The sequence below is a fragment of the Paenibacillus sp. NPDC058898 genome, from assembly GCF_049316025.1.
Taxonomy (GTDB): domain Bacteria; phylum Bacillota; class Bacilli; order Paenibacillales; family Paenibacillaceae; genus Paenibacillus_AQ.
In genome coordinates, this window is record NZ_JBMOSM010000016.1 from 1 (window position 1) to 57,671 (window position 57,671).

A 57,671-nucleotide genomic window follows, 5' to 3' on the forward strand; every position below is an offset into this window, starting at 1 on the left:
CAGGGGGTAATCCCCCATTTCCCCTTTTGAAGTGACCATTTGAAATGTGAGAAACCCTGTACTTTGAAAAAGTACAGGGTTTCTCGACAATCTGAACGAAATCCATCCTTGGATTTCGTTTTTTCATGCCTCTGTTTCATCGTGGAAAATATTGTAATATTCTATCCCTCAATGATATTATATTATCCCTTTACTTTTATATTTTAACATTATTTAGTTGATTTAGTCACATATGGAGGCAATACCGATGAGTGCCGCCAAGCCCACACCCCCCTACCTGGTTGGGAACCCTCCAACGTCGCGGCTTTGTGGTTGCTTAAGTAATCCCATTACGTCTTGTGAACATTCGAAATCGTGGTGTGACCATGATCTTGATGTTCAATAGAATGAAGATATGTAATAGCCCCCAAGGTAGCTGCCGTATGCAGTCGCCCAGGGGGCTTCTCTACGTTTGCAACGTCAACGTTAGCATCAAGAACTCACGCCTCAACCAGAACTTCCTTTGGAGCTGTATTAATCTTCCCTAATAGATAGATAAGCAGCTGTTGATTATGCGAGGATATACGATTCAGAATTTGGGAAAGGTACTCATCCCTAACTTGTAACCCGCGCGTATATTCCTCTCGCCCTTTATAGGATATCGTCACCCAGACGATCCGTCTGTCATTTTCGTCCCGTTCCCGTTTGATCAATCCATTCTTCTCCATCCGGTCCAATAGCATCGTCACGGCTGCCGGACTTGTAGCCAGGTAAGGAATGAAATCGGAAGGTTTCATTCGCTCTAGCTCAGCAAGCACCTCCAGCACCATCAATTGCGATTCCGTCAATGTCGGTGCTAATCCGGCTTCCATATGGAGCTTATAGTCCTTAGCCAGCTTGGACCACACCTTGGCGAATTCGGCAGTATGCATGTTTATCCCGTCCCTTCAATTATGTCTGTCATGATCAAACATCGGATACCATCCGTGGATGTTGCACTGTACTTCGATGAATGGATTTCGTTTTGAACCAAAGTCATGATTCCATAATAGTTTATAGGATTAACTTTTCGCGGGGAACCTCCTAATATCCTTCTTTTTTCGTTAAAAAATATAATTTCCAACCAACCGACAAAACCCGCCAGCCCTTATATGACGGCGTTTTTCAAGGTTCACCTCACTTCGACATGGACGGACATATGTCAAATAGTATAAATAACAGTTCAAATATTACGCAAACACAAAATATAGCAAAAGCACCTCGACAAATATCATCGAAGGTGCTTTTCATCCATCTATCTTACAACAAACTTGAAACTACCTAAACGAAGGATGTTCATTCATTCTTGTTTAACTTTCTTTGCCTAACTCCGCATGCGGAAGACTTACCACATCGACAATCTGTCCTTGCTTGCCAACATCGGCAAGCAGCTTGCCTATCGATTTACGTTCCGCGATCGGAACTTTCTCCGTCTGAATCAGATAAGCTTGCCCGTCTTCGCTGTACGCCATAATCTGCAGCGGTTCACGGCAATAGAAAGCACCGACAATGGCGCTGCCGTTAGGCTTCACCCGCTTGCCTTCCTTAAACTCAAACGTAGCCATTCCTTTTCCGCCGCGGCTTTGCGTCTGGTAATCCAACACCAAGCTGCGCTTACCATAGCCAAAATCCGTGATGGTTAAAATTTCACCCTCATCGTTCTCCACCCATAACGCTGCAACGACTTCGTCCCCGTCACGGAGTTGGATTCCCCGGACCCCGCCGGATACGCGTCCCATGGCGTTGACTTCCTGCTCATTAAACCGGATGCTCATCCCTTCTTTCGAGATCAGCACAATATCTTTACTGTTATCACTTACGACGACCTGGATAATGCTATCTTCCGCAGCAACCTTGGCTGCCGCAACAGCGCCGGCCCGCTTGGTGACATACTCCTTGAGTTCTGTGCGCTTCACCTGACCTTTGCGGCTGACGAACACAAGGGATTTGCCCTCTTCTTCAAAGTTCGAAACCGGAATGACCGATACGATGTGATCTTCTTTCGGCACCTGAATCACGTTCACGATGGCCGTACCGGCATCTTTCCATTTGTATTCCGGAATCTGGTGAACCGGTAATAAGAAATACTGTCCACGGCTCGTGAATATGAGCAGATTCTCCAGAGTATTGACTTCAAACAGTCGGGTGATGTAATCCCCTTCCTTAACGCCTGAGCTTTCCAGCTCACCGCCACTTCGGGTGAAGGATAACATGCTGGTACGCTTTATATAGCCTTCATTAGACAGAGTTACGAGCACGTCCTCGGCGTTAACCAGCACTTCCAGATTAACCTTGATCTCTTCCACTTCTTCCTGAATGACCGAACGCCGGTCGATGCCGTACTTCTCGCGAATTTCTAGCAGCTCTTTGCGAATGACGGCAATCAGTTTCTTATCGCTGTCCAGTATCGCACGCAAGCCCTCGATTTTCTTCGTCAACTCGTCCAGCTCTTTTTGCAGCGAATGAATTTCAAGGTTCGTAAGGCGGTATAATTGCAAAGTCAATATGGAATCGGCTTGTCGCTCCGTGAAACCAAACATCCATTGCAGATTGTTCTGGGCATCCTGGCGATTCTTGGACGCTTTGATCGCCGCAATGACCTCATCCAGTATATTTAATGCCTTCACCAGGCCTTCCAATACATGCGCCCGATCCTCTGCTTTCTCCAGCTCGTACTGCGTCCGGTGCGTGACGACTTCACGCTGATGCTCGATATAGGCGGATAACATGTCTTTAAGCCCCAGCTGTTGAGGGGTTTTATTCACGATCGCAACCATATTGAAGTTGTACGTAACTTGCAGATCGGTCTTCTTGAACAAATAAGCAAGAATCCCGTTTGCGTCGGCATCCTTCTTCAGCTCAACGACGATGCGAAGTCCTTCCCTTCCGCTCTCATCGCGAACCTCGGCGATGCCCTCGACCTTTTTCTCCAGTCGTATGTTCTCCATAGCGGTAACAAGCCGGGACTTAACAACCTGGTAAGGAATTTCCGTGATGACAATCTGCTGCTTGCCGCCGCGAAGCGATTCAATATCCGTCTTCGACCGCAGATAAACGCGGCCTTTGCCTGTCCGATAGGCATCCAAAATGCCTTCGCCGCCCATAATGATTCCACTGGTCGGGAAGTCCGGACCTTTGATAAAGGTCATAATCTCGGCCAGCTCAATCTCCGGCTTCTGCATGACAGCAATACAAGCATCGATCACTTCCCGCAGATTGTGAGGCGGGATTTCAGTCGCGAAGCCTGCGGAAATCCCGCTAGCTCCGTTCACTAGCAGGTTTGGGTACCGTGAAGGCAGCACAACCGGTTCCTTAGCCGTGTTATCAAAATTATCCTTAAACAGCACGGTCCGCTTCTCGATATCCCGAAGCAGCTCCATGGCAATCCGCGACAATCTGGCCTCGGTATAACGCATCGCTGCTGCAGGATCATCGTCCTGGGAGCCCCAGTTTCCGTGACCATCTACAAGCACATGCCCCATCTTCCAAGGCTGAGCCATCCGAACCATACCTTCATAAATCGAAGAATCCCCGTGCGGATGGTAATTACCCATGACATCCCCGACCGTTTTCGCCGATTTACGATATGGTTTATCCGGTGTGTTACCCGAATCGTACATGGCATAAAGAATCCGGCGCTGAACGGGCTTCAGGCCGTCACGGACGTCCGGGATCGCCCGGTCCTGAATAATATACTTGGAATACCGGCCAAATCGGTCACCTACGACCTCTTCCAGATAAGCCGGTAAAAATTGCTCCGATAAACTCATTCCTTCACCTTCTATTCCTCAAACTCCGCGAAGTTGACATTTTCTACAATCCACCGCTTGCGAGGGTCTACTTTATCCCCCATCAGCGTAGACACACGACGCTCCGCTTTGGCAGCATCATCGATTTGTACCTGCAGCAATGTCCGTGTTTCCGGGTTCATCGTCGTTTCCCATAATTGCTCCGGGTTCATCTCGCCCAATCCTTTGTAACGCTGAAGTTCATAGTTCTTGAATTCCTTCAAGTAATTAGCCAACTGCCCTTCTGTCCAAGCATACCGTACCGTCTCCAGCTTTCCGGACTTGCTTGCGATTTTATATAGTGGAGGCTGCGCAAGATAGACGCGGCCTTCATCAATCAGCGGTTTCATGTACCTGTAGAAGAACGTAAGCAGCAGCACCTGAATGTGAGCGCCATCCGTATCCGCATCGGTCATGATGATAATTTTCGAATAATTGCTGTCCCCGGCGGTGAACTCCGTACCGATTCCTGCTCCGATCGCCGCTACAATTGCACGGTATTCATCATTCTTCAGGATGTCGGCCAGCTTCGATTTTTCCGGATTCATCGGTTTCCCTTTAAGAGGCAGTATAGCCTGGATTTTCGAATCCCGTCCCTGCTTCGCAGAGCCGCCAGCGGAGTCCCCTTCAACAATAAACAATTCGGTTCTCGTAAAATCCTTGGACTGTGCTGGCGTCAGCTTGCCGCCCAGATTGGAGCTTTCGCTGCGCTTCTTGCCGGTGCGCATCTCATCTCTTGCTTTACGGGCCGCTTCACGCGCTTTGGAGGCCTGAATGGCCTTCTTTAACAGCGTTTGTGCGATCTGCGGATTCTCCTCGAGGAAGATTTGCATCTTCTCCGTGACAATGCTGTCAACCGCGCTGCGCGCAGAGGCGCTTCCCAACTGGTCCTTGGTCTGGCCGACAAATTCGACCTCAGCCATCTTAACGCTGATGACGGTCATCATGCCTTCCCGAAGATCATTCCCCTCCAGGTTCTTGTCCTTTTCCTTCAAAAGATTGTTCTTGCGGGCATAATCATTCATGACACGGGTATACGCTGTCTTAAAACCCGTCTCATGCGTACCGCCCCCGCGCGTCGGGATGGAGTTAACGAATGAAGCCAACGTTTCGGTATAGCCTGCATTATATTGAAGGGCGATTTCAACTTCGATATCATCCTTCTCCGCATAAAAATGGATCACATCATGCAGCACATCCTTGCCTTCATTCAAGAACTGCACGAACTGGCTTGCGCCGCCTTCATAGAAAAACTCTTCCCCGTTGCCGCTGCGCTCGTCTTTCAATACAATACGAAGTCCGGAGTTCAGGAAGGCAATTTCCTGTAAGCGCTCTGCAAGCGTGTCGTAGTTCAGGTGCGTTCCCGTGGTAAACACGCGTGCATCCGGTTTAAACGTAATCTTCGTCCCGGTTTTGTTCGTATTACCAAGCACTTCAAGGCCCGTTACCGGTTCCCCGACATGCTCTTTTCCTTTTTTGTCCTTCCAGTATTCAAACCGTTGGCGGTGAATTTTACCATCACGGTAAATTTCCACCTCCAGCCACTCGGACAGCGCATTGGTCACAGATGCGCCAACGCCGTGAAGACCGCCGGACTTCTTATATCCGGAACCGCCGAATTTACCGCCGGCATGCAAAATCGTAAAAACAACCTGCGGGGTGGGGATGCCTGTCTTGTGCATTCCGGTTGGAATACCGCGTCCGTTATCGTATACCGTCGCGGACCCGTCTTTATGCAATGTAATTTCAATTCTCGAGCAGTACTTGGCCAAATGCTCGTCTACGGCGTTGTCCACAATTTCCCATACCAGATGATGCAAGCCTGACGAGCTTGTGCTCCCTATGTACATGCCTGGCCGTTTGCGCACCGCAACGAGGCCTTCGAGCACTTGAATGTCGTCAGCATCGTATCCTGAACGGTTGTTACCGCCGTTCTTCGATGACTCTGCAAACATATCGATCTGTTCGACCATTCATGCTCCTCCTTCAATTTCACGTATCTAGTGTATTTCTATTTCTACATTTCAATATTTTAGAAGAACGCTGTTCTCTAAAAAATGCAAACAAATGTTTCATGCTTTGTCCATTTTAATTCAAGATATCCCTTCTCGTAAAGACACTGAATGAAACAATAACCGCACAAATTGCCCAGAGGGCCAATACCACAAGGGAAAAATTCAAAGTCATTCCCTCAATTGGCGGCAAATTGCCGGCTAAATAATTGGTCAAATTCAGGTTTACCATGAACAAATATTTCGCGCTGCTCCACGCCGATGCCATATTCGTCAGAATATTTCCGGCAATTAATGCGGCCATCATAATCACAATGCTCGCCGCTGTACTTCGAACCAGCACGGACACCATAAAAGCCAGCATACCGACACATACGCCGACAAACCACACCAATCCGCCCTGCATCAGCAAATACTTCCACTGAGGAACAGCATGAACGCCAGACATATCCAAATCAGACCCAACAATTTGGAATCCCGTGAATACCGGTATGTCAAACCCCTTGTATCCGAAGGCAAGACCGGAGATCAGATAGGCTATGACAAAGGTGGAAACGACAATAAGAGACGTAAACATGATCAAGGCGATCAGTTTACTCAGCAGCACCTTCCATCGCTTCACAGGCCTTGTCAGCAGCATCTTGATGGTACCGGTCGTCCGTTCGCCGGAAACGATATCCGAAGCGATGGCCATAATGAGCAGCGGGATAAACAGAGATATCGCATTATTCAAAAATTCACGTGTGAACGTAACCCCGTTTGGTTGATTAGGATTCACATCATGCTGCAAATAATACTGCATTTGCTGAATAAAGATTTGCCTGTATCGTTTCCATTCATCCGGTACCCTGTCACTGCTAAGTGAATTCTCATTATCCGTGATTCGCTGCTGAAGCTCAAGCCGCCAGTCACTGTTGAACTTGTCCCGGCTTCGTTCAGCCGACTTCATCTGGGCATAGGTAAACATGGGAACCAGAACAAGAAGAACGAGCAGGACAACATAGAACCGCTTTCGTTTGATAATTTTGATACACTCGTTCTTGATCAGGGGCAACAGGTTACTCAATGCTCTCACCCTCCGTCATCTGCAGGAACAGCTGCTCCAGCGTAGGATTGATCCGATGAACCTCCCGGACCTGTACTCCCGCGGCTACCAGCCGTTCCACAGCTCTAGACGTGTATGTAGCGCTCATACGAGTTACAATAGCGTCCGAAGACATGCCTGCAAGCAAATTATCGTCGAGCACCTCCTCAGGGCGGTCGACAATTTGGCAATAATCCAGCTTTTGCAATATACGTTTCCCTTGCGCGGCAGGATTTAGATCCCAGATAACATGATCACTGCTGCCGGCAATCAACTCTTCGACCTCGCCAACCGCAAGCACTCTTCCGCTGCTGATGATCGCCACGCGATGGCATAGCAGCTGAATTTCGCTCAGTAGATGGCTGGAGACAAAAACAGCCAGCCCTTCTTCGGCCAATTGGTGTATGAACTGTCGCATCTCTTTGATCCCTTTCGGATCAAGACCGTTCGTCGGCTCGTCCAGAATGAGCAGCCTCGGTCTGCCAAGCAGGGCCTGGGCTATCCCGAGCCGCTGCCGCATTCCCAGTGAATATGTGCTCACCTTGTCATGAATTCTTCGATCCAATCTCACCGTATCCACAACTTCCTGTATTCGCTGCTGGTCAATGCCGGGCTGCATTCGTGCAAAATGCTCAAGATTTTCCCATCCCGTCATATACGAATACATTTCCGGATTCTCCACAATGGACCCAATATAACGCAGCGCCTGCTCCTGCTGGCGGTTCACATCATAACCGCAGACCTCGATCCTGCCGGAGGACGGTTTAATCAGGTCCACAAGCATGCGGATTGTGGTCGTCTTTCCTGCCCCGTTGGGCCCCAGGAACCCGAAAATTTCGCCTGCGCGCACGTCGAACGACACATCATGTATAATCCATTTTCGACCGATTTTCTTTTTTACATGCTGGACAGATAGTACGATTTCTTGAGCTTGTTCATTCATCTAGTTCCAACTCCCCATATGACATCCTCATCATGCCTACAGCATACCCTCTACAATTCGATCCGCTATCGCCTGATATCCTGCCCCGTTCGGATGAAAATGGTCCGAGGACAGATACTCGCCCAGCTTGTGCTGAAACAGATCGAACGTGGGGACCAATGTCATATTGGGATCCCGGTTCACAATCTCCATGACCGCATGATTCCATGCAGAGACCACAATATTGCCGGGTATCAACAAGTCTTCCAAATCGGAAAAAGGATGATACAGACCGATATAAACGATTCGCGCATCCGGATTAATGAGGCGAATTTTCTCCAGAATCGCCTGCAGGCGTTCAGATGCCTGCGGCAATGCAGCCATCAGCTTAGCAGGTTCGAGCTCCAATTCACCGGAATCCGCCGCCCCTTCCATCAGCCCGCTGCCTTGAAAGATATCATTGCCTCCAATCGAAAGCATAATGACATTGGCTTGCTTCAAGGCATACTGTATCCCCTTGTCGTCCAGCTTGGGAAGGAGTCCTTCGGTAGTCATTCCGTTTATGGCCAGATTCGCTAGCAGGCTCGCTGTTCGTCCATCGCCACTTAATTGATCCACGCTTCGGCGGACAAAACCGCTCCCGGTATTGTCCCCCGTTCCCTTGGCCAGTGAATCTCCAATCGCAGCTACCTTTAAATCATTCGGCAAAACCGATTGTAACGGAGCGCTCTCCGGCTTCTCCGGCGCTGTCTTTTCTTCGGACGCCTCGGATCCCCCACCAGTCAGCAAGGGCTGTCCTTGCGGATCATTAATATCCTTAAACGCATACACAAAACCAAGAATAAGCGCAATCGTTACAATAACCGACACGGAGGCAGTGATTCGCCATATCCATGCAGATGATTTCATGACATTCCCCCTACAAAATTCCTCATGTACATTACCTTAAGACTTCTATAAAAAATTTGCAAATCAAAACACGCAAAGAAGACTGCCCCGGACGCATTCTTTCGATGCGTGACCGGGGCAGCCCTTTAGATGAAACAAGATAAGTGCTTATTCACTGATGAATTCTTGAACCCAATATCCGTTGTAATATCCAACACCGATTTTGGTAAAGTTCGGAGACAGAATATTTTCACGATGACCTTGGCTATTCATCCATGAGTTCATGACTTCCTGTGGTGTACGTTGCCCTTTAGCAATATTCTCACCGGCATAGCCGTATGAAATACCGTAAGCTTTCATCATATCAAATGGAGAACCATGCGTCGGCGAAGTGTGGCTGAAATAATTGTTATCACTCATATCCTTCGCTTTATCCAGCGCCACGGTTGTCAGCTTAGCATGGACCGTTAGCGGCTTCAGACCTGCATTCGCACGTTCTTTGTTCACCAATGTGACAACTTCGGAGGCAAAATCCGATTTCTCCGTTGTACCCGCAGATTCGGAAGGCTGGGACGGTGTTGTAGATGGAGTGCTGGTCTCAGGCTTACTTGTTTCCGGTTTGCTGGTTTCCGGTTTGCTGGTTTCCGGTTGAGTCGTTTCTGGTTTTGTGGTTTCTGGTTTAGTCGTTTCTGGCTTGCTGGTTTGCGGAGTCTCAACAGGTTTGTCTGCCTGAGGCTTTTCGGTTTGCGGCTGCTGAACCACCCATTTAAACTGTGATTCCAAGCCTTGGCTCTCCAGGAATTCCTGGATCTTTTGTTGCCAGTTTACATAATTATTGCTTTCAGCAGGTGCAGCAGACGCCGTCGTTGGCAGCATGATACCGACAGCCAATACAGCAGCGATGCTGCCGCCTGCGATTTTCTTTATCCAATGGTTGTTCATGAATGCTCATCTCCTATGCTCATAGTTGTGAGTTTGCTTGACCGCCCGTTCTAAGATGAATTTCTAGGGTGCTGGACGATCAAACAATAGTTACATTTTTGTAATCTCGTACGAACACATTGTAACACATTTGATATCTTCGGCAATCCTACAATTGTTGGAAAATCGTCCTTGAATTCCTACCTACTTATATAAAAGAGCCCCAATCGGCTTTAGTCCCAGACCCTATGTAATGATAGATGTCTTATTAAAAGCAATAAATCTTTTCTTGTAACGGTGGTCCTCTAATCGTGTTTCAGGCCAAACAAGAAAAAACCCACCCCAAAAAGTGGGATGGGTTAATGAAAAGACCAAGACTACAGCTTTTTACTAAACTGGTATCCAGCCTTTTCAAATCCAATATGCTCATAAAATGCATGTGCGGGAGCAAGTTCTTCCCGGTTGCCGCTTGTGAGAAACAAGAGGTGGCTACCATGCTGTCTTCCCCATGTCTCTGCACCGCGAATCAATCTTTTGCCAATCCCTTGGCCGCGGCAGCTTGAGGTTACAATAACCGAAGTAATTTGAGTGACCGGTTCGGTCATAGTGAAGGATTTGACTTGACGAAGCATGATCATACCTACAACAACACCATCAACCTCAGCAATCAGATTGCCGTATAATGGATTGTCGTTCATGGCTTCCATCCGTTCCCGCATGACATTCAGCGTGGTCGGATAATTCAGTTCGCGCATCAAGGATGTGACAGCTTCCAAATCATTCTTCTCAAAGTTTCGAATCAGCAGTGCAGGCGCAGATAATACGCTTTCGATGCTCATTATACCCTCATGCTTCCCTTCTTCTATGAATTCTGAGTAAACTCTACTTCTATTTTGTAAGTTTATGAAGAAGATTGCAAGTATCAAGCGACATTTTTTTTACATTTGTGTCGGTTTTGTTAAACCTTTGTTAAGCCGTTTTTACAAAAATCGGTATTGTGCTTCAATCAGCCCATGGTACGTACCCTGCTTCTGCATAAGCTGGCTGTGATTTCCTTCTTCGATAATCTTGCCATGATCCAACACGACGATATGATCGGCATGGCGGATCGTTGACAAACGATGGGCCACGATGAAGGAGGTTCGGCCCTGAAGCAGCACTTTAAGAGCTTCCTGAATTTTCAACTCCGTCTCGGTATCGATACTCGCCGTTGCTTCATCCAGAATCAGAATCCGCGGATCGGCAAGGAGCGCTCTGGCAAAGGACAACAGCTGCCGCTGGCCCATGGACAGCATATTCCCGCGTTCCTCAACCTCCGTATCGTAACCGCCCGGCATCTGGACAATAAATTCATGTGCGCCGACCGCCTTGGCTACATCCTCAATCTCCTCATTAGTCGCATCCAGACGGCCAAACCGGATATTATCCCGAATCGTGCCCGAGAATATGAAGGTATCCTGCAGCACGATGCCAATCTGATTTCGAAGACTTTCAACCGTTACCGATTGGATATCGTATCCATCGATGGTTAATTTACCTTCGGTAATATCATAGAATCGGCTGAGCAGATTAATGATGGTGCTCTTGCCTGATCCGGTATGACCGACCAGCGCAATCGACTGACCTGCCTTCACGTCCAGATTGATGCCTTTGAGAGCCTGGCGTCCTTTTTCATATTCAAACACCACATTCTCCAGCTTGATGTCCCCTTTAATCGTCGGCAATTTCTTCGCCCCAGGCTGATCATCAATGCTCGGCTTCTCGTCAATAAATTCAAAAATACGTTCAGAGGAAGCCATGGCGACAAGCAATTGGTTATACATTTGGCCAAGCCGATTGATCGGCTCCCAGAAGTTCCCTACATATTGGGTAAAGGCAATTAACAGACCGATGGTAAGTTCGCCTTGTTGGATCAACACGGCACCAAGCCAGAACAAGATCAGTGAACCAAAACCACCGGTAATTTCGATAAGAGGCCCAAACCCTTGGTTCATGGCAGACGCCTTATCCCAGGACTTTTTGCTGTCCAAATTCATGTTGTCAAAGAACTTCATATTCTCTTCTTCTTGGGTGTAAGCTTGGGTCACGCGGATCCCCTGAATCGATTCATTCAAGTGGGAGTTAATCCGCGAGTTCCGAATCCGTACATCCTGCCATGCACGCCGGATGCGTACACGGAGTTTTGTCGAGATGAAGAACATAATCGGTACCGTGACAATAACAGCAAGACCGAGCTTCCAGTTTATTAATAGAAGAATGACCACAATACCTACTAACTGCACGCAGTCGATGATCAGGTTGACAACCCCGTTAGTAAACAAATCCTGCAGGGAGTTAACATCATTCGTAACCCGGACCAGCACAGATCCAGCCGGACGCTTGTCGAAGAAATTAAAGGACAGGCGCTGAATGTGCTGGAACAGATCCGCTCGCAGGTCATAAATGACCCGCTGACCGATGATATTCGTAAACTTGATACGGAATATCCCGGCAACCCATTGAATGATATACATCGCCAGAACCGCGATTGTAATCTGATACAACAAGGTCAGACTTGGATTCCCACTCTTCGGTTCGATAGCCCGGTCAATGGCCAAACTGGTCAAGAACGGAATGGCCAGCTTCGTAATGGTACCGATGACCATCATAAGCCCGATCAAAGGAAGAATCTGTTTCGCGTATGGTTTCATATACGAGATCAGACGTGTCAGTTGCATCCAGTTAAACGGTTTCTCAATTGCATCGTCGTCCTTGTATACAAAACGTTCATTGGTTTCTTCCGAGGGCTTCCGCGGCCTCGGAATCTTTTGCTTCTGATGCGGTTCAGTATTTACATTGGCGTTCATGCTTGCACCTGCCCTTGCGTACCTCCTGCTTGAGCTTGCTTCGCAATAAGGTCCGCATATTGTATTTTGTATACATCCTGGTAAGGCCCCGGCACCGCAATCAAATCGTTATGCTTGCCGCGCTGCACGACTTTTCCTTCATCCAGAACGAGAATTTCATCCGCATGACGCAAGGAAGAGATCCGGTGAGCGATAATAAAAGTCGTTCTGCCGTTCATGACTTCCTGGAAGCCGGACTGAATTTCATGCTCGGTTTCCATATCCACTGCACTGGTGGCATCATCCAGGATCAGGATTTTCGGATCTTTCAGAAGGGCACGTGCAATCGCAATCCGCTGCTTCTGTCCGCCAGAGAGTCCCATCCCCCGTTCACCGACAATGGTATCGTAACCATCCTTCATTTCCATAATAAACTCATGGGCTTTGGCCAGCTTGGCAACACGGATGATCTCTTCCATGCTAACGTCCTTCATGCCGTAAGAAATATTGTTGCGAATACTGGACGAGAACAAGAAGGTCTCCTGGAAGACCGTGGCAATCTGACTGCGCAGACTCCGGATCTTAATATCATTAATGTTCATGCCGTCTAGTTTGATGCTGCCCTGATTCACATTATAGGCATGCATCAAGAGTTGAATAATGGTCGACTTACCGGACCCCGTTCCCCCAAGCAAACCGATCACGGAGCCGGGACGAGCATCCAGATTAATATCTTTGACTGCTGCCATCTTGTTACCGTAAGCAAAGGTGACATTATCAAATACGACATGGCCCTTCACCTCGTTTGGCACCAAATCTACCGCACGCTCACGGTCTTCAACATCAATCGGCTGATTCAGCAGCTCTAGCACCCGTTCACCCGATGCCTTGGACTGCGTGTAGTTATTAATGTGAAACCCGATCCCCCAAAGGGGGCCGATTATGTACCAGATCAAAGTAAAGAAAGCTGCCAGTTCCCCTACCGTCATGGAGCCTTGGATAACCATCCCACCGCCGATGGCAAGCAAAATGACGACACTGATATTCGCAAAGAGCTCCATCATCGGGAAGTACCGTGCCCATAGTGAAGAGGCAAAAATCTGGTTGGTTTTGTAACGCTCATTCCGTTCAGAGAATTTCTCCACTTCGTGCGGCTCGCGAGCAAAAGACTTAACGGTACGAACACCCGTAATATTCTCCTGAACCGCGGTCGTCAGCGAGCTTAGTGCCAGACGCATTTCCTGGAAAGCCGGATGGATCTTGGATTCGAATTTTAGAGCTGCCACAACCAAAAATGGCATCGCTACCAAAGTTACCAGCGTCAATTGCCAGCTGATGGTAAACATCATGATGGAACCGAAAGTCACCATCAGTACCAGATTGAGCAGCTGAGCGAAACCGAAGCCGATAAACATTCGGATGGCTTCCAAATCGCCTGTCAGCCGTGACATCAAATCCCCGGTCCGAGCCGTGTCATAGTAACGGAACGATAAAAATTGCAATTTTTCATAGCAGGCGTTTCGCAACGCGTAAGCCAGGTAGTTACCCAGCCTCCCCCCAAAAAATCCGTGCAAAAACTGCATGAAAGCTTTAAGGATGACCACACCCAGCACAGTGAGCGCCAGCTGCGGTACGATGCCGTAATTCTCCAGCTTGATTGCATCGTCAATCAGCACCTTCAACAGCTGCGGATAGACAAGTCCTAAAGCGGTTGCAATCGCCAGACACAGCATGGAAAGAAAAAGATAACTTCGTTTCTCCCAAAAGAAGCCCTGCAGTTGCCTGAGAACATTCATGTTTATCCTCCTTTGGATTATTTTCGTTCAGGTTATGTAGCATTTATGAAGTTTATCATCGAGCTGAACCCGCGGCAAAGAGGGAAAACCGTCATAAATGAGCCAAAAGGACCTAAAGGGGGCAAATAGTAGAACTTATCTTTGTTTCATAATGAAATCATCGGGAATTCTCATTAATACTAGGGGATATAATCACATTGTCAGTCCCTTCAACCATCAGGCTTCATCCACTCTATTCGACTTTTTTGAACATGCTTACAAAAGGGTAATATCCTAAGCTGATTTCATCCTAGTCACGAACGTTGTAGCGGATTAAAATACGTCATACCATCCTCTTGACCTTCATTAGCCCGGATAAGCATAGGAAAAAAGGCGTCCCGCCATGATGGCATAGGGAACGCCTTTCGATTGAGGAGTGTATGATTGGAGTTCACCTGCATAAAATCGTTATGCGTCTAGGAGCTCCAGACTCCAACATCTATACTATTCGTTATGCATACATGCTCTTGACGGCATAAAATCCGCCATTACCGAGCTGCCTGAATCATAACATCCAGCTCATCTGCCAGCTTACTCCACATCAACGGAGATTGACCGTCCTGAAGCGAACCGAGGATGGCAGCCATGGATTCCTTCAGCTGTTCCTCCAACACCGATCCATGATGCTGCAATGAACGCTCACTCATCCGAACATAGTGGTCCGTCAGCTGCTCTTCCCGAATGCTCACCACACTCGCCACGGCATCCTTCACCTTCGGCTCTGCTGTTTCACGAAGCTTGGAGCTTCCGCTACCCTCAAAGAAATGTTTCGGGTTCTTAAAGGTCGGCCAGAAGGACAACCAGTCCCCCTGTATATGCAATTCCGTTTCCTCCAGCTCAGGCGGTGACCAGTCCTTCTCCCGCCGGATAGCAAGAGACAAGCCTTCGCCCATACCGTTGATATCCGCTGCTGCTTTAAGCGCTGCTTCTTCGGTTAATTTGCGACCGGCCATCTCTAATCGAAGCGTTGTTGCCCATAGCTCCTGATCCAGCTCCAAGGATAGCGTCCGCATCAAATCACGTCCGCATGCCGCAAAGGCCGATTTCAGGTGACCTGCATCCTCCCGGAGCACGGAAGGATTAAACGACTCCTGAAAGAAACGGTTCATGGCATAATCCAGCCGCTGCCGTACATGAAACAACAGTTCGCTGCTTTCCTGCGCGATATCGCGGGACATGTTAATCTCCGTCAAAGCCGCAAGGCGGGATAAGGCTTGTTGATGAACCTCTTCCATCTCCACGATTTTACGCTCACGCGTGGTCTCATCCTGGGCTGCCATATCGGCCCATGCCCTGATTCGATCCCTCACCGAAGCCAGTTCATCATAACCCGCGCGCTCTGAAAGCCTTGGCAGCTCTTCAACCGCAAATCGGCTAAGCGCTCCTTCGAATACAGGGAACCCTGATTCCTTCAATTTTGTTTCATCCCCATAGAGCTTACTATCCAGCGCTGCCAGACTGGAAACAGGGAAGATATGCGGGCTGCCTACCCCACTGGATGTCAAGTTGGTACGAACATGCTTCACCACCTCATCCAGCTCCTCTTCGGATTGTGCAAGGTCTGCGGCGTTGACGATAAAAAACATTTTATCCAGAGCAAAACTGTCTTTAACCCTGCCCAGCTGGGACAGGAATTGCCGATCCGCTTTGGAGAAGGCGTGGTTGTAATACGTTACGTATACGATGGCATCCGCTTTCTTAATATAATTAAACGTTACGCCCGTATGCCGAGCATGCAGGGAATCGGCTCCAGGCGTATCCACCAGCACGATCCCTTGCTCTGTCATCGGACAGCTGTAATACAGATCAATCCCGTCAACGAAACAGGATTTGGTTTCGTCCGCCACATAGCCTCGATATTCCACCAATTCTACTGTTTCTGTCGTACCCAGTTTGGACTCCATCACATCAAAGCCCGCGGCGGCGGCCTTCAGAAACCCGTAATGCGGCAAGCCGGCCGGGTGAATACCGGCCGGATTCAATTCTTCAGCAACGCTTCGCCAATTCCCCGGATTCGGTTCTTGAAGACCCAGCACGCTGAAGGAGTACTTCAGATCGTCCCACCACATATCGCGGCTCTTCATGCGCACGGCTGCGGTACCATGGGATTTCCCTTCAGCCGGTGCCAGAATCCGGTTCACCGCCGCCGTTGTCGGGTGCGGTGACACCGGCAGGACCGACTCGCCAAGCAGTGCATTGGCGAAGGAGGACTTCCCGGCGCTGAACGCGCCGAACAGCGCCAACGTGAACGAGCCGCCCGCAAGCGCATCCGCGCGGGCGGTCAGATCCCGCGCGGCCGAGACCAGCGCGGGATGCGGCGCCAGCAGCGCCGCCGCTGCGCGCAGCTCGGCTGCCGCGGCATCCAACCGCTGGCGCCGCTGCGGTGCCGCCGCCTGCGCAGCGGCGGGGCGGGGCGCCGTGCGCCCTTGCCCCGGCTGCGCCGCCGGGGCGCCGCCCTGGGCAGCCGCTTGCGCGGGCTGCCCTTCCGGCTCCCTCACCTCCGGCAGGAGGCCGGGGGTGAGGGAGGTGCGCGGCGGGAGCAGCTGCGCCAGCTCGGCCGCGCGGGCGGCTTCCGCCTGCTGCAGGCTATCGTAGCTGGCGGAAGCCGCGGATTGAGCCAGGAGCTCGGCGCGCTGGCGCTCCAGTTCCTGCAGACGGACGGTCGAAGCGTCCGTCAATACCGCCTTCAGCCGGTCGGCAAGCACCAACACGGCCCGGCGGTAGCTGCCCTTGATTTCCTCGGCCAGCTCCCGGTTATAGTTCAATACATATTCGCCGGACACCGTCGCTTCCGGATTCACGGTCCGCGTAATCATATCCTCCCGCACACCGGGAAGTTCAGCGTCCATCAAGCTTTCCCATTCGGTATTCCATTCCGTATGATACTCCACGCTTTTACGAAACAGCGAACGCAGATGCCAATCGATCTGCGATGCGGTCTGTTCCTCCAATCGATGATGGAATGACTCCAGACGACGCCGACGCTCCTCCTCCGTCTTGCCGCCTGTGAACAGAAATCCGACCTTAAAACCACTCTTGCGGCTTTCCAGAAAGGAGAGACTTAAATCCCGAACATCCGCCGGCGTCAAATTGGCATTTGCCAGAAGGGCATCCGCTTCTTTGCGGAGTTCCGTCCGAACGGATTCCGGCAGCAGCTGGGCGGATCTTTTTTGCTCCTCCAGCTCCTGCAGCCGTGCTTTCATCGCCGCAGCTGCCTCCTCGCCACCCATTTCCTCCAGCAGCCGCTCCTTCTCTTCCTGATGGCTGCGGGTATAGGCTTCCACATACTGATCAGCAGCATGGCGAATAGAGCAGGATACGCTGTAGCGCAGCAACGGTTCCTTATGGGATATCAACTCACCGATAAAAGCCTTCAGCGTTTCCCATTGGTTATAGGGATGGTCCTGAACTTTAAGCGAAGTGCATAACAGCCCTTTATATGTGATCTTCCACTGGACGAACGCCTTCTTCACGTCGTTTAGATAAGAAGACAACGTTAATTCATCATCACGATGCTTGTCAATCTGATTGACGATCAGGTACAGCGGTTTCCCCCAATCCGACAAGCTCTTGGCAAACATCAGATTACTCTCCGACTGTACATGATTATAATCCATGACGTAAAAAACGATGTCAGCCATATGCAGGGCGGAATGCGTGGCAAGCCGGTGCCCGTCATCCGTTGAATCGACCCCGGGGGTATCCATCAAGACGCCATCTTCGCCAAGCAGCGGCACATCATCCCACACTTCAATCGCGGAATACTCCCGGCCCTCCTTGCAGTATTCAGCAAGTTCGTCAATCGTTACCGTTATGGGCTCACCAGGCTCCCCAGCAGATCGGTGAATCAACGCCCGCGGCTCACCGCTTCGGATCGTAACCACATTCGCGCTCGTCGGTATCGGACCTGAAGGCAGCACCTTTTTGCCGCAAAGCGCATTAATCATGCTCGACTTCCCGGCGGAAAAATGCCCGCAGAAAGCCAGCGTTAGCTCGCCGCCTGTACCCTTGCGTATTAAATCCTCAGTCAAAGCGGAGGAAGATTCGTCATTCCACTCCAAGAAACGATCTCGAACTCTGGTTAGTTCCGTCACACTGTATCCGATTTCATGCTCAGCCATCAACTTCAATGTATTTCTCGCTCCTGTCCATTGATCTCTCAATTTCTGACACTATCTATTCACATCATTTTATTTTATCACCGCTTGTGCCGTAAAGGAATCATTGCATTTCATTTTCGGGGGCCTTTCTTGATATGACAGTCCTTATCTATGCAAAATGGCAGGCAAGGAAGTGATCTTCCTTGCCTGCCATTAATCCAAAGCTTCATAAACCGACACATAGAAGGAATGAGGTGAGAGTTCACACTCGATTACCCTGTAAGCACCAGGTTTATCTCATTTTTTAAAACATCAAATTTGAAGAACTTAAGATACAACGGTGTTTTCTTCTGCCGGAATCAAAATTTCGAAGACATTTCCGTGCTGCAGAATAGTTAATCCGCGTGATTTATCGCGCATGACCACGACTTCGGGCTTCTGTGACATACGCTCCAAATAATGCTCAGGAGCATCCCCGGAATGACTGAACGTCACGCCTTCGACTTCTTGCTCTTCATTCTCACTCAGTTGGTTTTGGCTCTCCACCACATGTTCAAAAATATCTGAGAACAATTCAAAATTGTCGGTGTAAACAGAGATGCATTTCATGTGTAATCCCATCCTCTTTTAAATTTAGCTCATGCCGATCCAGGATACCGTCCTCTTTCACCTCGCGAAAACCGACCTTTGATACTGTTGTTTCCAGATCTCCATTCTCCCATGCGGCTAAAGATAGAAATCCGGAGACAAAGGCAAGCTTTGCGCTTGCTTACAATTATGTCCATTTCGCTAGCTATTCATTAAAGTGCCGTATTCCCGATGAATCAGATGAACCTCTTTTTTGTCTATTTCTTGCTGGTTTTACAATTGTTCCTTATTCTTCCTGACTGCTAAGGTTTTCATACGTTTCTTTCCTTCACGGCAGACATCCAGCAATGGACATACCGGGCATTGCGGATTTTGAGCCTTACAGTGATACCGTCCGAAAAAAATGATCCGATGATGGGTCAGCGTCCATTCTTCACGCGGTACCCGCTTCATCAGCTTTTTCTCCACTTCCAGCACGGAATCTTTCCAGGCGGCCAGTCCAAGTCGCTTGGAAACTCGCTCCACATGCGTGTCAACCGCGATGGCAGGCACACCAAAAGCATTGGAAACGACGACATTGGCTGTCTTTCGTCCAACCCCAGGTAATTTAACCAGCTCATCATGAGCCTCCGGCACCTCACCGCCATACTGTTCGATCAGAATCCTGCACAAATTCTGAATATGTTTGGCCTTATTCCGGTATAATCCGATCCGTCTGATATCCTGCTCAAGTTCCTCGATCGGTACCGATACATAATCCAAAGGCGTTTTGTATTTCTGAAACAGATCCTTTGTCACCTTATTAACCGTTTCATCCGTGCACTGAGCGGACAGCAGCACGGCGATGGTCAGCTCAAACGCATTGCTGTGATTCAGCTCGCAATGTGCATCCGGAAACATGCTCTCCATCGTGTCCAAAATATGCCGTACCGTTGCCGCATTCATATGTTTCCCTCCCGCAAAAAAAAATCTTGATGCGGAAATCCCCGCATCAAGACGGTGTTTCTCGAGCAATCCCAGGTCGATAATTTACTGTTTTACGATCTCAACAACGACACCGTTGTTTAAGTACAGTACAATATTATCATTTTCCTTAAGGGATTGCACGGACAAAGTAGTGTCACCTTGATGAACAAATACTTTATCGGATAATGCATACCGGAAATTATCGTTAATCGATTTGCGCTTCACTTGAATTTCCGTGTTGCTTGCCTGCCAGAATGCACGTTCAACCTTCTCCAGAACCTGCACGATCGTTACGCCTTGAATATCTTTTCGAATCTCAACGCGATCTCCTGCGGTCAATGTGCTTAAATTCGAAGCCGTCGAACCATTCTTAACGACTTTGACCCCACCGCTCACGCCTAATGTCTGACTGTTGCCTGAATAATCCTTCACGGTCAGTGAATTTCCGGAAACATCTGCGCTTGTCACTTCGCCAAGCGTCAATTTAACTTCGGCAACCGCGACAGGCGTTAAGCCTTGGAAAGTTATATTAACGAGTGCTCCCGGACGCAAGTCATTGAGCAGAATTGCTTGTCCGCTTTCACCGGTAAATATAGTTTTTTCGGTATATATATCGCTTGTAGAACCGTTCGCTTTCACTCGAATCCGATTCCTCGTTGGTTCCGTAGATACCACCTCGAATTGGGCGGAAGTTTTGAGTTTTAAGCTCTGCAAGTAATCCTGATTGTTCGACAGCTGGGCTGACACTTCGTCACCGATCCGTAAATCCGCCAGGGTTACGCCTGATCTGCCGAAGATTTCCACAACCGGACTATTGTAGTATGAAACTTCCTCCACTTTTCCGCTAGCGGTCACAATCGAAATCACTCTCTTGGATGTGTTAATGTTGCTGATTTTACCTTCAACTTTATATACCACTTCCAATGAAAGTACGCGGGTACCGATCAGAGAGACACTTACTTTGCGTCCTGAGACAAGCAAAGGTTCCACTCGATCCAGCGTCGTTCCGTAGCTTGATTCCAGCTTTGTCTTGTCATCCAAAACGATCACACGAGGCAGGTTGTTCGCATCCTTAACAGTCAGCCACCGCGTCTTGGCATCGTAGTTTACCACGGTAGCGGCATCCAACTGCTCAATTTTACGACCCGTTACTTCGATTTTCGAAATCTTTTCTTCACCGTTAATGGTCAGTGTCACTTGATCCCCGGATACCGCGTCAGCGAGCAAATCGGACAGAACCGGTTTTGCCACGCCACTCATGATAATTTCCGGCTTCTCTGCCAAATACTTCGTTTCGAGCTGTGTGCTTCCACTGCGCTTGTAGGTGATCGTTTTTCCGTTTTCTTCAACGGAGTACAGCGTCGCCTGCACGGTACGATCAACGCTTTGCGTGACTTCCAACGATTGAATAACGCTGTTTCTTACCGAAAAGTTCACGGTGTAGCCATTCTTGAGCTCCGCCGGAGCCAAGATTTGATTCTGATAGCGAATAACGGTTGCATCATCCCATGTGTACGTATCTTCATAACCGGTGCTATCCTTAAGGGTTACTCTTTTGTTGGCCGTATCCACGTTCTGAACGATGCCTGCTCCCGTCTTGTTAACCAAGCCGCTCTTTACGCGGATTGAAACGATTTTCTTCTGCGGGCTGTATGTTTCACGTTCAATCGTAAGCAGACTGCCGGCTGCAAGCGTCTTTGGATCGATCTTCGTACCGTTCTGATCCAGGAACACTGTACTTGGGTCGTAACTCAGCTCTTCAAAGGTGCTGCCTGTATCCAGCCAAATGAGGTTGTCCGGCGACAAGCGTGCATACGTGCGGTCAAACCGCTCCACTTGCTGGGTTGGATCCGTAATTTCCACGTAAGCAGCCGTTCCGTTATTCACGACAACCACCGCTTGAGTGTAAGGATTGATCTCCGAGAATTGCAATCTCTTCTCCGAATCGGAGGTGAAATACGCTGTGGAATTATCCAGCTTGAATGAATTCAGCTTGCCATCGGCGTACAGCTCCAACTTACCGTTCTCTATCGCAGCGATGGAGCCTTTGTATTGGTTCTCGTAATTTGTAGTAATATAGGCTTGAGCCCGGCTAAGGAACGTTGCAAGCTGGGCACGGGTAACGGCCCCTTGCGGATCGAACTTGTTGCCGTTCACGCCTTTCGCAAGTCCAAGCTCAACCGCTACATTCACATAACCCAGACGATCCGGGGATATCTTGGCGTTATCCGCAAAGCCTGTCGCTTTATTATTGGCTGCATTGGCTTCCGCGGTACGTCCAATGGAACGGACAAGCACTTCGGTTATCCATTCACGGGATGCTTTTTGCGCGCCCCAAATGACTTTCTCATCCGTATATCCGGATTCTTTTTGCTTGTCGAGCAGGTTTTGCTGAAAAGCCAGTTCAACATACTTCGTAAAATAATCATTCACTTTAATATTTGTCGGTAATGTCGCAGCGCCGCTGCTTAATTGATCCTGCTTGCTTAAGAAACGGATCGCCATCGTTACAGCTTCCTGCTGCGTTACTGGATCGTTCGGACGAAACTTTCCGTTATTTCCGGTCACGATCCCCTGTGCTGCTAATTGATAAATATACTTCTCTCCCCAATATCCGGCATTAACGTCACTGAATCCGTTAATGGCCGTTGGGCCGGCATTTGCCGTTGTCGCATTTACCGTTTCTTCATCTGCCGAGACGATCGAAGCCCCGCCTCCGAATGCTATAAGTCCGGCCATGACGGCGGAGACCACTTTTTTGGAATGAACATGTTTGCTGTGTCTAAGTACCATTTTCTTTCCCCTCTCAATAACTACTGCTTCATCATATACTAATATTCGACAGCAGATCGTGATCTCCTTCAACCATCATTACCGAGTCATTGGATTTTCCAAATCGACATGACCCATTAACGATTCGGTCTGCTGACCATCCACCAGAATTTGAAGTGATTGTACTTCGTCAAACTGGAAAAAAGTTTTTTTGATCGCATCGACAGCAAACGACTCCCCGCCTGCACCCAGGTTGGCTTCATCCGGGACCGTCACATCGAGTGTCAACGCCCCGTTTTCAAACTTCAGGGATTTCAGCCCGATTTTTTCCCACAGAGGAATCATTTCGGCATTACCACTCTTCTGCAATGTTTGATAAGCCGCTTCGTATTTTTCTTGATCTTCCTTATACGAAATTTCTGCCGTACCTTCTACCAGTTCCATCATATCAGGATCCGTGTAATAGGCTTTGATGCTCTCTGTTTTCGCTTCCGGCGTTGTCACTTCGCTGCCGCTGCCCGTAGACGATCCACCTGATCCATTCGACGTTCCATTACTACTCTGTCCTGTTTGATCATCAGGTGCAGGCGTTACTTGCCCAGGCGTATTGTCCGGGGCCGCTCCGGGTTTCTGTCCACAACCGGCACCAATCAGCATTACGGCTGCCAGTAGGCCAGCCGACCATATTTTTTTATTCAAAAGTAGCCACCTCCTGCAATCACGATCCCTGTCGTATCGTTAATCAACCTTCAAATAATTTTTGATGCCTCTGACAATGGCCTCTGCCACGCGATCCTGCGTTGCCGGATCAAATAGCTTGCTCTCATCGGTCTTGTTGCTCACGAATCCGACTTCGAGCAAGGCACCGGGCATTTTCGTCTCACGAATAACATGGAAATTACCATACCTCACTCCGCGATCCTTTAATCCCATGGCCTTGACGATCTCTTTATGGAGTGCATTCGCCAGCGCCTTGTCAGATTCATGGTAGTAATACGTTTCGGTTCCGCTTGCAGTGGAAGGGCCACTATTAGCATGTATCGATATGAAAACATCAGCCTTCAGATCATTCGCAATTTTTGCGCGTTCCTTCAGCTCGAGAAAAGTATCGTTACTGCGAGTTAAAACGACTTCGATATTTTGTTCTTTGGCCAACAGTTTCTCAACTTTCAGCGCCATTGCGAGGTTGAAATCCTTCTCCCTCTTCTTCGTTACCCCGATTGCTCCCGGGTCGTGATCTCCATGACCCGCATCAATGACCACGAGTTTCTTACCACCTGTACCAGGTACCGGGTTAGAGCCCGTATTCAAATCCACAATGAACAGGCCCGATCCGTTCTCAAGGCCTGAAACGGTGTAATTCTTGGCGTAGTTGAGATCAATGACAATGCGCACGGTCATCGGATTGCTGTTGTACAAGGAGTAACGCACGGATTTGACATCCGGATATCCCGTTACGTCCATCTGACCGGTCTTCATCACGTCATCAAAGCTGGCGTTACTGCTGAACGTATCCGAGAAATTCGTGTTCACCATATCGATGACGATACGGTCCGGATTGCTAAGCTTTGATACATTCGGCTTCGCAGAGCCCGTAACGGCGACCATCAGCCTGTTGTCGCTGAAACTGATACCGTCCACGGTCGACGTAGTTACGCCGGGTTCTTCACCAGGGTTACTCCCGTCATAAGACGAGGTCAGATAAACTGCTTTCTGCGCGTTATCCCATCTTACTTGAAGACCCATCTGCTCACTTACAAAACGGAGGGGAACCAGTGTTGTTCCTTCGCGAAGAACGGGTGCTTTGGTCATTTGTATACGTTGACCGTTGATGTCAGCTTGCTGACTTCCAATCACCATCGTTACTGTCTGCGAGCCGTCTTGTACAGTTACCGTCTTGGTTGCCTTGCTCCAGTACACATCAAATCCCAAATTCTCGGAAATGACACGGATCGGAACCATGACTGTACCGTTATTGTTCTCGACCTTCACGCCAGATGACAGATTGATTTGTTGGCCATCCAGGTAAATCTTTGCGCTGTACGAACTCGCATCCGCCATTTTAGGAAACGCAATCATGATGACAACCAGAAACATTAAAAAACCGAACTTCTTCATCCTTCACCCCTACCATCCTATTATTTTGCCATAGATTGGCGTTCCTGCACTCGGCCTGTCCGACATTACCTGACAACCTATAGACGCAAAGTCACAATGAAAGTTGCGAAATTGTTCCCTTTTTACCAAAAAAACACCTATTTCAAAAACCGAAATAGGTGTTTAGTCCTTCGTATGAATTTCACAAACAGTTCTTTATGACTATTTCCGAGTCATTGGATGCTCTAGCTCAACATGTCCCATTAAGCTTTCGGTCTGTTTACCGTCTACTAGCAATTCCAGAGACTGCACCTCATCGAACTGGAAGAAGGTTTTCTGTAAGGCATCTATCGCAAACATTTCCCCTCCAGCTCCGAGGTTGGCTTCGGCTGGTTTGGTGATATCCAGCGTCAAAGCTCCTTTATCAAACTTGAGAGACTTCAGCGTAATCTTATCCGACCATAGTGGACTGAGTGCGGCATCACTGCTCGTTTGAAGTCCTTCAAAGGCTTTCTTATATTTATCCTCTTCGCCCGAGTATGTGATCTCTTTGCTAGCCTCTTTCAGATCCATGATTTCGGGGTCAGTATAATAGAGTTTAATATTGGCCTTCTTCGCTTGATCCTCCGTGGTATTCACATCCTTTGTATCCACAGGCGTTCCAGTACTTTGACCGGTTGTATTCTGCGGCGGTGTGCTGGCTCCCTCGCCTGCATTTACTGATGTTGCGTCATCTTCCTTATGATCATCAGCCGCCGTTTCTCCCGGATTATCCTGAGGTGTTTGTACTTCTCCTGTTGCGGTCTCCGGATTTGTCTCGGCAGGGGCTGCAGTCGGCTTCTGTCCACAGCCGGCACTAAATGCAAGCAGGAGCGCCAGCAATCCTGTCATCCAATATTTTTTGTTCATGACTTTCGTCCCCCTCTAAGTTCATCAAATCTTGTACACATTATTGTACTTGAAGATATTCTTTAATACCCGCTACAATACCTTGTGCAACACGATTTTGGAAATCGTCTTTAAACAACTGGGCTTCGTCACCCTGGTTGCTCAAAAAGCCAATCTCGAGCAGGACAGCCGGCATCGTTGTTTCTCTCGTAACATGAAGGCTGCTATATTTAACTCCCCGATCCTTAAGACCTGTTGCACTCGCAAGATGTTTGTGTATCACATTCGCCAAGGATTTGCTTGAATCTCTCGTATAATACGTTTCCGTACCGTTCGGACTGCTGGTCGTGCTGCTGTTTCCGTGAATAGACACGAATATATCCGCCTTCAGGTTATTTGCGATCTTGACGCGATCACTAAGTTCAAGGTGTGAATCATCAGTGCGAGTCATCACAACATTGATATTCTTCTCGTTTTTAAGAAGCGCTTCAACCTTCAGAGAAACATCCAAATTAAATGATTTCTCCTTCTTTCCCGAAATGCTGATCGATCCAGGCTTGATTCCACCGTGACCGGCGTCAATAACAACCGTCTTCTTGCCGTTGCCTGTTACCGGGGGAACGGGTGGTATGAGGATTTCTCCCTCGGCGTTCAGATCAACAATAATGAGTCCCGCTTCTTGAATTACCCCATAACTTTTAGGACCTGTCAGGTCGATAACGATACGCACGGTTGATGGATTGTCACTGAACATGGCATATCGTACATTCATAACGTCAGGATAATCCGTGATTACCATCGCGCCGCCGCTTTGTGCATTGGCTGCATGTCCATCCAAGAACGAAGAAGAGAAGACGGTATTTGGAAGATCGATCACAATCCGGTCCGGTCCCGTTATGCTGGATACTTTCGGCGTAACCGTACCATCTGTAGCAATCATCAACCGGTTGTCGCTAAAGCTTAGCCCTGTCATTGCAGCCTGGTTCCCTGATTCGACAGGCGGGGGCGTTTCACTGCCCGAATGGTTTCCGTCAGCAGGATCAACCTCTCCTTCAGAAACCGGTGGAATGGAGCTGGAGAGAAACACAGCCTTTGTCTGGTTGTCCCATTTCACATCAAGCCCCATCTGCTCACTCACAAACCGGAGCGGCACAAGCGTGTTCTGTCCATTTAAGACAGGGGCCAAGTTCAATTCAACCTGGGCACCGTTCATCTCAGCCTGTTGGCTGCCGACCACCATACGAACAGCCTTCTCACTGTTTTCGACCGTTACCGTTTGACTGGCCTTCTCCCAACCTACCTTGAACCCGAGATTCTCGGATACCACGCGGATCGGAATCATCACGTTACCTTTCATGTTGGCTACCTGAACGCCCGAAGACAAATTCAATGGTTCTCCGTCAAGAAAAATGCTTGCATTTGAAGAACTGGCTTCGCCACTTTTCGGAAACGCCAGCAAGAAGACTATCAACATCATTACAAACCCTAACTTCTTCATGAATCCACCTCGATCATCCCATGATTAAATTTGAAAAGCAAATCTAGCAAAAAACTAAAAATATGTAAATCAGCACATTCCCGACAACACGCCGCCGGACAAATACTGACATAAAACAGTGGTTCCTCTTGGCTATCGCTGCATATTAATTCCATAATACCAAAAAAAACTTCCATTTCCTACACAGGAAATGGAAGTTTAATAATCTTGTAACCTTTTGCCGTGTAATTACGAGATTAAGCGAACAGACGCTCCCCATGCTTCTTCTCGTAAGCATCGATTGCACTTTCATGCTGCAGTGTCAATCCGATGTCATCCAGTCCTTGAAGCAGGAATTGACGGCGGTGCTCGTCGAGATCAAAGTCAATATGGAGTCCTTGATCATCTGTAATCGTTTTGCTCTCCAGATCGACGTTCAGCTTATAACCTTCTGTAGCTTCTGTGCGCTGGAACAGTTCCTCCACTTGCTCCTCCGACAGTTTGATCGGAAGAATCCCGTTCTTAAAGCAGTTATTGTAGAAAATATCAGCAAACGATGGAGCGATGACCACGCGGAATCCGTAGTCGAGAATCGCCCAAGGGGCATGCTCACGGGAAGAGCCGCAGCCAAAGTTGGCACGGGAAATCAGGATGGTTGAGCCTTGGTAGCGGGGCTGATTCAGCGAGAAGGTGTCGATATTGCCTCCCTCTTCATCAAACCGCCATTCGTAAAACAGAAACTGTCCAAATCCTGTACGTTCAATCCGCTTCAAAAACTGTTTCGGAATAATTGCGTCCGTATCTACATTCACCCGGTCCACAGGTGCGACTATACCGTGTAATTTCGTAAATGCTTGCATAAACTTCTCCTCCGTCCTTCTTAGCTCACAACTTCTTCGGCTACAAAGTTCCAGTCACGTACATCCACGAAGCGCCCTTTAACCGCAGCTGCCGCTGCCATTGCCGGCGATACGAGATGCGTTCTGCCGCCCCGTCCTTGGCGTCCTTCGAAGTTACGATTGGACGTGGATGCGCAGCGCTGGCCCGGCTTCAGTACATCCGGATTCATCGCGAGACACATACTGCAGCCTGCTTCACGCCATTCGAAACCCGCTTCAACAAAAATTTTGTCGAGCCCTTCTTGTTCAGCCTGGATCTTCACTCGGCCTGACCCTGGAACAACGATGGCCGTTACATTGCTGGACACTTTATGTCCCTTCGCTACAGCTGCTGCTGCACGCAAATCTTCAATGCGTCCATTCGTGCAAGAACCGATAAAGACATAATCGATCGGAATCTCGGATATTGGAGTCCCTGGCACGAGGGCCATATACTCCAGAGCTTTCTCCGCTGCCTTGCGCTCATTCTCGGTCTTGAAATCCGCAGGGTTAGGAACCGTTGAGGAAATGCCAGTACCCATTCCCGGACTCGTTCCCCAGGTCACTTGTGGGATCAGAGATTCTACATCGAACTCAACCACCACGTCGAACTCGGCTCCTTCGTCTGTGACAAGGTTTTTCCAAGCTGCTACTGCAGCATCAAAAGCTTCACCTTGCGGAACATGTTGACGTCCGCGCAAGTATTCAAACGTCGTTTCATCCGGAGCGATCATGCCCGCTCTGGCTCCCCCTTCGATGGACATGTTACATACGGTCATGCGCTCTTCCATCGACAGTTCGCGGATCGCTTCACCCGTATACTCAATAACATAACCTGTTGCAAAATCAGTACCGTATTTCGCGATCACGCCAAGGATCATGTCCTTAGCCGTTACGCCCGGATTGCGGCGACCGACAAAACGCACTTCCATGGTCTTCGCTTTCGCCTGCTGCAAACATTGGGTTGCCAGCACATGCTCAACCTCGCTCGTACCGATACCAAACGCAAGTGCGCCGAATGCACCGTGAGTGGATGTATGGCTGTCTCCGCACACAATCGTTTTGCCTGGATGCGTTAAACCAAGTTCCGGCCCCATTACGTGCACAACGCCTTGATCAATCGTATCGAGATCATACAGGGTAACGCCAAAATCCTGACAGTTCTTGGTCAGGGTATCAATTTGCTGCTTCGAAATCGGATCCGTAATGTTAAAACGATCTTTCGTTGGCACGTTGTGATCCATCGTTGCGAAGGTCAGTTCAGGACGGCGTACTTTACGGCCGCTAAGACGCAAACCTTCAAATGCTTGCGGGGAAGTTACCTCGTGAACCAAATGCAAGTCGATGTACAAAATACCCGGTTTGCCTTCTTCTTGATGAATAACGTGGTTATCCCAAATTTTCTCGAACATTGTCTTCTTACTCATCATCATCACCCCATTGTTCTTTACGTCCATGAGAAGATAATTGCTTGTTATCTTCTTTTAAGGAAGATCTACAACGCATCATCTTTACGTTGATAGTAATATATCATTTCCTTCTTCATTGTTCCAAGATATAATATCTATAGATGTAATAGGATTCAGCTATAACGGAGTGATGCTTAAATGGAACTGAGACAACTGCAATATACGCTGCAAATCGCGGCGGATAAAAATTTCTCCCGTGCCGCGGAGAAGCTTCATATCGCCCAGCCTTCCTTGAGCCAGCAGCTCTCCAAGCTGGAGAAAGAGCTCGGCGTGCTGCTGTTCCAGCGCAATACGAGCAACGTTGAGCTTACCCATGCCGGAGCCAGCTTTGTCGAGCATGCGCAGAAGATTATGGACGCCGTCGAGCAGCTGAAACAGGAGATGTCGGACATCTCCCAGCTTCGTAAGGGCAAAGTCGTAGTCGGCAGCATGCCGATTACAGGTTCTCACCTGCTGCCACGGGTTTTGCCAGCCTTTAAAAAGGGTTATCCGGATATTGAGATCACCTTGTTGGAAGACTCCTCCATGAACCTGGAGAAGCTGACGGCCAGCGGCAAGGCCGATCTTAGCCTCCTTGCACTGCCGCTGTCCGAGCCGTCACTGTCCTGGATTCCGATCGGTGAGGAAATGATCGATTTGGCCGTTCCTCCGCAGCATCCGCTTGCGCAGCGGGCAGCCTCTGATCCCGTTCGGCCCATTACGATCGACGAAATCCGGAACGAAGCATTTGTTGTCCTCAAAAAAGGACAGGGCTTCCGAAAGCTTACCTTTGATATATGTCGGGAGGCCGGCTTTGAACCGAACGTTGTCTTCGAGAGCAACAACATCGAGACGCTCCAATCTCTGGTCGCAACCGGAATGGGCATAACGCTGGTGCCTCGTTTTATCGCCCGTGCGAAACGCAGCGAGTTTATTCCGGTCTACTTGCCGCTCGCTGATCCGGTTCCAAGCCGTACGCTGGTCGTGGCTTACCGTAACGGCCGGTATCTGTCCAAAGCCGCGGATGCGTTCATTGATACGTTCAAGCAGGTTATGGACAAGCTGGTTGTGGAAAGCGTTCAAGATTAATAAACGCAAATGAATGCAGCCCCTATATGAATAAAGAGGCATAACCATCGTCGAATGACAGTGGCTATGCCTCTTTTTCTCCTAAAGTAAAACGGTTACCCATTTCATCATAAATCAGAGGTTTATTTGCGTAAATTATGCTGATCAATCAATCGGTTCTGTTCATCGGCAGTACGGGACTGATCCTGAATCGATTCATTCTTCCCGTTGCCGCCTCTGGCAACATTCTCAACAAAGCTGCGGAACTGTTGTTTCTGTTCTTCTTCCTGCTCATGGTTTTGGCTGTCGAATTGGTTGTTCTCTGCCATCATTCAAAGCCTCCTCTCAGACGGATTACCCATAGTATACCCGCCTCTGCCTAGATGAAACTTCATTTTTTAGAGGAGTTTAACCATAAACACATTATTGAAAATACAAATTCGGACGACGGTCTTCAAAAACCGGAATGCGTCCTCTTACTTCATCCGTAAGACGGCAATCCAGCGTACCGGTCAGGATCATTTCCTGCTCATCCCCTTCGGCAATGACCTCACCCCACGGATCGATGATCATGGAGTGACCGAAAAAGTCCGTTTCTCCGCTGGTTCCTACTCGATTGCACGCAACGACATACATTTGGTTCTCGATCGCTCTGGCCATGAGCAGCGTTCTCCAATGATGCAGCCGCGGGTGCGGCCACTCCGCAGGCACAAACAGCACTTGAGCGCCGCTGAGTGCAAGGGTGCGGGACAGCTCCGGGAACCGTATATCGTAACAGATGGACGCGCCCGCTTTCAATTGTTCCAGCTCAAAGGTTACGGTATGCTGTCCGGCTTGCAAATGCTTCTCTTCATCCATCAGACGGAACAAGTGAATTTTAGAGTATTTGGCGATCTGCTCCCCGCTCCGGTTAAACACATACATGGTGTTATAAATCCGATCTTCGATTCGTTCGGCTACAGATCCGCCAACGACTTGGATGCGGTGTTTTCGCGCAAATTCACTCAGCATCCGCGAGGTTTCCTGCCCCATGGGATCGGCAAGCTCTTGAATCCGGTCCAGCGCATACCCCGTATTCCACATTTCCGGTAGTACTATGACGTCCGGCTTCATATCAGCCGCTGCGGCCTGCTCCATCATGCCGAGCATTTTATTCATATTAGCATTCACGTTTCCTATTTCAATATCAGCTTGGATAAGTGCGATATTCAATTGAACCTTTGCTTCTCCAGTCATCTTGCAGCCTCCTGTTATTCCGGTTGAATCCAGCATTAGCGCCGCTGTGATCAATATATCAACGAACGGGCTATTTTACAGGGTTCATCCATTCTCCTTATGTCATCATCATAGCCTCCTCAAGCCTGCTGCCGCAACACCCAAGCTCCATTTCCCTCTATACACCCCTGATAAATCGTGTTAAATTAATCCTAATTGTTTTCGATATCAGCTGCATTCGAGTGTAATTAGATAACGGAGTGATGAAACTGCAATGAACAAAAAATTAAACGAATTCCAAATAGAGCCGGCCGAGATCATGTCCCAGCTGCCCACGCAATTTTTCGCGACCTTGGTCTCCAAGGTAAACCGCCAAGTGGCGCAGGGACACGATGTAATCAATCTGGGGCAGGGAAATCCCGATCAGCCCACACCGTCTCATATCATATCCAGCTTGAAAGAAGCGGCTGACAATCCGCAGTTTCACAAATATTCGCCTTTTACCGGCTTTTCCTTCCTTAAAGAAGCCATTGCGCATCGATATAAGGAAGACTACAATGTTGATCTCGATCCGGAGACAGAGGTAGCGATTCTGTTTGGAGGAAAAACAGGTCTCGTACAGCTGCCGCAAGTGCTTCTGAACCCGGGCGATGTATGTCTTGTCCCAGACCCCGGTTATCCGGATTACTGGTCAGGCGTTGCACTGGCCCGTGCCCAAATGAAATTCATGCCGTTAACCGCAGCTAACCAGTTTCTTCCCGACTATGATGCGATCACATCTGCAGACCGAGAAAAAGCGAAGCTGATGTTCCTGAATTACCCGAATAATCCGACATCCGCCGTCGCTCCCCTGTCCTTCTACGAGGATACGGTGGCATTCGCCGCCGAACACGGGATCGTGGTAGCCAGTGATTTTGCTTATGGAGCGATTGGGTTTGATGGTGATCGTCCAGTCAGCTTTTTGCAGGCAGAAGGCGCCAAAGAAGTTGGCGTAGAATTCTACACCCTCTCCAAAACCTATAATATGGCCGGATGGCGTGTTGGCTTTGCCCTAGGGAACAAAAAAATCATCTCGCTGATCAATATGCTGCAGGACCACATCTACGTCAGCCTGTTCGGCGGCATTCAGGCTGCAGCGGCCACTGCTCTCACATCTTCGCAAAACTGCGTTGAAGAGCTGGTGGCACGCTACCAATCGAGAAGAGACACATTCTATGGCGCCCTATCTAAAATCGGCTGGGAAGCCCAAAAACCAGCAGGCTCCTTCTTTAGCTGGCTGCCCGTACCGAAGGGCTTTTCATCGGTATCTTTTGCCGACCTGCTGCTTGAGGAGGCCAAGGTGGCTGTTGCGCCTGGTGTCGGCTTTGGCGATCACGGCGAAGGATATGTCCGCGTCGGCCTGTTAAGCAGCGAAGAACGAATGCGGGAAGCCGCCTCCCGAATCGGCAAGCTGAACCTGTTCGGTTAACCTAATTCCTTTTGAAAAAACAAAAACGATGTGCTATTCTTGCAGTAACAATTGAATGCAGTTTTCAAAAACGCAAAGACGGGACCAGTACGAAAGCATAGGGCACGATGACCAGAGAGCGAATTCCATGGGCTGAAAGAATTTGCCGTGACCCCCTTTCCGAATCCTACCCCCGAGCGGCCTGGCTTGCCAGGACAGTGCCTTCTGTTACAGGGTTAAAGCCGGATGAGCTGCGCTCATCAACAAAGGTGGTACCGCGGAAGTTAAACTTTCGTCCTTTTTCATACAGGACGAAAGTTTTTTTATTTTCAGGAAATGGATTCGTTACAGCTATACCAACTAATCATATATACAAGGAAGTGATCACGATGCTATCCCGCATCGTCGTAAAAATTGGAAGCAGCTCCCTGACGACAGATGAAGGCGGACTTAATCTTGATTCTGTCGCCTTCTTTGCCGGAGAACTTGCCGCGCTCCGCAAGGCTGGTCATGAGGTTCTGCTCGTAACATCCGGCGCCGTCGCAGCAGGCTTTCGGGAGATCGGCTACGAGAGTAGACCCAAGCTACTGCATGAGAAGCAAGCATCCGCCGCATTGGGCCAAGCGCTGCTGATGCGTGCATACCAGAATGCGCTGGCCTCCCATCAATTGAAGGCCGCGCAAATTCTGTTAACGAGAACGGACTTCGCGAACCGCAAACGCATGAACAATGCCAACATGACGATTACGGAGCTTCTGAAGCAAGGCGTTATTCCGATTATTAATGAGAATGATACCGTTTCGATTGACGAACTGAAATTTGGCGATAACGATACGTTATCCGCGCTGGTAGCGAACTTGGTCCGCGCCCAGCAATTAATCATCCTGACCGATATGGACGGTTTGTACACGGCTGATCCACGCAAGTCGCCGAATGCAACAAAATATGAGGAAATTGATGAAATCACGGGTGAGATTTACAGCATGGCAGGAGGCGCTGGCTCCAGCGTAGGTACAGGCGGCATGCGATCAAAAATCGATGCTGCCAAAATCGCCACCCGCGGCGGTGTCCCCGTCTTCATCGGAAAAGCCAACGAGACCGGGGATTTGCTTAAGGCGTTTAAGCATGCAGGCAAAGGAACTTATTTTGCCACCCACCTCTCCTCCCTGCCGATGAAAAAGCAATGGCTCGGCTTTATGTCCTCGCCGTTAGGCCGGATCGTTGTTGATCCGGGCGCCGAGAAAGCGCTGATTCATGGAGGTCACAGCCTCCTTCCCGTTGGCATTAAACGGATCGAAGGCAGCTTCCATGCAGGGGACGTGGTGGAAGTCGTTAATATGAACAACGAAACGCTCGGCAGAGGGATCGTCAATTACGATGAGGACCAGCTGCAGGCCGTGCTCGGAATGCCAAGCAGTAAAGTGATCGGCATCATCGGGGAAATCCATCGACTTGAGGTCATTCACCGCGACGAATGGATCACGTTAAAATAACCGGATTGCCATAAACCAATTAGATATTTACTGATAACTCAAATAAGGAGGATTTATTATGAGTGAGGTACGCAACAAAGCCCAACTCGCCAAGCAGGCAGCATTTCGTCTTGGCAGACTGAGCACGGAGGAGAAAAACCAGGCTTTGCTGATCATGGCAGACGCCCTGATCCAGCGGACAGCAGATATCATGGAAGCGAACGCGGAGGATCTTCGCCGTGGGAAAGAGCTCGGCACCTCTGCCTCCCTGCTGGACCGGCTGGCACTGAATGAAGCTCGAATCGAGGACATTGCCGAAGGATTGCGCCAAATCGTTAAGCTGCCGGACCCGATCGGCGACACCCTGGAAACGATCGACCGCCCGAACGGTCTGAACATCGTCAAGAAGCGCGTTCCACTTGGTGTGATTGGCATCATTTATGAAGCACGTCCCAACGTGACCGTTGATGCTGCCGGGCTATGCTTGAAGACGGGCAATGCGGTCGTGCTGCGCGGTGGTTCATCCGCCCTCTCCTCCAACCGCAAAATTATCGAGGTGCTTCACGAAGCTATGGAGCGCACCACACTGCCTAAAGATGCGCTACAGCTTATCGAGGATCCGAACCGTTCCTCCGTGGATGAAATGCTGAAGCTCAACGGACTGCTGGATGTCATCATCCCGCGCGGTGGCAGCTCGCTGATCCAGAATGTTGTGATGAACGCCACGGTACCAGTCATCGAAACCGGAGCCGGGATATGCCATACCTATCTGGATGTTTCGGCAGCCCCGGACATGGCGGCCGCCATCAGTATCAATGCCAAGGTGCAGCGCCCTTCGGTCTGCAATTCCATGGAAACCCTGCTCGTCCATGCGGATTATGCCAAATCGCATTTGACTGCGCTGGCCGAAGCATTCCGTGAGCGTAATGTCGAGCTGCGCGGATGCCAGCGTACCCTGGATTACGTTCCATGGGCTGCAAAAGCCACGTCTGATGATTACGCTACCGAGTATAACGACTATATTTTGAACCTTAAAATTGTGGATCACCTGGATGAGGCCATTGAGCATATTTCGATTTATGGCACCAAGCATTCGGAATGTATCGTTACGGAGAATAAGGATCATGCGCAGCGCTTCTTGCAGGAAGTAGACGCAGCCGCTGTCTATCATAACGCATCGACCCGCTTCACCGATGGCTTTGAATTTGGCTTCGGCGCCGAAATCGGGATCAGTACCCAGAAGCTGCATGCCCGGGGACCTATGGGGTTACCCGCGCTTACTTCCTCCAAATATGTTATTATCGGTAGTGGTCAAATACGCGAATAAATCATTCATCTAAAGCCATGAAGGAGGAAATAACGATGTGCCAATCCCCGCAGAACCGACCTTTAATAGATAAAGCAATTACCTTCTACGGCGCCGGCTCGATGGCCGAAGCGATCGTACGAGGATTAGTGAGCCGTTCTGTCGTGCTTCCGGAGAATATTACGATGCTCAACCGAAGCAATGTTCAGCGCCTTCAGGAACTGAGTGAGCGGTACGGCGTCCAGATCAACAATGACGATGCCGCTAAAATCGAAATTCTAAAAACTTCGCCGGTGATCGTGCTTGCCATGAAACCGAAGGATGCTGCTAAAGCGCTGAAAGAACTGGGACCGAAGCTCTCAAGCGATCAATTAATCATCTCCGTAATCGCCGGATTATCGATTTATACGACACAGACGCTGCTTGGAAACCATCAACCCATTGCACGCACAATGCCGAATACATCTGCCTCTATCGGACTTGGTTCCACAGGAATCGCGTTCTCGAAGGAAATCAGCGAAGAACAGCGCCAGCTGGTCATGACTTTGTTCGAAGCTGTTGGTAATGTAACGGTCATTGAAGAAGAGAAGATGGATATCCTGACCGGTATATCCGGCAGTGGACCGGCTTACTTCTATTACATGATGGAAGCCATGACTGCCGCGGGGATCCGCGGCGGCCTGACGCAGGAGCAAAGTCGCGAGTTGACGCTCCAAACCATTCTGGGCGCGGCCCGGATGGTGCAGCAGACCGGAGAACAGCCTTCATCGCTTCGCGCGAAAATCACATCGCCGAACGGTTCAACACAAGCGGCCCTCGAAACGCTCGACAAGGGCGATTTCTTCGAAACCGTCATTGCCGCCGTAAACCGCTGCGCTGAGCGCTCCAAAGAAATGGGCGCCATGCTGAAGGAGCAGATCTCATGAGCCGCTGTATCGCAACGTACCGAATCTATGACGACCAGGCGGATTTTCGTAAGAAAGCGACTTCCATCGCCGTTGGCATGACGGTTGGCAGCTGGACCGAGCTGCCGCAAGCCAAGCGTGAAGCGATGCAGAAGCATCTTGGCGAAGTGGTTGACATTCAGGTTCACGAGGGCTGGGAGCCAGGCAGTCGTTATGCGGATGTCAGCATTGCTTATCCGGATATTAATTTCAGCCGGGATATTCCTGCCCTACTGGTGACGGTATTCGGCAAAATTTCCATGGACGGACGCATTAAACTGACATCCATGGATTTGTCTCCCGACTTCCTGAGTGCGTTTCCCGGACCGAAGTATGGCATCGACGGTATTCGCGATCTTCTTGGCGTCCATGACCGTCCGCTGCTCATGAGCATTTTCAAATCGGTGATCGGACTGAATGCGGACGAGCTTAGAGCCCAATTTATCCGTCAGGCGCTTGGTGGGGTGGATCTCATCAAAGATGATGAAATCCTGTTCGAGAACGACCTCACCCCGATTGAAAAACGGGTAAGCATGTGCATCCAGGCGGCTGCTGACGTTGAACAACAAACAGGCAAAAAGCTGCTCTATGCAGCCAATCTAACCGGCCGGACGTCACAGCTGCGCGAGCAAGCGCTGCGCGCTATTGATGCAGGCGCTAACGCCCTGCTCTTTAACGTGCTGTCCTATGGGTATGACGTTTTGCATGAGCTAAGCAGCGATCCGGATATCATCGTGCCTATCGCGGCTCATCCTGCACTTGCCGGCGCAATTTATCCTTCTCCATACTATGGAATAACGGCTCCGGTGCTGCTCGGCCAGCTGATGCGGATCGCCGGCGCGGATCTGGTGCTCTTCCCTTCTCCTTACGGATCTGTAACGATGCCAAGAGAAGAGAATCTGGCCATACGCGACGAGCTGCATAGCGCTAAACTTGGCGTGAAACGAAGCATGCCGGTACCATCCGCAGGAATTCATCCGGGACTCGTTCCACGCATTATCCGGGACTTCGGCACCGATGTGGTCGTTAACGCAGGCGGTGGAATCCACGGGCATCCAATGGGAACCGAAGCTGGCGGCAAAGCCTTTGTACAAGCGATTGAGGCAACGATGAAATCCGTGCCGCTCGCTCACTTTGCCGAAGAGCACGAAGAGTTGAAAGCCGCACTGGACATCTGGGGAGGAGAAGTATGACATCTGGAGAGAAACAGCCGATCATTTTTTGCGATTTCGACGGAACCATCACGAACAACGATAATATTGTAGCCATCATGAAGCACTTCAAGCCGGAAGGCTTTGAGTCGATCATGCAGGATACACTAGACCGAACTATTTCTATACGGGAAGGCGTAGGCCGCATGTTCGCCCTCTTCCCTTCCTCCATGAGAGAAGAAATTACCGATTATGTTCTAAGCCATGCAGGGATTCGGGAAGGCTTCAGTGCATTCCTGGATTATTTAAAATCCGAACAGATTGAATTTTACGTTACAAGCGGCGGCATCGATTTTTTTGTCGATCCTCTGTTGAAGCCCTTTGGCATTCCTGCAGACCATATCTTCTGCAACGGCTCCAATTTCGAAGGTGATCACATCGAGATAACTTGGCCTCATCCTTGCAAGGAATCCTGCCAGAACGACTGCGGCATGTGTAAGGTTACGGTGATGGGCCGTTTTCCGGCCGATCGGTATTACCGGATTCTGATCGGGGACAGCCTTACCGACTTCGAAGGCGCCAAACAGGCGGATCTGGTTTATTCCCGTTCCTCGCTCACTGAGCAGTGCAAGAAGCTTGGCGTTCATCATGTACCCTTCGAGACATTTACCGATATTCAAAACGACATGAGAGACAAGTTTAAACAGGAGGTGCTGTAAGTGGCATTTTCAGATATCCAGCTTGAACAGAAACAGGCTGCCCTGCGGGATCTCAGAGGAATCAAGGAACTGTTTGCTTCTAGAAACTGGTTCCCGGGTACCAGCGGTAATCTATCTGTCCGTATTGGCGAGTTCAACCCAGAGCAGTTTTATTTTGCGGTGACAGCCAGTGGTAAAGACAAGTCGGTACATACGCCCGAAGATTATCTTTTTGTGGATCAGAACGGCGTACCTTGTGAAGCAACCGGTTTAAAGCCTAGTGCGGAAACTTTGATTCACTGCGAAATTTATCGCAAAACCGGTTGCGGCGCCATTTTCCATGTGCACACCATCGATAACAATCTGATCAGCGACTGGTATGGTGAACAAGGTTATGTCCCTGCCCAAGGAATCGAGCTGATCAAGGCCTTTAACATTTGGGATGAGGACGCGGCGATTCGCATTCCGATCCTGCCGAACTATGCAGACATTCCGCGGATTGCGGAACTCGTTCCGGATGCGCTTGATCCGGCGGTACCCGGTATTTTGCTGCGCAACCACGGCATCTATGCCTGGGGCAAAAACGCGTTCGAAGCAAAGAAACATCTGGAGGCTTTTGAGTTTATATTCGAATACTCCTACCGTCGTCTGCTCTTGAATGCAGCCGGTTCCAAGGTGAATTAAATCCATATTTGCAGATACAGAGCTTGATCAGCCGGATGCACCGTGATCCAACGTCTTCAGTGTGCATCCGGCGTTATCTTTCCGTTAGGAGTGTATAGGGATGCTCGAAAGTTTAGCCATTGGCATCGTATTTATTTTGTATGGTTTGGTCCTCTTTTTACTTCCGCCTAAAAGTTCCAAGAGCGTTTATGCTTATAAAACTACGTCATCTCTCAAAAATGAACGAAACTTTAAAGTTGCCAATGCCTATGTCAGTTTACTGCTGATGATCTTTGGGGTCATCCTGCTGCTGATCGCCAGGCTTACCGGCCATTTCATGACCACCGGTATTGCGACCGTGATCGTCTTTATCCTAATATACATACTCGTTGAACGAAAACTAAAAAACCTGTAAAACGATTCCAAAACGTTTACAGGTTTTTTCTTTATATGGATTATAGCCGATTCTGCTGATGCTCCTTTAAAGAGATCGAAGGCGCAGGTACCTGATCCGGTGATGAATAAACATTGAAGATAAACAAACATGTCACAACAAATAGAGTAATGTACAACAGGTAATACAGATTCTTGGCCACGATATCTCCCTCCATATCTCGTTCATATCCATTTTGATTAGATCGGATCCACTTGATCCAATGAATGTTATTAGCAATACATATGTACAGCAGGCAGACTCGCCTAACTGCTGCGGTCCCTAATGATCACTTTAACTGCAGAAGGCACGGACAACGTCACATCAAGTTGTGAGAAGGTTCCCCGAAAAGTATAGCGCGGGGGATCATTCAGCTGGACATATAGAATGTTTCCCGACTGTTTAATCTGAATCATCGACGGCAACTCGGTCGTACTCCACATTTTGATATCTTCCGTCCGCAGGCTGCCAAAAATCAGCATCTCCTTCGAACTCGAAGCATCTTGTTGGATATTGTGGTTGTAACTGCCCTGAACAATGACTTTTTTAACCCCGTCCGGGATTGTTATCTTCTGATCCGGTAACGGAATCGTTTGCTGCACGGACATCGTCTCACGGCGAATCTGATCCAGTAAACCCGTCGCACTTAGCGCTCCCATGCCGATACAGCAGAAAGCCAGAAAACCGATGAGAAGAATGCTGAATATATCATACTTGACCCAACCGCGTCTCCTAAAAATCAGCGAGTAGCTGACGATCTCGGCACCTAACAGAACAAATACGATCGGCCACCATCTTGCGGCGGAGCTGTACACCTCTACCCCTTTCCAGGCGGAGGACAAGACAAGCAAGCCAAGCACGAGCAAGGAGAGTCCCATCGAGAGTGTACCCACTCTCCATTGTCTTGCAGACTTCGATGGAGGGCTTCCCAGATCATAAATGGACATATCATTCGTTGTCGGTATCATAATATGAACGCCCTCCTCTCAATGCATCCTTTTTCGAGCCAGTCATCAGCTTGATTCCACCTCCGATGAGAAGTACGGCGATAATCGCGGTCTTCAAATAGGAACGAATGCGGTAATCCAGCTGCAATTGAGGGAAATGTGTATCGATATAAGGCATCACCACGCTGGTAAATACGAAATAGATACCAAGTACAAGCAGTCCAAGCCCGAGCCAGCGCTGCTGATTCCCAAGGCCTGAGATGATCGGTCGATCACGCAGCGGCTCCCTGCCGTAACGGCTTACTTGCTGCAGACCGTCAAAGAATGCATAAAACCAGATCAGCGGAATCAAGAACAGGAACAGCGACAGCTTGAGTACATCCAGCACATAGATGCTGCCAAGAAATAGGACCATGAGCTGCAGTCCACGTTTTTGCAATCCCAAATACATTTGACCCGCTCCGGGAAAGGCCGATAACAAGGTGGCAAACACTTTACTCCGCCGTCCGCTCTCCCGGCCGCTCTCGAGCTCATCAAACAGCGTGCGATCGATAAGTAATTCTCCAGCTTGCTTGCGGTGAACCAGTTGAACCACATCAAACATACAATAGAGCCAAATGATGGGCAGCATGCCCAGGAACAGCAGAAATACCGATTCATGAGTCAAGCCCGTCAAGAACAGCAGAATCGTCCCAAGTCCGAAGAATGCGATCAGGAACGACAACCCGCGCTGCATCAATCCCAGTTGAAAATGCCCCAAACCGGGAATGAAGGACAGCAGTATGGTATAAAAGCGTTCAGACTCATCACTCTTTTCCTGGCGAATCTCCATCGGCCGTCCATATTCATCGTGTATAATCGTTACAGGCGTATATCGGATTAAGGCAATTAGCAGGTCGAGCATGCTAATCCCCCAGATCATTAATGCTCCGAGAATTCCGAGCGCAAAAGCCGCATCGGAAGCCGTCATGATCCCGAGCACAAATCCGCCAAACAAGCTACCGAAGAACAAGAACGGATATAGCAGGGCACGTCCCTTTCTCCCCCAATAATAATGGCCGAGGCCCGGAAGGATATTTAATATAAAGGCAAACCCTTTACTTTTTTGCGGTTGCACAAGGCATCTTCCTTTCATTTTTCTTATCGGGATAATAGCTGGTCAAGCCAGCCTGTTGTTTTTTCCACCCATTGTTTACTGTAAGAAGGTGTTTCGGATAATGGAACCTCACTGTTCATATCGTCGGGAAGAAGTCGGTCAAATGCCCCGGTGAAGAGGAACAGCATGGTAATGGAAGCGGCAATGGTGTAGTGAACGATCGCGCGTTCGTACCATCGCTTTGGACGTTCCTGAATCCGCAGCGGTGCTTTATGGGTGTAAGGCTTAATTTGTTCGTGTTCCACCACCTGCTGGGTAAATGCTTCCGCGTCTGAGAGGCTAGGGAGTTCGGAATCAAGCTCCGCTAGTACCTGCATATAGATCTCCAGCACGCTGTCATCCAATAACATGAGCTCTTCATAAGAAGACCGTTCTTCTGCCGAGCCTTCTCCTCTAACATATCGTTCCGTCAGCATCTTAAGCTCGTTACCCTTTACGTTCATTTCCATTCCTCCTCCTTCCACGATTTCCGAATCCATTGTCTGGCCCGGTATAATTTCGATTCCACCGTCTTGACCGTGACATCCATCTCGGCTGCGATTTGTTCGTAGTTTTTCTCTTCCAAATAAAAAGCCGTTATAATGGCGCGGTGATTGTCCGGCAATTGTTTAATTTTCTCTCGAAGTTCCTCTCTTCTCTCCTTCTGTACGAGCAGAGAAACCACGTCTTCGTCCCGGGAAGGGAGTTTATCCAGCACTTCATCATGTTCGCCGTGCAGCTGCTCCGGCGGTTTACGGGAAAGCTTCCTCTTCATATCAATCGCTTTATTTAGCGTGATGCGTGTAATCCAGGTTTTAAACCCTTCAGATCGGTACTGGGGGAGAGCTTTGTATACTTGAATAAACACTTCCTGCGACGCATCTTCCGCTTCCTTGGCATCCCGCAGGACCGAGTATGCCGTATGGAACACGTGCTGGCTGTAGTGGTTCACCAGTTCCCGAAAGGCTTCTTGATCCCCTTGCAGGATGCGCGTGATTAACGTTTCAGCATCAATAACTCTCCCCTCCTTCCCAAATACATAGACGTCAGCTTTGAAAGCTGCCCCTGCACTTTTTTCGAAAAAAAATTTTGGATAATATAAAAAAAGACCAATACAGCCTGTCCCATAGTCTGCCCATACCGGCGAAAACAAAAAAAGAACGTCTATCGACGCCCTTTGGAAAGTGACAGGATCATGCCGCTAAGAACAAATAGAACATTCATCACAAAATGCATAACCATCACGGGAACTAGACCTTTCGAACGAATAGCCACGCCATAGATAATGGAATGAAGTCCATTGAACCCATACGATGGTGGCGATCATGATGATCAAGCAGGTGATAAATCCACCTGGGCGATTCGTTACTTGCAAGCTTTTCTCACCCATTCTGTAATACGTATTATGATATCATGATACCCTTCTATAATGACCGGATCAACTAGAGATTTGCACCTCATCTATTTCTAATGGCTCCACCACATTTAGCAGAAACGAACGCCCGCTCAAATATTCACGGATATAGGCTAGCGCATAGATTTGCTCACTCTTCAGACTTTCTGTCTCTCTTGGATTGGAGGCATGGTGGCTGTAGTTCTCCATCATAATCATGATGAAAAAGCACTCCAGAGACTGAATATAACCCGAGCCCAATTTCCGTACGCTTTCATATCCTTGAAGCACTTTAAATCGTTGGTTCGGAACAAGCGACAACATCACCGCTGCCAGATCGTAAAGAAAAAAACCGTAGCCACACCTACCGAAATCAATCGGGTGAGGAAGGCCACCTTCAAACACCACATTCCCCAGATGTAAATCGGCATGAATGAGGCCATAATTGCAATCATCAGTCTTCATCTGATCAAGCTGGGATAAAACCTTTTCAGCTGCGAGTTGATACAGTGACCATGAGACTTCTGACAAAAAAGTTCCTGCATATCGCTCCAACTTGGCGAGTGCTTCTCTATAGCTGTTCATCCCCCATATGGGTCTCCGGAAATCAGATGAAATTTCGAAGCCAAGTGCCACTTCATGTAGTCTGGCTATCAAGACACCTACCTGATATGCTTGATCTTCTGTAAGTCTTTCATGGGCATGCACACCGTCCACCCATTTCATCACGGTGACATAAGGAGATCTGAATCCATGCTCCGTACCGATTTTCAACATTCTTAATCCATTTGGAGTGGTTATACCTGACGGCACATTGATACCTGCGGTAATAAGGGCATCCAGGAATTGAAGCTCCAGGTCTATTTCATTACTGGACCGTCGATCCGAATGAATTCTCAATAAGTATGTTTCATTTAAGTTGGTCCTAACTTGATATGTAATCGTGTCCGAAATACCGATAAACTCAATCTCAACCCATCTCAGGTTATACTGCTGAAGTGCCGATATCGCAACTTTCTTGGCCCTAGCGAGCAGCGCACACCGTTGTTCTTCTGTTGCAAGTTGAAAAAAATCATTCATGAACTCACCTCTGCTCTATCGTTTGAACGTTCTTCCAATGATTATAATTCCCCAGCATCTGCCCTTCCTATATAAGGATTGATTTAAAATGACTTTTATACATAAGAAAAAGCCACATCAGAATCGTTCCAATGTGACTTTGTATTACTTGTTTTTGGTATATACGATTTTCTTGATGGAATCGCAGGATAAACAAAATTGAGAAGAAAGCTGATCAATCGTAGCGCCCGACGCAAACAACTGCCGGATTTCCAGGTTTCTTTTCTTCAAATACACCCGGCTGCCCGAGTTTTCTCCCCATTTCTTGCGCAATCCTTCAGGTTTAGGGATGTACACCATCCCGCCCTGTACATATTTCTGTACTTCCTTCAACAGTTCCTCTGGAAGTATAATATCCGCGTTTATATATTTCATGGTAGCTCTGCTCCTTAAAATTAAAATAAAGGTTTTAAGGATGCAAAGTCCATTTAGATAAACGGCCTCTCTACACGAGGTAATCAGGCGGTAACTTTCTCATCGCTCCATGCAAACAACCGCCGTTGTTCATCAAATAGACTTTGCATAGAGCTCATTGTCAATCTTCCCTTCATGTTCAGGCCCTCCCTTCAAAATAATGACATTCCGACTGGTTATGACCATTATAACCGATGTTACGCGAAAAATCGAAGTGATCTGTCTCATCTACAAGCCGATTTCAAACCGCCAAGCTGGCAAACGACCGAAACATCTCCTCCACGGTGTTGAAGCAATAGTTTGGCTGGCATGCCGCCAGCTCTTCCTCGGAACCATAACCATAGCCTGCAGCGATGCTGTGTATCCCGCAGTTCCGGGCTCCAATCAGATCATGCTTCCGGTCTCCAATCATAACGGCTCCAGGCGTCTGAATACAGCACGTATCCAGAACATGTTGAATGATTTCGGTCTTGGCGGACCGGGTGCCGTCCAGCTCGCTTCCACACACCATGGAAAAATAAGCGGATAGCTGAAAATGCTCTAGAACCGTTTCGGCAAAATCCGTAGGTTTGGAGGTAGCGACATACAAGCGGCGTCCTTGGGATAACAGCAAATCCAATAATTCGCGTATCCCGCCATACACCTCATTCTCATAAAGGCCGGTGTCCTTGTAATATTCACGGTAGCTAAGAACGGCTTCCCATGCCTTGGCTTCACTAAAATGATATTTCTCGATGAAGGACGCCTGGAGCGGGGGACCGATAAAACATTCCAGCTCGGAAAGATCACTTACATTAATCCCATGTTTACCGAGTGCGTACTTCACGGCTTTCGTAATGCCTTCACGCGGATCCGTCAAAGTGCCATCCAAATCAAATAGAATATGATTGTATCTCATTCGATCATTCTCCTTCAAACATGATTCCTAAGGCAGATCCTTGATTTCCAGGAGATCCATGATCGTATAAGCAGGTCGATGATGATCACTTAAAACGGCCCCCCGGCGATTATAATAACAAAAATCAATTCCGGCTCTCGTTGCTCCTTCATAATCATCCGTAAGCGAATCCCCTATGTACAGCACTTCGTCTGGACCCACCTCCAATTCCTGCAAAGCGAGTTCAAAGATCCGCGGGTCCGGCTTCCAGCACTTCACCTCATCCGAAATGATAAAGGAGTCAAAATAATGAAACAATCCTCCTGTTGTCAGGCGTTTACGCTGTGCTTCGCCAATGCCGTTAGATATCACCCCTAGCGTAACATCGCCATGCAGGTGTTCTAAAATAAGATCGGCATTCGGCTCCATATGGTTGGAACTGCAAAACAACCCCCAGTAGGTTTCTGAGATCTCCCGGAACTGACGAAATTCCCGCTTCAACCTCAGGAATGTGTCCGTGAAGGAATGCTCCAGCACCTGCCTGATATCGTGATTGTTCTGAATTCGGTTCATCCAATAATTAAAATTAATCGGTCCAAACGTGCTCCAGAATTCCTCCCACGTCAGTTCCTCATGCAGCCGGTAGTGCTCCAGGGCCTGCTGCATGCATTTCTGCTCGCTTTGGTTGTAATCCAGCAGTGTGTTGTCCAGATCAAAAATAATCGCTTTATATCTCATTTTTCTCTCCCCTCACGTCCATCGGCTGTAAATAATTGAATTCGCTAACGTGTGGATATTCTCCTGCCATTGACAGCTCGTGGCTGCACATACCTGCCAACCAACCATAGAAAAATAACAATCCCCAGAGCCAAAAAACAGACTCTGTGGGATCGATATTAATTAATAAAACTCTCTGCAATTTCAAGAACTTCCTCTTTCTTAAGAGCAACTTTATTATTTAACGATATATGATAATAAAGGTCATGCTGCTCATCCACCCAAGCCAGGCCCTGATTAAAATAAGCGTCCGCATATTTAACGTAAATCATCTCGTGGCCCTTCACGAGCACTTTTTCAACATGATCCGCTTCGGTAAAATGGATTTCCTGTTTGGGGTTCATTCCGCTACGTTTGGTTGCGATTACGCCAATCGAGGTTTCCATATCACTGCCTTTTACGTAAATTAGCGAAACGCTACTCACGCTTGGCGGTTTAATCTCCTTAACAAATACCTTTTTACTCGTAGTTGAAGTTTCTGCCTGTCTAATCAGCTCATTTTGAATATCATAATAAGCTTTCGTTGGCTCTCCCTCATGAAACAAATCGGAAAGATCAAGGTTAAAGGATAGGTAACCTTCATTAAATGAATACTCATTTAACAGCCGGGAAGGAATCTTCATATTAGGCATCCCGCGTTTCTTGGCTTCCTCTTGAAACACACCGAGCGCTCCAAGAGAAATGGAACCCGCTTCAAATTCGAGCAATGTATCCTTTCCGTATAACTCTTTCTTCAAGTCATTCATCTCTTGGTTATGTATATAATAAGCAATGGCTTGGCCCGGCAAAGCCGAGCGCCAGGCTAAATTTCTGGAAGCGGTATCGAGCGAATGCAATCGATCCTGCTTTTCTTGTAATTCCTTGGACACTTCAGGCTTAGGTTTGGTCTCCAGCACCACTTTTCCGTCTTTGCTGCGAATCTGTATCAGTTCGGTTGCGGCGTAAACTGTCACCGACAGCGAAGTCACTAGCAGCAGCGACGCTGCCATCACGAGTGGTCTTCTTAACATGTTGGGCTGAGGTTTCTTTGCGGGTAGGCAAGCAATCCGTTCCATGACTGCATCCCTGACATCAATGATATAATGGCTCTTTGGGTCCTGCTCTATCAGCTTTTCTTCCACGTCATTTCGTTTAACCTCCACTGTAGATCCCCCTCTCTGTCAACCATCCACTTTTTTATTTTTTGTATCAGGCGGCTGTAGCGTTTTTTGACCGAATCCTTGGTTTTATCGAGAATTAATCCGATTTCCGCAAAGCTTTTTTCCTCAAAAACCCGCAGAATAAGCAGGTTCCGCTCCTCCGGGGACAGCCTACGAAGAGCACGCTCCATGGACTCGCCAATGATATATTTTTGGGCCTCCTGCTCTGCGCTTGCCGCTTGCTCCTTATCCTCTCTCAACAAAGGTGCAATGCTATAGAAGAATCGTTTCCTTCGCAGCATATTTAGACAATGGTGATAAGCAATCTTGTATAACCATGAAGAAAAGGAGGTCTTTGGCTCATATGTCTCCAGCTTCTGATAAGCCTTGACCATAATCTCCTGCACGGCATCCTCCGCATCCTGCCGCTGGTTCAATAGTCTCCAGCAATACATGAAAATCTGCTGTTGATACGCCTCGACGATATGTACAAAGGCTTGCCGATCCCCGTTTAAAACTTGTTCTATGGATTCTTCTAGGCGCAAGTCTTTAGGCTCTGAATTCATTGGTTGAAAGCTCACTCCGTTATTCCCCCTTTCATCAGCAATCCATTGTTCAGGTGCCTTCATAAGCTTTAACACATGGCAGCGGAATAAAGGGACATCTTTTTTAAATACGGATTGTAGTTATTTTTGAATAACTGCTTCTAATGCACCTTCCATCATGAACCAGATGGCTTGGAAAGGGAATGCAGAATATTGCAAAGAAAAAAGCACGCCCATAAGGACGTGCTTCTCATCTATCTTCCGATATTTCTGAATTTCTGCGTATAGGCCTTGGCATCCTGTGCGGTACGCACCCGATTGCGGCTCCATTCAAGCAGGATCCGGTCAATGTAGCGGAAATGCAGTTTGCCCGCAAACACCGCTTCTTTCAGAGCCAAGAGGATCAACTCGTCCGGATAGCGATCCGCATCAACCCAGCCGGAGATCGTTTCCAGCTCCATGGGCGATAACGGACGGCCAAACTCTTTTTCGAAAATGGTGAACAAATTCCGCTCTTCCTTCTCAGGAACGGGATTACCGGGTGCAGTTGATTTGTCGGTAGCAGGACGGGCATTCAACAGCGGAGACGCAAACTTGGTTCCATCAGGGGTTTTTTCCTTGTGCTCTTCAGCCAGGCACGAAGCAAGCTTCTCATACAATCCGTGGAGATTGTAGCGCTCGTAATGAATCCCCAGTGTTTCGTCCACATACTCATCAATTCCGATCAGCCCTACCTTCATCAAGCGCTGCAAGCTGGTAGCGATGAATCCGGTGGGAGCCCCCGTCACTTCCGCAAGCTCCTCCAGCGAAGGAAACGTCTTGAACTCCACCTGCTGATAACCAATCAAATGGATCACCAGCATGGCTTCACGGTCGCTTAACCCAAGTGACCGGTAATGCCGGAGCAAGGCGTAAGGAATGATCGCCATTCCTTGGCTCATGCCGGCAGCGGCGCCGGCCGTCCAGCCATTCACACCCGTGTCCACGTTACCGTCGTGGTCCATAGACTTACCTCTCACGGCTTACGGATACAACCGGTACAGGGTCCGTGGGAACGGAATCGTTTCACGCACATGGTCCAAGCCGCAAATCCAGGCAACGGTACGCTCAAGACCTAAACCGAAGCCGGAATGAGGCACGGTGCCGTATTTACGCAAATCCATATACCATTGATAGGTTTCCATCGACAGATCATGCTCCTTGAAACGCTCTTCAAGCAGCTGTGGATCGTCTATCCGCTGCGATCCGCCAATAATCTCGCCATAACCTTCCGGAGCGATCATATCCGCACAAAGTACGACTTCCAGACGATTCGGATCCGGCTTCATATAGAAAGCCTTGATTCCCGCCGGGTAATGCGTAATAAAGACCGGTTTGTCATACTTCTCAGCAATAGCTGTTTCGTGTGGCGCGCCAAAGTCTTCACCCCAAGGAATATCAAAATCTTGCGTATGCAGGAATTCAATAGCCTCATCGTACGTAATCCGCGGGAATGGTGCCTGGATCGCCTCCAGCTTCGAAATGTCGCGACCGATCGTTTCAAGCTCCTGGCGGCAGTTTTTAACCACGGATTGCACCACATGACTAATGAACTGCTCCTGCACGCGAAGGCTCTCCTCATGGTCTGTGAAGGCCATCTCAGGCTCAATCATCCAGAACTCGATCAGGTGACGGCGGGTTTTGGACTTCTCGGCACGGAACGTCGGCCCGAACGAGTATACCTTACCGAGCGCCATGGCGGCAGCTTCCATGTACAACTGTCCGCTCTGGGTCAAATAGGCATCCTCATCAAAATACTTCGTGTGGAACAGGTTGGTTGTCCCCTCCGCGGAAGTTGGGGTCAAAATCGGCGGATCCACAAGCGTAAATCCGTTGGTATCAAAGTAATCTTGAACCGCACGGATAATTTCAGCACGGATCACCATGATCGCACGTTGTTTCTGTGTACGAAGCCACAGATGACGATGGTCCATCAAATAATCGACACCATGCTCTTTAGGCGTAATCGGATAGTTTTCCGTAAGATGTATAATTTCAATGCCGGTAACCGTCATCTCATAACCCGATTGGCTCCGCGGCTCTTCACGTATAACACCCGTCACATACAAAGAGCTTTCTTGTGTCAGGCTTTTCGCGTCATCCCATACTTGTTCGGATACTTCGCTCTTCACAACAACACCCTGGATATATCCGGACCCATCGCGAAGCTGCAGGAATTGAATCTTCCCGCTGGAACGCTTGTTGTTGATCCAGGCGCCGATTGTGACAGTCTCACCGACATGCTGGTTGACGTTACGAATCACACTTTTGGTGGCCATGCTTAAATCTCTCCCTTATATCACTACTATTTAACGGTTGGAAGTTTGTACGATACGATGCGTATCCCGAGCAATGACCAGTTCTTCGTTGGTAGGGACCACAAGTACCTCGACCTTCGAATTCGCCGCAGAAATACGGCGTGGCTCGCCGGAACGAATGCTGTTCAGCTCCTCATCCAATTCTACTCCGAGATAGGTAAGCTGCTCAAGCACTCTTTGACGAAGGACGATCGAATTCTCGCCGACGCCCGCAGTAAATACAATGACATCCACGCCATTCATGGCAGCAGCGTAAGACCCGATGTATTTACGAACACGATACTCATACATTTCAAAGGCCAACGTGGAGCTCGGATCGCCTTTTTCCATGCCTTCCGTAATCTCACGCATATCACTGCTGATTCCGGAGATCGCCAACAGTCCGCTATGCTTGTTCAGCATGGAGTTCACTTCATTGACGGTCAGCTCTTCCTTGTTCATTACAAACGGTACGATTGCCGGGTCCAAATCACCGCTGCGCGTACCCATCATGAGCCCTTCCAGCGGGGTCATCCCCATGGAAGTGTCGATGGATTTCCCGCCTTTTACTGCTGTCAGGGAAGCACCGTTACCGATATGGCAGGTAATGATCTTCAGATCCTCCAGTGGCCGGTTCAGGAATTCTGCCGCTGCCTGGCTGACATAGGCGTGAGATGTACCGTGCGCACCGTAACGACGTACTTTATATTTATTATAAAGTACTCTCGGAATAGCGTACAGGTATGATTTCTCCGGCATCGTCTGATGGAACGCCGTATCAAATACAACGACCTGCGGAACGCCCGGCATATTGGTTTCTGCTGCCTTAATCCCCATCATCGATGCGGGATTGTGCAGCGGAGCCAAATCGAACAAGCGACGGATTTCCGCTTTGGCATCACTGTCAACGAGCGCGGATTCTTTAAAAGATTCCCCGCCGTGCACTACGCGGTGTCCAACGGCCTGAATGCTTTCGATAGAATCGATCACACCGTGCTCCTCGTTTGTAAGCATGCCCAGCACTTTGCGGATCGCCGTGGTATGCTCCAGAATTTCGCTGACTTCCGTTACGTCCTGTTTTCCCGTCGGCTTATGCGTCAGAATCGAGGAATCCATACCGATCCGCTCAACCAAGCCTTTTGCCAATACGGATTCATCCGTCATGTTGTACAGTTGATACTTCAGTGAAGAACTACCTGCATTAATTACGAGAATATTCATACCCGGTCACCATCCTTATCGTACTTGAAAAAGCCTTCTCCGGTTTTGACGCCCAGTTGCCCTGCGCGGACCAGTTTCTTCAAGACAATCGATGGACGGTATTTCAGTTCGCCGTACTCGCGGAACATGCGTTCCAGCGCAGCGAGGATGGAATCCAAGCCGAAACGGTCGGCCATCTCAAGCGGTCCATGCTGGAAGTTATATCCGATTCTCATCGCGTCATCGATATCTTCCGCCGAAGCCACGCCTTCCTGCAGCAGATGCATCGCTTCGTTGATCATGAGGGTAATCATGCGGGTTGTAACGAAACCTGGAGACTCATACACCATGATGCCTTTTTTATCCGAAACTTCTTCAACAAAGCGTTTTGTTTCTGTAAACGTATGTTCCGAAGTTTTCAGGCCGCGGATGATTTCAACAAGGTCTACCTTGGAAACAGGATGAATGAAGTGCATGCCAATAACACGCTCAGGATATTTGGTAGAGCTGGCGAGCTCCGTCAAACTAAGCGTGGATGTATTACTTGCTAATATCACATGGCTCGGACATACTTGATCAAGCTGTGAAAATACCTCTTTCTTCGCTTCCAAGTCCTCTATTATGGTCTCAATCACCATATCGCAGGTGCTAAGCTCGGCAAAATGAGTTACTTTTTGAATCCGGTTCAGTATAAGTTTCTTCTCTGCCTGGGTAATTCCCCACTTCTCCAATTGTTTATCTAGACTGGTCTCGATCATTCGGTATGAATAGTCCAGTTTCTCTGGAGTTTTCTCTACGAGCAGTACGTCAAGACCTTTGGCTGCGAGCATCTCCGCAATGCCCTGCCCCATAGTCCCGCCGCCTACAACGCCGATTTTTTTGAAGTACATGGTTTCTACTCCACCCTTTCCTTATCTCTATACTTTATTGTACCCCATTTGTCGAAAAATACATTTTCAGAGCACAAAGTATAATAATATCTTAGCACGACAAAAAAGTAAAAAAAAATAACCAGCATAACAATTTATGCTGGTAAAAGCGCGTTTTCACGAAATTGACAACGAAATTGTTCCCCAGAGAGGATTTCTTCCTTTAAAAGGATATCAAGAGAATTGTCGAATATTGGCCGTTTTTGTCCCAAGAGATTCTTAGTGCGGTTCATTAACTCTTCCAAAATCACATTATTCTCTTTCATTAACTCTTCAGTTGTTACCATATTCATGTTAACAATGCCCAGCGACGTCAAACCAGACTTCATCATCGTCTCCACGATGTTCAGCGATTGCTCAAAGTCATTGCTTGAACCTGTGCTTCGCCCCCCGTAAAAGATCTCTTCGGCGGCCGCACCGCCAAGCGCGATCATAATTTGCTCTTCCAGGAAGGATTTTGTGTACAGATATTGTTCCTCCTGCGGGTTATGACGAACATAACCAAGTGCCTTACCACGCGGGCTGAGGGCAACTTGTTTCACACTGCCGGGACGCACAAGCTCTGCCATGATAGCATGTCCCAATTCATGGATGGCAACGCGCTTCTTCTCTTCCAAATTCGATTCGCGATCAGAGCGCTCACCCATCATTACCTTATCAATCGCCATGGACAAATGACGCTGATGGATAAACTGTTCATTCTCGCGCATCGTATAAATGGCCGCTTCATTCATGACGCTCTCAAGCTGTGCACCCGAGAAGCCGTAAGCTTCCTCAGCAATTTTCTCCAAGTCAACATCTTCATGCAGCGGCTTATTACCCGCATGCAGATTCAAGATATGAGTGCGTCCCTTCTTATCCGGAAGATCTACTTGAATATGACGGTCGAATCGGCCTGGACGCAGCAGTGCGCTATCCAGCATTTCTTTCCGGTTTGTTGCGGCGATAACCAGAATGCGAGGAGTATCCTGTGAATAGATGCCATCCATCTCGGTTAGCAGCTGATTCAGCGTCTGGTCATACTCGCGCTGCTGGCCGCCTTCGCGTTTACCGCCAATGACATCGATCTCATCGATGAAGATGATGGCGTTTTGTTTGTTTTCTTTTGTCGCACGATTCCGGGCATCCTTAAACAAATCCCGGATGCGCCCCGCACCAACACCGACGTACATCTCAACAAATTCACTGCCGGATGCAGCAACAAAGATCGAATCCGTATAATGGGCAGCGGCTTTCGCCATCAACGTCTTCCCTGTTCCCGGAGGCCCGGTTAGGAGAATGCCCTTCAATGGACGAATGCCGAATTTCTTAATGTCTTCATGACGAATCAGAAAATCCAATGCTTCTCGCAGTTCTTGTTTAGCATTATCCTGCCCGCCGATTTCTTCGAACGTCAGCTTGGCAGGTCCGCTCTTTTTCCGCTTGCGCTCATTCCCTGCGCTTACAGCAATACCGCCTTTCATTTTAGCGATAAACAACAAGCCGCCTACAAGTCCTGCAGCGATGAGCAAGGGCACGATGTTCACACCGACAAATACAAGGAATACCAGTAATACGGGAATAAAGCCTAACATGATTTCTTTAGCTAATTTAGGCATGATTCCACACCTCCATGCTGCCAGGCTGACGCGGCAAGATTATAAATTTACCAGACTTGCCGTCTGACAAGCTGACATAGACATTGGTGTCATCGATGGTTGCTTTTGCTTTCAAATTCGGAGACTGGGCAGCAAGCTGCTCGAGCGATGATTGAATATCAGTATACTGCTTATTATCCATTGCTTCGGCGACTGAGAGCATGGCCTTCTCCCACCATTGATCCAGTGCTTCCGAGGAATGGTCCTCCACCTGGATTTTCAATTCCCGCTTGCCAATCACAGACTTGCCTTCCTTCTTAATATGCTGAACCAAACCTTGTAAATTTGTATCTGGAGCCAAATCGAGATTCAAAGTAACGGTATTCTGTTTAATATCTATATGAGAATCCTTCACGCCGTCATATTGCGACACAACATTTGCCAGCGGATTTTGCAAAGCCATCTGCCGATACAGAAACCATCCGCCAAAGAGAACCGATGCTGAGATCACGACAGTCAGCATGATAGGTACAATGCGTAGTTTCATGAAGTTCCTCCTTCATTTCCTATATGAAATTTTGTCTATCATTTTGTGACACAATAGTACATATAACAACGATATATTGCGATGCATGTAATTTATATGCTCGTTTTGTACAAGTACGAGTATATCACATCTTATATACTTTTTCATGCATGTCTGTGAAAATATTTAGAACAGTTTTTCCATATTCTTTCTGAATGCGCTTACATGTCGGAGAAAAAGAGAGGCACCCTATGAATTTTAAAGGGCGCCTCTCTTACTGCATTTTTATTGATTTGGAAGAATAATGTCATTCCCGATGGTGTTACCATCTTGAAAACGATAAAACCGATAGCCGCGCTGACCGTTGTGTTCATACTGCAGCTGCCATGCATACTCGCCCTCATACATTCCAGGCAGCAACCGCTTAATTTCCACTCCAGGCAATTCGTTATAGATCTGATCCCGCATCTGGGCTTCTGACATCCCCGTTTTCAATAAAACGGACTGGACAGCGTCAGCACCTTCAACAGGTACGTTGTCATCCGTAAATTTCACCCATACCATACGATCTTGATTGTCTTGATCCTTCCCGCTTACCACCCAATAGTTATTATCCTCGCCCCACACCGATTTATAGGTCTTCCCGGGTGTAACCAATTGGCCATGCTGCTTCGCGGCAACAATTGCCATTCTTTCTTCATTCCAAGTATCTTTCATAACATATGAATAATAGAGCTGTAAACCAAGCAGCAACAGCAGTACGCTGGACACACTCAGCAATATCCACTTCGTTTTTTTCTTCAAATCCGTCTTCCTCGCTCACCTTGATTATTCCCTAGAGGGTTGTAAGACGCTCAAAGGTACGCTGCGCTTCCCGGCGGATACGTTCCTCATCAAGAGTAAGACTCGCGCCATTCTTCACTACCTGCTTACCGTCAACCCATACATGCTCAACATCCTTCGCACTAGCGGAGTAGATAGCATGAGAAATGTAATCCGTCTTCGGAAGGAAGTGCGCCTGATCCGTGTTCAGTGCGATCATATCTGCCTTCATACCTACTGCAAGCGTACCGATATCGTTGAGGAAGGCTGACTTGGCTCCATACTCTGTACCCATCCGAAGCGCTTCGGATGCAGGAATTGCGGTTGGATCCCCGCTTACCCCTTTATGGATCAATGCCGCCAGACGCATCTCTTCAAACATATCCAGATTATTATTGCTCGCAGGTCCATCGGTACCCAGCGACACCGTTACGCCAGCTTTCAGCAGTGCAGGCACGCGAGCGATGCCGCTGGCAAGCTTCAAATTGCTGCCTGGATTATGCGACACCATAACTTGATGCTTGGCCAGGATTTCGATTTCTTCATCGGTCAGATGGACGGCATGCGCAAGCAGCGTTGGCCGGGAGAACATGCCAAGCTTCTCCAAATGGGCAACAGGGCGAAGTCCGTAGTCTTTTACATTCTGAGCTACTTCCGTTTCCGTTTCGGACATATGCGTATGCAAAGGCAGATTCAAATCATGGGATGCCTGAACGAATTTTTCGATGAAATCCGGCGGGCACGTATAAGGTGCATGCGGTGAAATCATCGTCGTAATTCTCCCGTCAGCCTTGCCATGCCAGTCTTTCGCGAATACCACCGCCTCATCCAGCTTCTGCTGCTGCACCTCAGGCGGACACAATCCGATGACGCCGCGCATTAGGACGCCGCGCATTCCTGAGTCCTGCACAACCTTGGCAACCTGATCCATATGATCATACATATCCACAAATGTCGTGGTTCCGCCTTTGATCATCTCCAGCACGGAGAGTGCGGTTCCCCAGTATACATCGTCGGCCGTGAATTTGGCTTCCATAGGCCACATTTTTTCCTGAAGCCATACCTGCAGTGCCAGATCGTCGCCATAACCGCGGAGCAGGGACATCGCCGCATGTCCGTGCGTGTTCACTAACCCCGGTAGGAAAAACAGATGAGTTCCGTCGATAACTTCTGTTCCCTCTTGGATGGTTGGCTCTTCTTCACCCAGATAGGTTATGCGGTCATTCTCCACAACCATATATCCGCGTAGCACGGTTCTTCCTTCCTCTAATACCGCAAACGTTCCGTTCTTAACCATCCACTTCGTTATCGTCATGTCCTGCATCCTCCTTGCCGTTATCCAAATAATAGGCCAAACTCTGCAAATCTGTAGTAAAATCAGCCGTATGAATCCTGATATGGGATGGGGCTTTCAGGATGGTTGGCGCAAAATTCAGGATAGCCTCGATGCCTGCGGCGATAAGCTGATTGGCTACATTCTGCGCTTCAAAATCCGGAACGGTGATTATCCCGATACGAATGCCGTACTCATGAACCGTCTTCTCCAGTTCCTCCATCGGCTGTACAACCAAATTGTTAATTTTCATACCAACTTTGGGAGAATACGAATCGAAAACCGCCACAATCTTCATATTGTCCTTCAGAAATGCATTGTAATTCGATAATGCATGTCCAAGATTACCGGCCCCAATCAATGCGACATTGATCTTCTGGTCCAGCTTTAGAATCTGGCGAATTTTCTCGATCAGATAAGATACGTCATATCCGATCCCTTTCCGTCCAAAATCACCGAAATACGCTAGGTCCTTACGAATTTGAGCAGGATTGAGGTCCAGTTTTTGTCCCAGTTCCTGGGAGGAAACCGTGGAGACCTCCCTTTTCTGAAGCTCATTCAAATAGCGCAAGTATACAGGTAATCTGCGGACCACGGCTTCCGAAATTTTTTCCGATTTCATTCATGCTCCCCCTAATAATAGGTTAATAACTACATTTTTTTGTGACAGATCATTTCGTTCATTGTTTCACTTTTAT

At 48.7% G+C, this 57,671-nt stretch carries 51 protein-coding genes and 1 pseudogene (1 of these 52 running past the window's edge); 10 read left to right on the forward strand and 42 right to left on the reverse strand.

What is annotated here, in order from left to right; genetic code table 11:
* Positions 1-231 precede the first annotated feature (231 nt).
* Positions 232-324, forward strand: a pseudogene (locus tag ACOZB4_RS28920) (carbohydrate-binding protein); the annotation flags it as partial.
* Positions 325-479: 155 nt separating this feature from the next.
* Here the strand turns inward: ACOZB4_RS28920 and ACOZB4_RS28925 are convergent.
* The 20 genes from ACOZB4_RS28925 to leuC form a co-directional block, all read right to left on the reverse strand.
* Entirely contained in the window at positions 480-911 is a 432-nt protein-coding gene (locus tag ACOZB4_RS28925; RefSeq protein WP_076321038.1) for a MarR family transcriptional regulator, read from the reverse strand.
* A gap of 417 nt (positions 912-1,328) precedes the next feature.
* On the reverse strand, positions 1,329-3,788 hold the full coding sequence (gyrA, locus tag ACOZB4_RS28930) for a DNA gyrase subunit A (RefSeq protein ID WP_379416797.1): 2,460 nt from the start codon (positions 3,786-3,788) through the stop codon (positions 1,329-1,331).
* Between the two features lie 11 nt (positions 3,789-3,799).
* The gene (gene parE / locus ACOZB4_RS28935; protein WP_076321036.1) at positions 3,800-5,779 is read right to left on the reverse strand and encodes a DNA topoisomerase IV subunit B; all 1,980 of its coding nucleotides are present in this window, start codon (positions 5,777-5,779) and stop codon (positions 3,800-3,802) included.
* Positions 5,780-5,894: 115 nt separating this feature from the next.
* Positions 5,895-6,884 carry an ABC transporter permease gene (locus tag ACOZB4_RS28940; RefSeq protein WP_379416795.1) on the reverse strand — a complete coding sequence of 330 codons (990 nt, stop codon included), beginning with the start codon at positions 6,882-6,884 and terminating at the stop codon, positions 5,895-5,897.
* Complete coding sequence (locus ACOZB4_RS28945; protein ID WP_076321034.1) at positions 6,877-7,845, reverse strand: ABC transporter ATP-binding protein; 969 nt, start codon at positions 7,843-7,845, stop codon at positions 6,877-6,879. Before ACOZB4_RS28945 ends, ACOZB4_RS28940 begins: the two co-directional genes overlap by 8 nt.
* 36 nt (positions 7,846-7,881) lie before the next feature.
* The gene (locus tag ACOZB4_RS28950) at positions 7,882-8,733 is read right to left on the reverse strand and encodes a GDSL-type esterase/lipase family protein (protein WP_379416792.1); all 852 of its coding nucleotides are present in this window, start codon (positions 8,731-8,733) and stop codon (positions 7,882-7,884) included.
* A gap of 147 nt (positions 8,734-8,880) precedes the next feature.
* Complete coding sequence (locus ACOZB4_RS28955; protein WP_379416790.1) at positions 8,881-9,654, reverse strand: CAP domain-containing protein; 774 nt, start codon at positions 9,652-9,654, stop codon at positions 8,881-8,883.
* Between the two features lie 356 nt (positions 9,655-10,010).
* Entirely contained in the window at positions 10,011-10,472 is a 462-nt protein-coding gene (locus ACOZB4_RS28960; RefSeq protein WP_053493894.1) for a GNAT family N-acetyltransferase, read from the reverse strand.
* Between the two features lie 141 nt (positions 10,473-10,613).
* Entirely contained in the window at positions 10,614-12,479 is a 1,866-nt protein-coding gene (locus ACOZB4_RS28965; RefSeq protein WP_379416788.1) for an ABC transporter ATP-binding protein, read from the reverse strand.
* The gene (locus ACOZB4_RS28970) at positions 12,476-14,254 is read right to left on the reverse strand and encodes an ABC transporter ATP-binding protein (protein WP_076321030.1); all 1,779 of its coding nucleotides are present in this window, start codon (positions 14,252-14,254) and stop codon (positions 12,476-12,478) included. Before ACOZB4_RS28970 ends, ACOZB4_RS28965 begins: the two co-directional genes overlap by 4 nt.
* A 527-nt stretch (positions 14,255-14,781) precedes the next feature.
* Positions 14,782-18,456, reverse strand: a complete 3,675-nt coding sequence (locus ACOZB4_RS28975) for a dynamin family protein (protein ID WP_422759715.1) — start codon at positions 18,454-18,456, stop codon at positions 14,782-14,784.
* 264 nt (positions 18,457-18,720) lie between these two features.
* Complete coding sequence (locus ACOZB4_RS28980) at positions 18,721-19,002, reverse strand: hypothetical protein (protein ID WP_015734596.1); 282 nt, start codon at positions 19,000-19,002, stop codon at positions 18,721-18,723.
* A gap of 252 nt (positions 19,003-19,254) precedes the next feature.
* Positions 19,255-19,926 carry an endonuclease III gene (gene nth, locus ACOZB4_RS28985; RefSeq protein WP_076321029.1) on the reverse strand — a complete coding sequence of 224 codons (672 nt, stop codon included), beginning with the start codon at positions 19,924-19,926 and terminating at the stop codon, positions 19,255-19,257.
* 84 nt (positions 19,927-20,010) lie between these two features.
* Positions 20,011-22,740: an S-layer homology domain-containing protein gene (locus tag ACOZB4_RS28990; RefSeq protein ID WP_379414562.1), complete on the reverse strand. Its 2,730-nt coding sequence runs from the start codon at positions 22,738-22,740 to the stop codon at positions 20,011-20,013.
* Between the two features lie 78 nt (positions 22,741-22,818).
* Positions 22,819-23,418, reverse strand: a complete 600-nt coding sequence (locus tag ACOZB4_RS28995) for a GerMN domain-containing protein (RefSeq protein WP_379414563.1) — start codon at positions 23,416-23,418, stop codon at positions 22,819-22,821.
* A gap of 39 nt (positions 23,419-23,457) precedes the next feature.
* Positions 23,458-24,837 carry an N-acetylmuramoyl-L-alanine amidase gene (locus ACOZB4_RS29000; RefSeq protein WP_379414564.1) on the reverse strand — a complete coding sequence of 460 codons (1,380 nt, stop codon included), beginning with the start codon at positions 24,835-24,837 and terminating at the stop codon, positions 23,458-23,460.
* A 201-nt stretch (positions 24,838-25,038) separates the two neighbouring features.
* Complete coding sequence (locus ACOZB4_RS29005; RefSeq protein ID WP_379414565.1) at positions 25,039-25,725, reverse strand: GerMN domain-containing protein; 687 nt, start codon at positions 25,723-25,725, stop codon at positions 25,039-25,041.
* Positions 25,726-25,765: 40 nt separating this feature from the next.
* The gene (locus tag ACOZB4_RS29010; RefSeq protein ID WP_379414566.1) at positions 25,766-27,202 is read right to left on the reverse strand and encodes an N-acetylmuramoyl-L-alanine amidase; all 1,437 of its coding nucleotides are present in this window, start codon (positions 27,200-27,202) and stop codon (positions 25,766-25,768) included.
* A gap of 236 nt (positions 27,203-27,438) precedes the next feature.
* Positions 27,439-28,041 (reverse strand): 3-isopropylmalate dehydratase small subunit, encoded by a 603-nt coding sequence (gene leuD / locus ACOZB4_RS29015; RefSeq protein WP_076321023.1) that lies wholly within the window; start codon positions 28,039-28,041, stop codon positions 27,439-27,441.
* 20 nt (positions 28,042-28,061) lie between these two features.
* Positions 28,062-29,486, reverse strand: coding sequence for a 3-isopropylmalate dehydratase large subunit (gene leuC / locus ACOZB4_RS29020; RefSeq protein WP_076321329.1), 1,425 nt, complete (start codon positions 29,484-29,486; stop codon positions 28,062-28,064).
* Between the two features lie 180 nt (positions 29,487-29,666).
* Between leuC and ACOZB4_RS29025 the strand changes: the two genes are divergently transcribed.
* Positions 29,667-30,596, forward strand: coding sequence for a LysR family transcriptional regulator (locus ACOZB4_RS29025; RefSeq protein WP_339272226.1), 930 nt, complete (start codon positions 29,667-29,669; stop codon positions 30,594-30,596).
* 122 nt (positions 30,597-30,718) lie between these two features.
* On the opposite strand, the gene ACOZB4_RS29030 is transcribed toward ACOZB4_RS29025, so the two are convergent.
* Both ACOZB4_RS29030 and ACOZB4_RS29035 read right to left on the reverse strand, forming a co-directional pair.
* Complete coding sequence (locus ACOZB4_RS29030) at positions 30,719-30,904, reverse strand: hypothetical protein (protein WP_422759716.1); 186 nt, start codon at positions 30,902-30,904, stop codon at positions 30,719-30,721.
* A 94-nt stretch (positions 30,905-30,998) separates the two neighbouring features.
* Complete coding sequence (locus tag ACOZB4_RS29035; RefSeq protein WP_379414568.1) at positions 30,999-31,811, reverse strand: carbon-nitrogen family hydrolase; 813 nt, start codon at positions 31,809-31,811, stop codon at positions 30,999-31,001.
* Between the two features lie 253 nt (positions 31,812-32,064).
* Here ACOZB4_RS29035 and ACOZB4_RS29040 point away from each other — a divergent pair, with 253 nt between their 5' ends.
* From ACOZB4_RS29040 to ACOZB4_RS29075, 8 genes are all read left to right on the forward strand, one after another.
* Positions 32,065-33,258, forward strand: a complete 1,194-nt coding sequence (locus ACOZB4_RS29040) for a pyridoxal phosphate-dependent aminotransferase (RefSeq protein WP_379414569.1) — start codon at positions 32,065-32,067, stop codon at positions 33,256-33,258.
* A gap of 368 nt (positions 33,259-33,626) precedes the next feature.
* Positions 33,627-34,730 (forward strand): glutamate 5-kinase, encoded by a 1,104-nt coding sequence (proB, locus tag ACOZB4_RS29045; RefSeq protein ID WP_379414570.1) that lies wholly within the window; start codon positions 33,627-33,629, stop codon positions 34,728-34,730.
* A gap of 58 nt (positions 34,731-34,788) precedes the next feature.
* Positions 34,789-36,036 (forward strand): glutamate-5-semialdehyde dehydrogenase, encoded by a 1,248-nt coding sequence (locus ACOZB4_RS29050; protein WP_076321019.1) that lies wholly within the window; start codon positions 34,789-34,791, stop codon positions 36,034-36,036.
* A gap of 35 nt (positions 36,037-36,071) precedes the next feature.
* Positions 36,072-36,941, forward strand: coding sequence for a pyrroline-5-carboxylate reductase (gene proC / locus ACOZB4_RS29055; RefSeq protein WP_076321018.1), 870 nt, complete (start codon positions 36,072-36,074; stop codon positions 36,939-36,941).
* Complete coding sequence (locus ACOZB4_RS29060) at positions 36,938-38,152, forward strand: 2,3-diketo-5-methylthiopentyl-1-phosphate enolase (protein ID WP_379414571.1); 1,215 nt, start codon at positions 36,938-36,940, stop codon at positions 38,150-38,152. Before proC ends, ACOZB4_RS29060 begins: the two co-directional genes overlap by 4 nt.
* The gene (locus tag ACOZB4_RS29065; RefSeq protein WP_379414572.1) at positions 38,149-38,829 is read left to right on the forward strand and encodes a 2-hydroxy-3-keto-5-methylthiopentenyl-1-phosphate phosphatase; all 681 of its coding nucleotides are present in this window, start codon (positions 38,149-38,151) and stop codon (positions 38,827-38,829) included. Before ACOZB4_RS29060 ends, ACOZB4_RS29065 begins: the two co-directional genes overlap by 4 nt.
* Positions 38,830-39,492: a methylthioribulose 1-phosphate dehydratase gene (gene mtnB / locus ACOZB4_RS29070; RefSeq protein ID WP_379414573.1), complete on the forward strand. Its 663-nt coding sequence runs from the start codon at positions 38,830-38,832 to the stop codon at positions 39,490-39,492.
* Positions 39,493-39,592: 100 nt separating this feature from the next.
* Positions 39,593-39,886 carry an SdpI family protein gene (locus ACOZB4_RS29075; RefSeq protein WP_339292998.1) on the forward strand — a complete coding sequence of 98 codons (294 nt, stop codon included), beginning with the start codon at positions 39,593-39,595 and terminating at the stop codon, positions 39,884-39,886.
* 284 nt (positions 39,887-40,170) lie between these two features.
* On the opposite strand, the gene ACOZB4_RS29080 is transcribed toward ACOZB4_RS29075, so the two are convergent.
* From ACOZB4_RS29080 to dinG, 20 genes are all read right to left on the reverse strand, one after another.
* Entirely contained in the window at positions 40,171-40,872 is a 702-nt protein-coding gene (locus ACOZB4_RS29080) for a hypothetical protein (protein WP_379414574.1), read from the reverse strand.
* Positions 40,853-41,968, reverse strand: coding sequence for a hypothetical protein (locus ACOZB4_RS29085; RefSeq protein WP_379414575.1), 1,116 nt, complete (start codon positions 41,966-41,968; stop codon positions 40,853-40,855). The genes ACOZB4_RS29080 and ACOZB4_RS29085 overlap by 20 nt, the downstream gene beginning before the upstream one ends.
* A 23-nt stretch (positions 41,969-41,991) precedes the next feature.
* On the reverse strand, positions 41,992-42,450 hold the full coding sequence (locus tag ACOZB4_RS29090; protein WP_379414576.1) for a hypothetical protein: 459 nt from the start codon (positions 42,448-42,450) through the stop codon (positions 41,992-41,994).
* The gene (locus tag ACOZB4_RS29095) at positions 42,447-42,938 is read right to left on the reverse strand and encodes an RNA polymerase sigma factor (RefSeq protein ID WP_256720396.1); all 492 of its coding nucleotides are present in this window, start codon (positions 42,936-42,938) and stop codon (positions 42,447-42,449) included. Before ACOZB4_RS29095 ends, ACOZB4_RS29090 begins: the two co-directional genes overlap by 4 nt.
* Before the next feature lie 486 nt (positions 42,939-43,424).
* Positions 43,425-44,459, reverse strand: coding sequence for a phosphotransferase enzyme family protein (locus ACOZB4_RS29100; RefSeq protein WP_379414577.1), 1,035 nt, complete (start codon positions 44,457-44,459; stop codon positions 43,425-43,427).
* Positions 44,460-44,603: 144 nt separating this feature from the next.
* Positions 44,604-44,873: a CD3324 family protein gene (locus ACOZB4_RS29105; RefSeq protein ID WP_071218363.1), complete on the reverse strand. Its 270-nt coding sequence runs from the start codon at positions 44,871-44,873 to the stop codon at positions 44,604-44,606.
* Between the two features lie 280 nt (positions 44,874-45,153).
* Positions 45,154-45,810 (reverse strand): HAD family hydrolase, encoded by a 657-nt coding sequence (locus ACOZB4_RS29110; RefSeq protein WP_379414578.1) that lies wholly within the window; start codon positions 45,808-45,810, stop codon positions 45,154-45,156.
* A 27-nt stretch (positions 45,811-45,837) separates the two neighbouring features.
* Complete coding sequence (locus tag ACOZB4_RS29115; protein ID WP_379414579.1) at positions 45,838-46,527, reverse strand: HAD family hydrolase; 690 nt, start codon at positions 46,525-46,527, stop codon at positions 45,838-45,840.
* A gap of 158 nt (positions 46,528-46,685) precedes the next feature.
* Positions 46,686-47,708: a DUF4367 domain-containing protein gene (locus ACOZB4_RS29120; protein WP_379414580.1), complete on the reverse strand. Its 1,023-nt coding sequence runs from the start codon at positions 47,706-47,708 to the stop codon at positions 46,686-46,688.
* Positions 47,672-48,286, reverse strand: a complete 615-nt coding sequence (locus ACOZB4_RS29125; protein WP_379414581.1) for an RNA polymerase sigma factor — start codon at positions 48,284-48,286, stop codon at positions 47,672-47,674. Before ACOZB4_RS29125 ends, ACOZB4_RS29120 begins: the two co-directional genes overlap by 37 nt.
* A 218-nt stretch (positions 48,287-48,504) precedes the next feature.
* Complete coding sequence (locus ACOZB4_RS29130; protein WP_379414582.1) at positions 48,505-49,254, reverse strand: DnaD domain-containing protein; 750 nt, start codon at positions 49,252-49,254, stop codon at positions 48,505-48,507.
* Positions 49,255-49,272: 18 nt separating this feature from the next.
* Positions 49,273-50,568 (reverse strand): asparagine--tRNA ligase, encoded by a 1,296-nt coding sequence (asnS, locus tag ACOZB4_RS29135; RefSeq protein WP_379414583.1) that lies wholly within the window; start codon positions 50,566-50,568, stop codon positions 49,273-49,275.
* A 30-nt stretch (positions 50,569-50,598) separates the two neighbouring features.
* Positions 50,599-51,807 (reverse strand): acetate/propionate family kinase, encoded by a 1,209-nt coding sequence (locus ACOZB4_RS29140; protein WP_379414584.1) that lies wholly within the window; start codon positions 51,805-51,807, stop codon positions 50,599-50,601.
* The gene (locus ACOZB4_RS29145; RefSeq protein WP_076321003.1) at positions 51,804-52,676 is read right to left on the reverse strand and encodes a 3-hydroxyacyl-CoA dehydrogenase family protein; all 873 of its coding nucleotides are present in this window, start codon (positions 52,674-52,676) and stop codon (positions 51,804-51,806) included. The genes ACOZB4_RS29140 and ACOZB4_RS29145 overlap by 4 nt, the downstream gene beginning before the upstream one ends.
* Positions 52,677-52,810: 134 nt before the next feature.
* Positions 52,811-54,313 (reverse strand): AAA family ATPase, encoded by a 1,503-nt coding sequence (locus ACOZB4_RS29150; protein ID WP_379414585.1) that lies wholly within the window; start codon positions 54,311-54,313, stop codon positions 52,811-52,813.
* Positions 54,306-54,839: a hypothetical protein gene (locus ACOZB4_RS29155; protein WP_076321001.1), complete on the reverse strand. Its 534-nt coding sequence runs from the start codon at positions 54,837-54,839 to the stop codon at positions 54,306-54,308. Before ACOZB4_RS29155 ends, ACOZB4_RS29150 begins: the two co-directional genes overlap by 8 nt.
* 264 nt (positions 54,840-55,103) lie before the next feature.
* Positions 55,104-55,622 (reverse strand): DUF5590 domain-containing protein, encoded by a 519-nt coding sequence (locus ACOZB4_RS29160; protein ID WP_379414586.1) that lies wholly within the window; start codon positions 55,620-55,622, stop codon positions 55,104-55,106.
* Positions 55,623-55,653: 31 nt separating this feature from the next.
* Positions 55,654-56,955, reverse strand: a complete 1,302-nt coding sequence (locus tag ACOZB4_RS29165; protein WP_379414587.1) for an amidohydrolase — start codon at positions 56,953-56,955, stop codon at positions 55,654-55,656.
* Positions 56,930-57,595 (reverse strand): redox-sensing transcriptional repressor Rex, encoded by a 666-nt coding sequence (locus ACOZB4_RS29170; RefSeq protein ID WP_379414588.1) that lies wholly within the window; start codon positions 57,593-57,595, stop codon positions 56,930-56,932. Before ACOZB4_RS29170 ends, ACOZB4_RS29165 begins: the two co-directional genes overlap by 26 nt.
* Before the next feature lie 72 nt (positions 57,596-57,667).
* On the reverse strand, positions 57,668-57,671 hold the 3' portion of the coding sequence (gene dinG, locus ACOZB4_RS29175) for an ATP-dependent DNA helicase DinG (RefSeq protein ID WP_379414589.1). It continues 2,873 nt past the right edge of the window; only the last 4 of its 2,877 coding nucleotides appear in the window; its start codon lies off the right edge, out of view; it ends in the stop codon at positions 57,668-57,670.

Bases quoted from the DNA above. Each gene is read 5' to 3' on its own strand.
- proB (WP_379414570.1), top strand. From the start codon at position 33,627: ATGCTATCCCGCATCGTCGTAAAAATTGGAAGCAGCTCCCTGACGACA.
- ACOZB4_RS29150 (WP_379414585.1), bottom strand. From the start codon at position 54,313: ATGCCTAAATTAGCTAAAGAAATCATGTTAGGCTTTATTCCCGTATTA.
- ACOZB4_RS28925 (WP_076321038.1), bottom strand. From the start codon at position 911: ATGCATACTGCCGAATTCGCCAAGGTGTGGTCCAAGCTGGCTAAGGAC.
- ACOZB4_RS29035 (WP_379414568.1), bottom strand. From the start codon at position 31,811: ATGACTGGAGAAGCAAAGGTTCAATTGAATATCGCACTTATCCAAGCT.
- ACOZB4_RS29165 (WP_379414587.1), bottom strand. From the start codon at position 56,955: ATGACGATAACGAAGTGGATGGTTAAGAACGGAACGTTTGCGGTATTA.
- ACOZB4_RS28965 (WP_379416788.1), bottom strand. From the start codon at position 12,479: ATGAACGCCAATGTAAATACTGAACCGCATCAGAAGCAAAAGATTCCG.
- ACOZB4_RS29075 (WP_339292998.1), top strand. From the start codon at position 39,593: ATGCTCGAAAGTTTAGCCATTGGCATCGTATTTATTTTGTATGGTTTG.
- ACOZB4_RS28955 (WP_379416790.1), bottom strand. From the start codon at position 9,654: ATGAACAACCATTGGATAAAGAAAATCGCAGGCGGCAGCATCGCTGCT.
- ACOZB4_RS29130 (WP_379414582.1), bottom strand. From the start codon at position 49,254: ATGGACCACGACGGTAACGTGGACACGGGTGTGAATGGCTGGACGGCC.
- ACOZB4_RS29025 (WP_339272226.1), top strand. From the start codon at position 29,667: ATGGAACTGAGACAACTGCAATATACGCTGCAAATCGCGGCGGATAAA.
- ACOZB4_RS29060 (WP_379414571.1), top strand. From the start codon at position 36,938: ATGAGCCGCTGTATCGCAACGTACCGAATCTATGACGACCAGGCGGAT.
- nth (WP_076321029.1), bottom strand. From the start codon at position 19,926: ATGAATGCGGCAACGGTACGGCATATTTTGGACACGATGGAGAGCATG.
- ACOZB4_RS29115 (WP_379414579.1), bottom strand. From the start codon at position 46,527: ATGAGATATAAAGCGATTATTTTTGATCTGGACAACACACTGCTGGAT.
- ACOZB4_RS29100 (WP_379414577.1), bottom strand. From the start codon at position 44,459: ATGAATGATTTTTTTCAACTTGCAACAGAAGAACAACGGTGTGCGCTG.
- ACOZB4_RS28980 (WP_015734596.1), bottom strand. From the start codon at position 19,002: ATGAAATGCATCTCTGTTTACACCGACAATTTTGAATTGTTCTCAGAT.
- ACOZB4_RS29145 (WP_076321003.1), bottom strand. From the start codon at position 52,676: ATGTACTTCAAAAAAATCGGCGTTGTAGGCGGCGGGACTATGGGGCAG.
- ACOZB4_RS29105 (WP_071218363.1), bottom strand. From the start codon at position 44,873: ATGAAATATATAAACGCGGATATTATACTTCCAGAGGAACTGTTGAAG.
- ACOZB4_RS29110 (WP_379414578.1), bottom strand. From the start codon at position 45,810: ATGAGATACAATCATATTCTATTTGATTTGGATGGCACTTTGACGGAT.
- ACOZB4_RS28960 (WP_053493894.1), bottom strand. From the start codon at position 10,472: ATGAGCATCGAAAGCGTATTATCTGCGCCTGCACTGCTGATTCGAAAC.
- ACOZB4_RS29080 (WP_379414574.1), bottom strand. From the start codon at position 40,872: ATGATACCGACAACGAATGATATGTCCATTTATGATCTGGGAAGCCCT.
- ACOZB4_RS29005 (WP_379414565.1), bottom strand. From the start codon at position 25,725: ATGAACAAAAAATATTGGATGACAGGATTGCTGGCGCTCCTGCTTGCA.
- ACOZB4_RS29155 (WP_076321001.1), bottom strand. From the start codon at position 54,839: ATGAAACTACGCATTGTACCTATCATGCTGACTGTCGTGATCTCAGCA.
- ACOZB4_RS28970 (WP_076321030.1), bottom strand. From the start codon at position 14,254: ATGAATGTTCTCAGGCAACTGCAGGGCTTCTTTTGGGAGAAACGAAGT.
- ACOZB4_RS29090 (WP_379414576.1), bottom strand. From the start codon at position 42,450: ATGAACGTAAAGGGTAACGAGCTTAAGATGCTGACGGAACGATATGTT.
- ACOZB4_RS29010 (WP_379414566.1), bottom strand. From the start codon at position 27,202: ATGAAGAAGTTAGGGTTTGTAATGATGTTGATAGTCTTCTTGCTGGCG.
- ACOZB4_RS28990 (WP_379414562.1), bottom strand. From the start codon at position 22,740: ATGGTACTTAGACACAGCAAACATGTTCATTCCAAAAAAGTGGTCTCC.
- proC (WP_076321018.1), top strand. From the start codon at position 36,072: ATGTGCCAATCCCCGCAGAACCGACCTTTAATAGATAAAGCAATTACC.
- ACOZB4_RS28950 (WP_379416792.1), bottom strand. From the start codon at position 8,733: ATGAAATCATCTGCATGGATATGGCGAATCACTGCCTCCGTGTCGGTT.
- ACOZB4_RS29050 (WP_076321019.1), top strand. From the start codon at position 34,789: ATGAGTGAGGTACGCAACAAAGCCCAACTCGCCAAGCAGGCAGCATTT.
- ACOZB4_RS29170 (WP_379414588.1), bottom strand. From the start codon at position 57,595: ATGAAATCGGAAAAAATTTCGGAAGCCGTGGTCCGCAGATTACCTGTA.
- ACOZB4_RS29065 (WP_379414572.1), top strand. From the start codon at position 38,149: ATGACATCTGGAGAGAAACAGCCGATCATTTTTTGCGATTTCGACGGA.
- ACOZB4_RS29040 (WP_379414569.1), top strand. From the start codon at position 32,065: ATGAACAAAAAATTAAACGAATTCCAAATAGAGCCGGCCGAGATCATG.
- leuC (WP_076321329.1), bottom strand. From the start codon at position 29,486: ATGAGTAAGAAGACAATGTTCGAGAAAATTTGGGATAACCACGTTATT.
- parE (WP_076321036.1), bottom strand. From the start codon at position 5,779: ATGGTCGAACAGATCGATATGTTTGCAGAGTCATCGAAGAACGGCGGT.
- leuD (WP_076321023.1), bottom strand. From the start codon at position 28,041: ATGCAAGCATTTACGAAATTACACGGTATAGTCGCACCTGTGGACCGG.
- asnS (WP_379414583.1), bottom strand. From the start codon at position 50,568: ATGGCCACCAAAAGTGTGATTCGTAACGTCAACCAGCATGTCGGTGAG.
- ACOZB4_RS28945 (WP_076321034.1), bottom strand. From the start codon at position 7,845: ATGAATGAACAAGCTCAAGAAATCGTACTATCTGTCCAGCATGTAAAA.
- ACOZB4_RS29000 (WP_379414564.1), bottom strand. From the start codon at position 24,837: ATGAAGAAGTTCGGTTTTTTAATGTTTCTGGTTGTCATCATGATTGCG.
- ACOZB4_RS29030 (WP_422759716.1), bottom strand. From the start codon at position 30,904: ATGGCAGAGAACAACCAATTCGACAGCCAAAACCATGAGCAGGAAGAA.
- ACOZB4_RS29140 (WP_379414584.1), bottom strand. From the start codon at position 51,807: ATGAATATTCTCGTAATTAATGCAGGTAGTTCTTCACTGAAGTATCAA.
- gyrA (WP_379416797.1), bottom strand. From the start codon at position 3,788: ATGAGTTTATCGGAGCAATTTTTACCGGCTTATCTGGAAGAGGTCGTA.